The organism is Paenarthrobacter sp. 10N417, assembly GCF_056394745.1.
Window position 1 is genome coordinate 346030 of sequence record NZ_JBFTIL010000001.1, and the last position, 57671, is coordinate 403700.

General features: G+C 59.3%; 44 protein-coding genes and 4 pseudogenes (2 of these 48 only partly in view). 15 read left to right on the plus strand and 33 right to left on the minus strand.

The annotated features are described in order from the left end of the window. The 5 genes from AC1DCM_RS01395 to AC1DCM_RS01415 all read right to left on the minus strand — a co-directional run. On the minus strand, positions 1 to 565 hold the 5' portion of the coding sequence (locus tag AC1DCM_RS01395) for a fumarylacetoacetate hydrolase family protein (protein ID WP_477517010.1). 335 nt of this gene lie to the left of the window's left edge; 565 of the gene's 900 nt are visible here — the first part of the coding sequence; it begins with the start codon at positions 563 to 565; its stop codon lies beyond the left edge, outside the window. Positions 566 to 567: 2 nt separating this feature from the next. Continuing rightward, positions 568 to 1857 carry an aspartate aminotransferase family protein gene (locus AC1DCM_RS01400; RefSeq protein WP_477517011.1) on the minus strand — a complete coding sequence of 430 codons (1290 nt, stop codon included), beginning with the start codon at positions 1855 to 1857 and terminating at the stop codon, positions 568 to 570. A gap of 19 nt (positions 1858 to 1876) precedes the next feature. Continuing rightward, entirely contained in the window at positions 1877 to 2824 is a 948-nt protein-coding gene (locus AC1DCM_RS01405; protein WP_477517012.1) for a C-terminal binding protein, read from the minus strand. Positions 2825 to 3049: 225 nt separating this feature from the next. After that, positions 3050 to 4852 carry a sigma-54-dependent Fis family transcriptional regulator gene (locus AC1DCM_RS01410; RefSeq protein WP_477517013.1) on the minus strand — a complete coding sequence of 601 codons (1803 nt, stop codon included), beginning with the start codon at positions 4850 to 4852 and terminating at the stop codon, positions 3050 to 3052. Between the two features lie 32 nt (positions 4853 to 4884). Further along, a complete protein-coding gene (locus tag AC1DCM_RS01415; RefSeq protein ID WP_477517014.1) occupies positions 4885 to 5067 on the minus strand; it encodes a hypothetical protein in 183 nt (60 codons plus the stop codon). A gap of 225 nt (positions 5068 to 5292) precedes the next feature. Here AC1DCM_RS01415 and AC1DCM_RS01420 point away from each other — a divergent pair, with 225 nt between their 5' ends. After that, a complete protein-coding gene (locus AC1DCM_RS01420) occupies positions 5293 to 5952 on the plus strand; it encodes a TetR/AcrR family transcriptional regulator (RefSeq protein WP_477517015.1) in 660 nt (219 codons plus the stop codon). Positions 5953 to 6106: 154 nt separating this feature from the next. On the opposite strand, the gene AC1DCM_RS01425 is transcribed toward AC1DCM_RS01420, so the two are convergent. The 5 genes from AC1DCM_RS01425 to AC1DCM_RS01445 all read right to left on the minus strand — a co-directional run bounded on the left by AC1DCM_RS01425 (position 6107) and on the right by AC1DCM_RS01445 (position 13201). Then, positions 6107 to 7282, minus strand: coding sequence for an aspartate aminotransferase family protein (locus tag AC1DCM_RS01425; protein WP_477517016.1), 1176 nt, complete (start codon positions 7280 to 7282; stop codon positions 6107 to 6109). Further along, the gene (locus AC1DCM_RS01430) at positions 7283 to 8614 is read right to left on the minus strand and encodes an MFS transporter (protein WP_477517017.1); all 1332 of its coding nucleotides are present in this window, start codon (positions 8612 to 8614) and stop codon (positions 7283 to 7285) included. It lies immediately after the preceding gene. 72 nt (positions 8615 to 8686) lie between these two features. Then, positions 8687 to 10375, minus strand: coding sequence for a hydantoinase B/oxoprolinase family protein (locus AC1DCM_RS01435; RefSeq protein WP_477517018.1), 1689 nt, complete (start codon positions 10373 to 10375; stop codon positions 8687 to 8689). Next, on the minus strand, positions 10372 to 12399 hold the full coding sequence (locus AC1DCM_RS01440) for a hydantoinase/oxoprolinase family protein (protein ID WP_477517019.1): 2028 nt from the start codon (positions 12397 to 12399) through the stop codon (positions 10372 to 10374). The genes AC1DCM_RS01435 and AC1DCM_RS01440 overlap by 4 nt, the downstream gene beginning before the upstream one ends. Before the next feature lie 31 nt (positions 12400 to 12430). Continuing rightward, positions 12431 to 13201 carry an IclR family transcriptional regulator gene (locus AC1DCM_RS01445; protein ID WP_477517020.1) on the minus strand — a complete coding sequence of 257 codons (771 nt, stop codon included), beginning with the start codon at positions 13199 to 13201 and terminating at the stop codon, positions 12431 to 12433. 267 nt (positions 13202 to 13468) lie between these two features. On the opposite strand from AC1DCM_RS01445, the pseudogene AC1DCM_RS01450 reads away from it, so the two are divergent. Beyond that, positions 13469 to 13747: pseudogene (locus AC1DCM_RS01450) on the plus strand (transposase); the annotation flags it as partial. 20 nt (positions 13748 to 13767) lie between these two features. Here the strand turns inward: AC1DCM_RS01450 and AC1DCM_RS01455 are convergent. Beyond that, positions 13768 to 14817: pseudogene (locus AC1DCM_RS01455) on the minus strand (IS110 family RNA-guided transposase). Between the two features lie 252 nt (positions 14818 to 15069). Between AC1DCM_RS01455 and AC1DCM_RS01460 the strand changes: the two are divergent. After that, positions 15070 to 15749 (plus strand): annotated as a pseudogene (locus tag AC1DCM_RS01460) (IS3 family transposase); the annotation flags it as partial. A 97-nt stretch (positions 15750 to 15846) separates the two neighbouring features. On the opposite strand, the gene AC1DCM_RS01465 reads toward AC1DCM_RS01460, so the two are convergent. Then, complete coding sequence (locus AC1DCM_RS01465; protein ID WP_477517021.1) at positions 15847 to 16155, minus strand: putative quinol monooxygenase; 309 nt, start codon at positions 16153 to 16155, stop codon at positions 15847 to 15849. 245 nt (positions 16156 to 16400) lie between these two features. Here AC1DCM_RS01465 and AC1DCM_RS01470 point away from each other — a divergent pair, with 245 nt between their 5' ends. The 4 genes from AC1DCM_RS01470 (at position 16401) to AC1DCM_RS01485 (ending at position 20692) form a co-directional block, all read left to right on the plus strand. Continuing rightward, complete coding sequence (locus tag AC1DCM_RS01470) at positions 16401 to 17795, plus strand: flavin monoamine oxidase family protein (protein ID WP_477517022.1); 1395 nt, start codon at positions 16401 to 16403, stop codon at positions 17793 to 17795. Beyond that, positions 17796 to 18224, plus strand: coding sequence for a Rid family hydrolase (locus tag AC1DCM_RS01475; RefSeq protein WP_477517023.1), 429 nt, complete (start codon positions 17796 to 17798; stop codon positions 18222 to 18224). A gap of 136 nt (positions 18225 to 18360) precedes the next feature. After that, on the plus strand, positions 18361 to 19839 hold the full coding sequence (locus tag AC1DCM_RS01480) for an APC family permease (protein ID WP_477517024.1): 1479 nt from the start codon (positions 18361 to 18363) through the stop codon (positions 19837 to 19839). A 181-nt stretch (positions 19840 to 20020) separates the two neighbouring features. Beyond that, positions 20021 to 20692 carry a TetR/AcrR family transcriptional regulator gene (locus tag AC1DCM_RS01485; protein ID WP_477517025.1) on the plus strand — a complete coding sequence of 224 codons (672 nt, stop codon included), beginning with the start codon at positions 20021 to 20023 and terminating at the stop codon, positions 20690 to 20692. Positions 20693 to 20759: 67 nt separating this feature from the next. On the opposite strand, the gene AC1DCM_RS01490 is transcribed toward AC1DCM_RS01485, so the two are convergent. The 5 genes from AC1DCM_RS01490 to AC1DCM_RS01510 all read right to left on the minus strand — a co-directional run bounded on the left by AC1DCM_RS01490 (position 20760) and on the right by AC1DCM_RS01510 (position 25680). Continuing rightward, positions 20760 to 21065, minus strand: coding sequence for a Dabb family protein (locus tag AC1DCM_RS01490; RefSeq protein WP_477517026.1), 306 nt, complete (start codon positions 21063 to 21065; stop codon positions 20760 to 20762). A 162-nt stretch (positions 21066 to 21227) separates the two neighbouring features. Next, positions 21228 to 21668 carry a cupin domain-containing protein gene (locus tag AC1DCM_RS01495; protein ID WP_477517027.1) on the minus strand — a complete coding sequence of 147 codons (441 nt, stop codon included), beginning with the start codon at positions 21666 to 21668 and terminating at the stop codon, positions 21228 to 21230. 70 nt (positions 21669 to 21738) lie between these two features. Continuing rightward, complete coding sequence (locus AC1DCM_RS01500; protein ID WP_477517028.1) at positions 21739 to 22572, minus strand: fumarylacetoacetate hydrolase family protein; 834 nt, start codon at positions 22570 to 22572, stop codon at positions 21739 to 21741. A gap of 11 nt (positions 22573 to 22583) precedes the next feature. Next, a complete protein-coding gene (locus AC1DCM_RS01505; RefSeq protein WP_477517029.1) occupies positions 22584 to 23372 on the minus strand; it encodes an SDR family NAD(P)-dependent oxidoreductase in 789 nt (262 codons plus the stop codon). A 1735-nt stretch (positions 23373 to 25107) separates the two neighbouring features. Next, complete coding sequence (locus AC1DCM_RS01510; RefSeq protein ID WP_477517030.1) at positions 25108 to 25680, minus strand: hypothetical protein; 573 nt, start codon at positions 25678 to 25680, stop codon at positions 25108 to 25110. A gap of 178 nt (positions 25681 to 25858) precedes the next feature. On the opposite strand from AC1DCM_RS01510, the gene AC1DCM_RS01515 reads away from it, so the two are divergent. The 3 genes from AC1DCM_RS01515 (at position 25859) to AC1DCM_RS01525 (ending at position 28848) form a co-directional block, all read left to right on the plus strand. Beyond that, positions 25859 to 25993 carry a hypothetical protein gene (locus AC1DCM_RS01515; RefSeq protein WP_477517031.1) on the plus strand — a complete coding sequence of 45 codons (135 nt, stop codon included), beginning with the start codon at positions 25859 to 25861 and terminating at the stop codon, positions 25991 to 25993. Between the two features lie 876 nt (positions 25994 to 26869). Next, the gene (locus AC1DCM_RS01520; protein WP_477517032.1) at positions 26870 to 27961 is read left to right on the plus strand and encodes an endo-1,4-beta-xylanase; all 1092 of its coding nucleotides are present in this window, start codon (positions 26870 to 26872) and stop codon (positions 27959 to 27961) included. Positions 27962 to 28497: 536 nt separating this feature from the next. After that, on the plus strand, positions 28498 to 28848 hold the full coding sequence (locus AC1DCM_RS01525; RefSeq protein ID WP_477517033.1) for an IS110 family transposase: 351 nt from the start codon (positions 28498 to 28500) through the stop codon (positions 28846 to 28848). Between the two features lie 579 nt (positions 28849 to 29427). Here the strand turns inward: AC1DCM_RS01525 and AC1DCM_RS01530 are convergent. From AC1DCM_RS01530 to AC1DCM_RS01570, 9 genes are all read right to left on the minus strand, one after another. Further along, positions 29428 to 29982 (minus strand): SDR family NAD(P)-dependent oxidoreductase, encoded by a 555-nt coding sequence (locus tag AC1DCM_RS01530; RefSeq protein ID WP_477517034.1) that lies wholly within the window; start codon positions 29980 to 29982, stop codon positions 29428 to 29430. Between the two features lie 458 nt (positions 29983 to 30440). Then, positions 30441 to 31439: a sugar phosphate isomerase/epimerase family protein gene (locus AC1DCM_RS01535; protein WP_477517035.1), complete on the minus strand. Its 999-nt coding sequence runs from the start codon at positions 31437 to 31439 to the stop codon at positions 30441 to 30443. 1 nt (position 31440) lies between these two features. Then, on the minus strand, positions 31441 to 32634 hold the full coding sequence (locus AC1DCM_RS01540) for a Gfo/Idh/MocA family protein (RefSeq protein WP_477517036.1): 1194 nt from the start codon (positions 32632 to 32634) through the stop codon (positions 31441 to 31443). Positions 32635 to 32654: 20 nt separating this feature from the next. Continuing rightward, on the minus strand, positions 32655 to 33776 hold the full coding sequence (locus AC1DCM_RS01545; protein ID WP_477517037.1) for a Gfo/Idh/MocA family protein: 1122 nt from the start codon (positions 33774 to 33776) through the stop codon (positions 32655 to 32657). Continuing rightward, a complete protein-coding gene (locus tag AC1DCM_RS01550) occupies positions 33773 to 34534 on the minus strand; it encodes a sugar phosphate isomerase/epimerase family protein (protein WP_477517038.1) in 762 nt (253 codons plus the stop codon). The genes AC1DCM_RS01545 and AC1DCM_RS01550 overlap by 4 nt, the downstream gene beginning before the upstream one ends. 134 nt (positions 34535 to 34668) lie before the next feature. Continuing rightward, positions 34669 to 37041, minus strand: coding sequence for a glycoside hydrolase family 3 N-terminal domain-containing protein (locus AC1DCM_RS01555; protein ID WP_477517039.1), 2373 nt, complete (start codon positions 37039 to 37041; stop codon positions 34669 to 34671). A 445-nt stretch (positions 37042 to 37486) separates the two neighbouring features. Next, positions 37487 to 38398, minus strand: coding sequence for a carbohydrate ABC transporter permease (locus AC1DCM_RS01560; protein ID WP_477517040.1), 912 nt, complete (start codon positions 38396 to 38398; stop codon positions 37487 to 37489). Beyond that, entirely contained in the window at positions 38395 to 39330 is a 936-nt protein-coding gene (locus AC1DCM_RS01565; protein ID WP_477517041.1) for a carbohydrate ABC transporter permease, read from the minus strand. Before AC1DCM_RS01565 ends, AC1DCM_RS01560 begins: the two co-directional genes overlap by 4 nt. Before the next feature lie 5 nt (positions 39331 to 39335). Next, a complete protein-coding gene (locus AC1DCM_RS01570; RefSeq protein WP_477517042.1) occupies positions 39336 to 40670 on the minus strand; it encodes an ABC transporter substrate-binding protein in 1335 nt (444 codons plus the stop codon). A 154-nt stretch (positions 40671 to 40824) separates the two neighbouring features. On the opposite strand from AC1DCM_RS01570, the gene AC1DCM_RS01575 reads away from it, so the two are divergent. Together AC1DCM_RS01575 and AC1DCM_RS01580 are read left to right on the plus strand one after the other, a co-directional pair. Beyond that, positions 40825 to 41481, plus strand: a complete 657-nt coding sequence (locus AC1DCM_RS01575; protein WP_477517043.1) for a TetR/AcrR family transcriptional regulator — start codon at positions 40825 to 40827, stop codon at positions 41479 to 41481. A gap of 921 nt (positions 41482 to 42402) precedes the next feature. Further along, positions 42403 to 45699, plus strand: coding sequence for a glycoside hydrolase family 2 TIM barrel-domain containing protein (locus AC1DCM_RS01580; RefSeq protein WP_477517044.1), 3297 nt, complete (start codon positions 42403 to 42405; stop codon positions 45697 to 45699). 330 nt (positions 45700 to 46029) lie between these two features. On the opposite strand, the gene AC1DCM_RS01585 is transcribed toward AC1DCM_RS01580, so the two are convergent. From AC1DCM_RS01585 to AC1DCM_RS01610, 6 genes and pseudogenes are all read right to left on the minus strand, one after another. After that, positions 46030 to 46368, minus strand: a complete 339-nt coding sequence (locus AC1DCM_RS01585; RefSeq protein ID WP_477517045.1) for a helix-turn-helix domain-containing protein — start codon at positions 46366 to 46368, stop codon at positions 46030 to 46032. 112 nt (positions 46369 to 46480) lie between these two features. Then, on the minus strand, positions 46481 to 47800 hold the full coding sequence (locus AC1DCM_RS01590) for an MFS transporter (protein ID WP_477517046.1): 1320 nt from the start codon (positions 47798 to 47800) through the stop codon (positions 46481 to 46483). Positions 47801 to 47880: 80 nt separating this feature from the next. After that, a complete protein-coding gene (locus AC1DCM_RS01595) occupies positions 47881 to 48795 on the minus strand; it encodes a C-terminal binding protein (protein ID WP_477517047.1) in 915 nt (304 codons plus the stop codon). Between the two features lie 142 nt (positions 48796 to 48937). Continuing rightward, the gene (locus AC1DCM_RS01600) at positions 48938 to 49444 is read right to left on the minus strand and encodes an IS3 family transposase (RefSeq protein ID WP_477517048.1); all 507 of its coding nucleotides are present in this window, start codon (positions 49442 to 49444) and stop codon (positions 48938 to 48940) included. 90 nt (positions 49445 to 49534) lie between these two features. Then, positions 49535 to 49724, minus strand: a pseudogene (locus AC1DCM_RS01605) (DDE-type integrase/transposase/recombinase); the annotation flags it as partial. Positions 49725 to 50421: 697 nt separating this feature from the next. Then, the gene (locus tag AC1DCM_RS01610) at positions 50422 to 51909 is read right to left on the minus strand and encodes a PucR family transcriptional regulator (RefSeq protein WP_477517049.1); all 1488 of its coding nucleotides are present in this window, start codon (positions 51907 to 51909) and stop codon (positions 50422 to 50424) included. A 914-nt stretch (positions 51910 to 52823) separates the two neighbouring features. On the opposite strand from AC1DCM_RS01610, the gene AC1DCM_RS01615 reads away from it, so the two are divergent. From AC1DCM_RS01615 to AC1DCM_RS01625, 3 genes are read left to right on the plus strand one after another with little or no spacing between them, the layout of a single operon-like run. Further along, positions 52824 to 53102, plus strand: a complete 279-nt coding sequence (locus AC1DCM_RS01615; RefSeq protein ID WP_477517050.1) for a hypothetical protein — start codon at positions 52824 to 52826, stop codon at positions 53100 to 53102. Next, on the plus strand, positions 53099 to 56665 hold the full coding sequence (mobF, locus tag AC1DCM_RS01620) for a MobF family relaxase (protein WP_477517051.1): 3567 nt from the start codon (positions 53099 to 53101) through the stop codon (positions 56663 to 56665). The genes AC1DCM_RS01615 and mobF overlap by 4 nt, the downstream gene beginning before the upstream one ends. A 19-nt stretch (positions 56666 to 56684) precedes the next feature. Next, positions 56685 to 57191 carry a hypothetical protein gene (locus AC1DCM_RS01625; protein ID WP_477517052.1) on the plus strand — a complete coding sequence of 169 codons (507 nt, stop codon included), beginning with the start codon at positions 56685 to 56687 and terminating at the stop codon, positions 57189 to 57191. A gap of 459 nt (positions 57192 to 57650) precedes the next feature. Here the strand turns inward: AC1DCM_RS01625 and AC1DCM_RS01630 are convergent, their stop codons facing one another. Then, positions 57651 to 57671 carry the 3' portion of a single-stranded DNA-binding protein gene (locus AC1DCM_RS01630; RefSeq protein ID WP_477517053.1) on the minus strand. The gene runs 486 nt beyond the window's last position, so 21 of the gene's 507 nt are visible here — the last part of the coding sequence; the start codon falls outside the window, past its right edge; its stop codon occupies positions 57651 to 57653.

Below are 57671 nucleotides of genomic sequence, written 5' to 3' on the forward strand. Positions count from 1 at the left end.
CAGCCAGCCACTGAGTCCCGCGGTACTGGAGATCGCGTGCCGTGACATCGTTGAGAGGCGCAAGGGCTGCGACATAATCCAGGGCTTCGTCCTCGGAGACCTCAGCCGCCCGCCGTCCTATGATGACGGCGACTTCTCCTTCGAAATCGAGGTTGTTGCTGACGTGAGCGCCGCCGATTTCGTCCTCGGGGCCAATCATGGTGGAGGCGAATTTGGCGAAGACGTCCGGATACTCGGGGAAAGCACGCCCGGTTTCGGCAACGTGGTCTTTGTAATTGAGTCCAATGCACAGAACCTTGGCCGGATCGGTGATGGGTGTGGTCAACCGGACCTCGTTCAATGCGCCGACCCGGGCCACCGGGTCCTCGGAGGCAAGTGCTGTAATGCCGGAGGAAATGGCAGGGATCCGGTCACCGTAGAGTGACAGGAACTCACGGACGGAAGTCGTGGCTCCGTGGATGGCTTCTGTGGAGCCTTGAAGGAGCAGCTCCAGGTCATAGACGGCATCGTCGAAGAGGACTCCCCCGCGGACGCCCGATTCGTGGTGGTAGGAAACGATCTTCATGGTTACTTCGTGCCTTCCGTTGCCGGGTTCTGGTTTGCCACGGCCAGCACGGCGTCGGCAAGGCGGTCAGCGATGTCCCCCGCAACCTTTTCGTCCATGGGTGTCGACAAGGACAGCAGGTTTGCTGGCGAACCGAGCAAGCCGCGCTCATAAGATGCCCACCACAGCTCGTGTTGAGTCTGCTCGTCAACTTTTTCCGCGCCAGTCGGAACCGCGCGCAGCAGCGAGCCGCGGCCGCGCACTTCCCAGCCGGCGTCGGCGATCTTCGCGTTCACTGTGTCCCGGGTCGTGTCGCCCAGGTGATTCAGCCTTTTTACTTCCTCTTGCGTGAAGAGGCGCAAGGCGACCGACCCCGCGGCCATGCTGACCGGGTTGCCGGAGAATGTTCCGCCATGGGGCAAGCTACCGGGACGGGTCGGATCCACCTCGGCCATCAGTTCAGCCCTGCCGGCAACAGCGCCAACAGGGAAGCCCCCGCCGATCAATTTGCCCGTGGTGAGCAAGTCAGGGGAAACACCATATTCACCGCTGAAGCCGTTGAATCCCAGGCGCAGGCTGATGACCTCGTCGATGATCAGGACGATCCCGTACCGAGTCGCGAGGTCCCTGGCGGTGTGCACGAACTCCTCGGAGATCCGGAGGAGGCCGGCTCTGTTGGGCAACAGGTCCAGAATGATGGCTGCGTAGGAGTCCGGTGCTGCTTCAACTTCCTGGCGCAGGACATCGACGTCGTTAAGGGGCACCGCGGTGACATCGTTGATCACGCCACGGGTTACTCCACGCTGGTAGGCAGGGCCACCCGGGACCAATGCCACGTCGGATGTTCCGTGGTAGCCGCCCTTGGTGACGATGACTCTCTCGCGTCCGGTGCTCGCCCGGGCGATGCGGATTGCGGACATCACGGCCTCGGTGCCGGAGTTGGCGAACCGTACTTGGTCGAGCTCAGGCAGGCGGGAAAGCAGGAGGTCTGCCAGTTCCCACTCGTAGAGGTTGGGGATTCCCCAGCTGGCGCCGGCGGTGAGCGCTTTGGTCGCTGCCTCCGTGATTTCGGGGTGCGCGTTCCCGTGAATCAAGGAGGTGAAGTTGTTGTTCGCGTCGATCAGTTCATGACCACGGTCATCCCAGACCCGGTAGCCCTCGCCCCGGATGGCGTACGGGCTCGGTGCTCCCGTGTAATAGGTCGAGCGGCCGTAACCGCCAGGCAACAGGGGGAATCCGCGAGGCCCCCTGCGCAGATGTGGATCCTCCAAAGGCTGGCTTTGTGTGATGGTTTTCTGGTGTTCTGTTCCCACTTGGTTCTCTCCAGTCTTTTCAGTTCACGAGGTCGATGAGCGGCTGCCCGGTCAGGGCCAAGCGGACACGTTCAACGGCGCCCTCCTGAAGTGCACCTGTGGAGCGGTTGGAACGCCAGGCAATATGGGGCGTCAGGATGGTGTTGGGTGCTGTGCGGAGCGGGTGCTCAGCCCCAAGCGGCTCTTCGGCAAAGGTGTCGATGCCAGCACCTGCAATGTGGCCGGTGGTGAGTGCCTCGGCAAGGGCTGATTCCTCAATGAGACCGCCGCGGGATACGTTGACCACTACTGCGCCCTTGCGCATGCGCGCCAGAACGTCCTTGGAGATCAGGTTTGCGGTATCCGCGGACAGCGGCAGGTGGAGCGAGACGACGTCGGAATTTTCCAGGATGTCGTCCAGGGAGGTCAGCTCCACAAAGCTCTCTGTCACGAACGGGTCGTAGGCCCGGACCCGTGCCCCGACGGCTTGATACATGCGGGCAACGTGTTGACCAATACGGCCCATCCCCAGGACCCCGACCTCGAGTTCGGACAGAACCGGGGTGTCGTAGCCGATGGTCCCGGCCCAACCGAGGTTCTGGATCGATGTGTCACCTGCTGGCAGACGGCGGGCCAATGCCAACCCCATCGCGAACGCGTGCGAGGCCACTTCCTCCGAAGCGGTGCCCGGGACAATGGACACGGGAATGTCCGCTGCAGTGGCTGCGTCAACATCGATGTTGTCGTAGCCAATGCCATACCTGATGACAGCCTTGCATTTGGACATCACCGGGAAGTCCGCGGCTGTGAGTTTCGCGTAGGGGGTGATCATGACGATGTCGGCTTCGGGAAGGCCTTGACGGAAGGCTTCGACGTCGGCCGCCGGGTTGAGTGTGTAACCGAACTCCTTTGCGAGTGCGTGCTCGCGGTCAAGGTTCGGAAAGTGATGGGGGGCCACAAGAATGGTTCCCTGGGCATCGCGGGTCATAGTCGTCGTCCTGTTCGTTGAGTACCCTTTTCATCTGCCGAGCACCCGTTGGAAGGGTGCCGGTGTCCGGGTGATTTCAAGTACAACGCGATATGTGCAGGTTCATCCGTGCCAAATCGAGACACCGGGGTGGGACACTGTCCCATCGGCTACCGTGGGGTGGGCAGGACCAAAAAGCAGCCGGCCACTGGCGGCGGCCGGCTGCTTCCCTACACGGTTTCGGGGTTAGAGGTCGAAGCCTCTACTGCGGAAGTAGTCCATCCGGCGGTAGAGGGTGGAACGGCCAATCTGTAACGTCACTGCCGCGAGGCTCCTGTTACCCGATGCCTCCTGTAGTGCAGTTCGCAGCTCGCTGAGTTCGGCGTCCTCCAGACGGGACAGCCGCCCCTTGGTCAGAACCCGATGGAACCCCTGCGGGAGGTCGTCTACGGTTACTTCTGCTCCACTGGCGCGTTCAACGGCGTTGGACACTACCGCGCGTAGCTGGTCAATGTTTCGAGGCCAGTCAGCATGCGTCAGCGTTGTTAGAAGCCGGCGGGACAACCTTCGGTCCCCCATCTCTTCTGCAATCGCTACCGCAAGCTGCGGAATGTCTTCCCGCCTGTTGCGCAGCGGCTCTACCGAAATTTCCAAGACGTTGAACGCCTCCGAGAGTATCAAGGTGGCATCTGTCGGGTGAGTGATGGTGAACGCAAGCTTGGTAGTGACGTTGCCCCGAAGATTCCGGGCGAGCTCTGCTGCCTCATTCAGTGAAAGTTCGTCGGCATGTTCAACGATCAACGTTGATGGCAGCTCAGTGGATACTCGATGGATCACGTCCCGGAGTTGGTTATTCCGGAGCGAGCCTCCCCTGGCGTCCACCACCACGTGCTGCCCACGAGTGTCGGCAATTCCGCCGGCCAGCCGACGTTTGCCGCTACCCAACTCACCAATGATGACAACGGAACGCTCCTGCTCAACAGCTTTGCGGGCAAGGCTCAAGGTGCGCTTGAACCCCATGCTCGTCCCGTCAACATGCTTCAAGAGTCTGTCTGCGGCATCCGGCAGGGCAGCTTGCGGCTTTACCTCATTGGTATCGGTTGGCGTCGGACGCTCCTTGGTAGGTGAGTGTGGGCGGACCACCACGACTGCCCCGATATTGGCTGCAGATAAGGTCACGGGCGAAACTTCCAGGGTGGAGATCCCGGGTCCCTGAAGCGAGACCTCGCAGTTGAGTTCGCGCCCGGAGGACATGACCGCTTTCGCATACCCGGAGATGACGGAGACGTCGCCGTCCTCCAACGTGGCCGTTGCTGTGGCGTTGAGGAGGGAGTTCTTGCCGTCAAGGGCAACTACTGCCCGGTTGCCGCGGCGTCGGGAGATCCTCAGGTATTCGCTGAGTAGAGCCCGTTCCCTGGATGAGGTCCGCACCTCAATGTCACGCTCGATCCGGGAGGCAACGCCTTCCAGCATCAGCAAAGTGGACGATGGCTCCAAAGAGGTGACCCGGTTGCCGGGCAAAGTCAGTCCGATGACGGCCCGAACTCTATTGTGGAAAGGGTCGCGGACGAGGGAAGCAAAACACCAGTTTCCGCGCATGTCCTCACGGAAGTGCTCCTCCGGTGCGAGCCACACCCCCCGTCCTTCTTCAAGGGCGAGACCTTCACCGTTGCTTCCGCAGCTCTCCTCAAGGAGCGAGTATCCGGCGGGGAAGCCGTCATCCCGCAGGTAGTCCGCTTTGACCAGGACGCCATTGGGCGCTGTCAGGTTGACGTACCCGCCAAGGTCTGCGGCGACCTCGTCCAGTTTCTGCAGGTGTGGGCCCGCTGCCTGGATGGTGTGTTCATCCACGCGACCCTCGTCAAAGAAGCCTCGGTCTGCCACAGCATCAACGCCTGCAGCCCTGCTCCTGTACCAGGAGCGCGCCACGATGGGTCGGATTCCGCTGAGGTCGGCATGGGGCTGCATGAGGAAGAGTTCGCGTAGCCGGTTGATTTGCAGCAGCGGCTCGCGCGGCACCCAAGGGGAAAGTACTTCGGCAGAGGACATGTCAGTTGGTTCTTTCTGCTGGAGCCAGGTATTTAAGAAACGACGGCGGTACCACCGCGGCGGCGGGAGCCAAGCCACGTCCGTACCCGGCCTTGACCCTTGGGGCGGAAGGCTTGCTGCGCTTGCCAGTTGTCGTTGTGAGCCGCATCGTCTTCCAGCGCGCGGGCGCTGATGTAGGCGGCGACCATGCCAGAAAGCCCACTGCCAAAGGTCATGTTGCTTCCTTTGGCCCCCCGGTTCGAATCTTCGACCAACATGATCCGTTCCTCTCTGTTAAGGCGCTGATAGCGGCGAAACCAGCCGTGCTGGTCTTGCCTCTTTCAGGGTAGCTAACTAATGGTCGTTAGCCAAGAGTTTGCGTAAAGTTGGACCATGCTTAATGTGCCACGGCGAGGGACCGCTTCCGAAGGGTCAACCCCCACGACTGTTAGGGTCAAAGCATGAGCAGTTCCTCCTACAAGGCCGCCCGCGATACCTTCGCCCACCGCTTGGAAGAATGGGATTGGGCCGGCCAAGGGGCTTCAAGACGCCACATACTCGAGGCCTTTCTGCAACTAGCTATCGCCAACGGGTTCAGTTCAGTCTCCATGCGGACCATCGCCAACGCCGTCAACATCAAACCGCCGAGCCTCTACTCGCATTTCCCCAACGGCAGGGACGAAATCGTCGCGGAATCACTGCGCTGGCACTTTCACCGTTTCGGCTCGGCACTTCTCGAGGCCGTTGATCACGCTGAATCAGCAGATGACTTCTGGGACGCCATGGTGAGGCTGCATTTCACCAGACAGGTCAGGCTTCCCGAAAGCAATCTGTGGGACCTGCTCGTGGCAACCGACAGGATGGCCTCGATCCTTCCCGCAGACCTGCGGACCCAAGTGGATGACTGGGTTGCACTCCACGAAAACATGTACGCAGCTGCCGCCCGGGACATGGGCCATTCCAAACCAGAGGAACGAGTCGGGATGGTGGTGACCCTTCTGGAGGGTGCTACGCGATGGGCTCCTGGCAACTATAACGACGCGGAACTCGGCATCATGGCCGACAAAGCCGTGCAAGTGTCCCGCATCATTCTTGGGGCCGAACTGCCGGGCGAACCGTAGCGCCCTCCTCCCCCCGGGCAGGAGCATGGATTCGCGTGATCTGAAAGGCACGGAACGCAGGTTCCGCGCCTTTCAGATTTAGCTTCACCTCGGGGCTACGGCGGCTGCCTGGTGCCTACAACCAGTGCCCGACACCCGGGTCTCCCAGGTTCGACTACTGCTGGCTGATTCTGATGACGCACTGAAGGATCTCTTCAATGACGCCCTCATCCATAGCTGTCGACAGCGCAATCAGTCCAGACGTACCCAGAAGCACCCCTTCCCGGTAAGCCTTCCACCACGTAGTAGTCATGTCTGCTGGAAAGATCCTTATGAGCGATCCGAATCCGTTGCACTGAATCCCCGCCTGCAGGAATGCCTCGCGGAGCGCGTCGCCTTTCGCGTTGAGCTTGGTAATGTCATGCTGCTGGAAGTAGTCCAGGGCAACTAATCCGGCATTCATGGTTACAGGATTGGCGCTGAAGGTGCCACCCCATGCAATGGTGCCGGGCAATGCTGGATTGGTAACGTCCATGACGGCGGCTTTCCCGCCAACCGCTCCGACGGGAAACCCGCCTCCGATGACTTTGCCAAGGGTTGTAAGGTCAGGTTCGACCCCGTAAACACCCTGCAAACCTCCAAAGCTTGACCTGAAGGTGATGACCTCATCAATAATGAGCAAGGCATCGTGCAGTTTGGTTTCTTCGCGGACTAATGACACGAATGAATCGTTGGCAGGTTGGAGTCCGGCACGGTTCGGCATCAAGTCAATGAGAACTGCTGCCACATCCCGACCCCGTTCCCGCATAAATGCCTTGAACTGCCATGCGTCTCCGATAGGCATAGTGATTACTGAATCAGCCACGCTCCGTGGTATTCCCGGCATGTTCAAGTCGACAACCGCGTCCGAGGTTCCGTGATAACTTCCGACGAAACGCACAATCACATCTCTGTTCGTATGGGCCCTGGCGATCCGCATTGCGTGCATCACCGCCTCTGTCCCTGAATTGACAAAACGCCACTGCTCGGCTGCCGGCAGTCTCTTACTGAGCTCTTCCGCGAGCCGGATTTCGGACTCGGTCGGCAATCCGAAGGACGTGCCGTGTTCAACTATCTCGTGGACCTTATCGAGCACAGGCCGAAACTTATGGCCGTGGATCAGAGATGTGTAGTTGTTGTTGCAATCGATGACCTTGTGCCCGTCTACGTCGGTTATGCGTGCGCCGTCACCATATGCTGCGTACGGCGCACTAGGCGGGACGAAGAGCGTCGATCGAGTATTCCCGCCGGGAAGAAACTGCAGCGCCTCCCGGAAAAGGCCGGAATTCGTTGACATCTGCACGCCTGCCATTTAGCTGGGCTCCTTTATGGAGACCGTTGGATGAATCCTGGTGCCTCGTGTTTCCCGCGTGGCAAGGGCGGTGATCGCAACGATGAGGCACCCTAGGCCCACGTAGATCTGGATGGACAGAGTTGAGTGGAAGGTGCTGAGCAGCCAGAGGGAGATCGTCGGTGCGAGACTGCCCCCAACGATACCGGAGAGCTGGTATCCAATGGACGCCCCACTGTATCGGTGTTCGGTGTCGAAGAGTTCACAAATCCATGCCGCCTGCACACCGTACATGGCTGAATGGAAGAACAGGCCGAGAACGACCCCTAGGATGATGAATACGCTGCTCTTTGTATCCAGCATGGGGAAGAACGCGAAAATCCAGGCCAAGCAGCCAACTGCGCCGAACACCGTGACCCGTCGACGACCATATTTATCGCTGAGCGCAGCGAAAAACGGATAGGTGAAGATTTGCATGGCTGCAGCAATCAGACTGGCGATCAGACCGATTTCCCGCGGCAGGCCCAGTGTCTGGGCGACGTACGTGAGTGTGAAGGTCACACAGGTGTAGTAGACGATGTCCGCACCGGCTCGAATTCCGACGATCTTGAAGACTTCTCCGGACTGCTTGCGGAATACCTCCACGATGGGTGGGCTCTTTGGCTCTTCGGTACGGGTTTCCTCCAGCGCCAGGAAAGCAGGACTTTCAGTGACCTGCCGGCGGATGTAAATACCGATGAAGACGACCACGATGGAGAGGAGGAACGGCACGCGCCAACCCCAGGCAATGAAGTCCTCATTGCTTTGAATCGACGACATCAGGAACAGAACACCGGTGCTCAAAAGGGTGCCGATGGGCACCCCAACCTGGACAAAACTCGTGAGGAAGCCCCGTCGTGCGTCTGGTGCACGTTCCGCGATCATGAGCGCACCGCCAGCCCATTCGCCGCCCAGGGCCAGGCCTTGGAGCATGCGTGTCACGATGAGAAGGATTGGCGCAAGAAGGCCCACTGCGTCGTAGCTGGGCAGGAGGCCGATAGCAACGGTCGAACCTCCCATGAGGGAGATGGTCACGAGCAGGATGTTCTTGCGGCCGATCCTGTCGCCGAAGTGCCCTGCTATGACCCCGCCCAGTGGGCGGGCTAGGAATCCCATGGCAAAAGTGAGAAAGGCCAAAAGGGTTCCTGTAACAGGGTCAAATGACGGAAAGAACACCTTGTTGAAAACCAATGCTGCTGCGGAACCGTAGAGAAAGAAGTCGTACCACTCCAGTGTGGTGCCAACGAGGCTTCCGATAATGGCTTTCTTGAGGGTTTGCTGCTGCTCCTTGGGGGATAACATGAGATCACTCACTGCATGTCCTATCAGAATGGGTGGGTTGGTGGCAGCTGAAGTTGCAGCCTCAGCTGCCACCTGATTGGGGGGTTAGATCTGGACGAGATCTGCCAAGGCGTCGTCCAGTTCAGCGGGCGCCTCTGAGGAAAGATAGCCATTCTCGATATCTCGGGCTATGGCTTCTTGCGTGCGTTTGGCCGGGTCTCCGTATCCTGCCCCTCCAGGAGTTCGAAGACACACGATGTCTCCTTTCTTGAGTCCGACGTTCTCTCCCTTGCTGACCATGGGGAGAACGACTTTCTTTCCGTCCAGCTGGAACCACGGCGATGAAGGCAGCCCGTTGTTTCCACCGGCACGTCCAACTGGCGGAGTTTTGGACTGGTCCCCCAACAGACTGGCCTGGGCCTGCTCACTCGTAAGTTCGAACTCGAAATGAACGCCGAAACCTCCGCGAGTTTCTCCCAAGCCGGCCGATCCGTCACGCAGCCCGTAGCGGTTGAACCGCACAGGATAGCGCTGCTCCAGGGTCTCTATGGACTGCACCCGGCCTATGCTCATCAGCGAGCAACCATTGGATAGTCCATCTCCTTGAAGGTGTCCGCCGTAACCCCCGCCAAGGAAGACGTACATGACATATTGGCTTCCGTCTTCGTCGGTGCCTCCCATCGAGAGGTTGTTTACTGTCGCGGACGAACCTGCGGGCACCATTTCCGGGACGGCGCTGGCCAATGCGCCCATAACGGCTGTGATGATGCGCTGGCTGGTTTCAGCCGCGCACCCGGCGACAGGGCGTGGCGGCTGAGCGTTGAGGAACACTGTCTCAGGCAGGTTGAAATTCAACGGCGCCATGATGCCGGAGTTAATGGGGATATCCGGGAAGACATGCTTGATGGCAACCAAGGTGCTGGAAATGGTTGCAGCCTTCACGGAGTTCATCGGCCCGGTGCACGGCGCAGAGGAGTGACTGAAATCAATGTCCATCTCGTCGCCGCGGATTGTGAGTCGAGCATCTACCCTCAACGGTTCGTCGGTGATTCCATCGTTGTCCATGATTTCGACGAAGGAGTAGAGGCCATCGGGAATGTCCGAGATATACGACCGCATCTGCGTTTCGCTTCGATCGCGAAGTTGTGCAATGACAGCGTTGACGGTGTCTACGCCGTATTCATCAAGTAGCTCAGTCAGTCGATTGTCACCTACACGAAGCGCTGTGGCCTGCGCGTCGATGTCACCCATGACGTCCTCCGGGATGCGCGAATTGTGCTGTACCAACCGCACAATGTCAGTTTGGAGCACGTCCTCCTTGAACAGCTTCACTGCGGGGATACGCAGTCCTTCCTGGTAGCAGTCGCTTGCAGATGCACCGAAGCCACCCGGCACCCGACCCCCAAGATCGGGCCAGTGTCCTGTGTTCGCTAGGAATGCGAACAATTCCCCTTTGTAGTAGAAGGGGCGAACGAGTTTGGTGTCCATGATGTGCGTTCCGCCAGCAAACGGATCGTTGATGAGATATGTATCCCCAGGTGCCAGCTGCTCAATCTGCTCGATGACCGAGGCCACCGTGTACTGCATGGTTCCCACAAAGATCGGAAGACCTCGGAGGCCTTGCACGATCATGCTTCCGTCAGTTGCCGAGTAGATTCCATCGGCGCGATCCCAAGCGTCCGAGATGACAGGAGAGAACGCCATCCGTTCGAAGACCGTATCCATTTCATCCGCAATCTGTTCCAGCCTGCCACGGATGACGGCAAGGGTCAGAGGGTCAATTTCGTGAGTCATGCTGCTACCTCAACTACGAGACTTCCGTTGGTTTGGACAATCGCGACGCTACGGGGAGGCAGGATTGTCGTAGTGTCCGTTTGATTAATCACGGCAGGTCCTTCGATGGCCTGGCCAGCGACGAATGATTCGCGCCTTAACACCGGCACTTCATGTTCGCCGTCGTCGAATATCACCGTCCTGGAGCTTTCGACGCCTAGGACCGGCCGCGGCGCTTCGAAGTCGACGTCATTCCGCAGTCCTGTAACTACCGTCCGCAGGGAAACCAGGTTTATTGCGCCACTTCGTTGCCGGCTCCCGAAGGTCTCCGCGTACTTTGCACGGAACGCCTCAGTCAGGGCTTCCGGCGACCACCCGTCTTCCTGGGCGCCAAGCGGGACGTCGATCGTGTACATCTGCTTGGCGTAACTCAACACTGCAATGTGGTGAACTTCGATGTCACTGTTCTCGAAGCCCTCGGAGTGAAGTTTGCCTTCTCCTTCCTGTCGGTGCCCGACAAGAACGGTCCGCAGGTAGTCGGGGGAACAGTTGTCGACGTCCGAGGTGATGGCCGTCATGAAGTCGTACTTGATATCCCCCATCAGGCACCCGAACGCGCTGAGCGCTCCTGGGTGGGGAGGAATGATGACTTTGGTGGCCCCGATGGACCGGGCGAGTTCGGCTATGTGCAACGGCCCCGCTCCCCCGAATCCGACGAGCGAAAATCTTCTCGGATCATGCCCCTTGTCAACGCTAACCATACGTATGGCGTTAGCCATCATTTCGTTGGCAATGCGGACAATGGCCAACGCGGCGTCGGGAACGCTGAGACCGAGCGGAATGGCAATGTCGTTTTCAATGGCAATCCATGCCGCCTCGTAATCGAGCTGGAACCCATCCTGGGTTCCTAGCGTCTGACTCGCAGCGATTCGGCCCAGAACCATGTTCGCATCGCTGATGGTCGGCCGAGTCCCACCACGGCCGTAACACGCGGGGCCCGGGAACGACCCTGCGCTCTCCGGACCGACCTGAAGAATTCCCGCCCTATCGATACTGGCAATCGATCCGCCGCCGGCACCGATCGTTTTGATGTCGATCATCGGCAGCTTCAGGGGCAGTCCATACTCAATCTCGCTCTCACTGGTTACAGACGGAAGAGCCCCGGGAATGAGTGCGACGTCGAAGCTTGTGCCACCCATATCGCAGGAAATCACATCAGGGAGGCCAGCGGCCTTTCCAAAGTGTGCCGCGGCAACGGTGCCGGCCGCAGGACCGGAAAGCAGCGTACGGACGGCGTATTTGCCAGCCTGATTGGCTGGGATGACGCCTCCGTTGGACTGCATAACCAAGACGTCGTGATTGAACCCTTCTGCCCGCATACGGTCCTGGACAGTCCCTAGGTAGAGGGACATCTGTTTGGTTACGAACGCATTGATTGCGGTGGTACTCGCCCTCTCATACTCACCTAGCTGTGGCGAAATTTCGAAGGAGACGGATACAGCCATTTCCGGCATTTCCTGCCGTAGGAAATCCGCAACTTTCAGCTCGTGGACGCTGTTCGCGTAGCTGTTGATCAGGCATACCGCCACGGACTCGATCCCGTCCTCGCGAAGGACGTTCACCAGCTCCCGGAGCGCGGCCTCTGACAGCGGGGTGATAACTTCACCGTCGGATCCAATACGTTCGTCGAGTTCGTAGGACCGTGATCGGGGCACCAGCGGCGTGTATTGGCCGGTGAGGCCGTAGGTTGTCGGCCGGTCCCGGCGTCGCAACTCCAAAACGTCCCTAAAACCTCGTGTGGTGACGAGAGCTGTACGCGCTCCTTTACGTTCGAGCACAGCATTGGTGGCCACTGTTGTCCCATGGAGCAGGGCGTCCAACTCTGAGAGCGGCACACCAAATTGGTTCAGGCCGTTGAGAAGCCCGTCTGCCTGCATGGAAGGTGTGGAAAAGACCTTAGCAAGGCGCAGCTTGCGCTTGTCTTCTTCGTATAGCAGCACGTCGGTGAACGTGCCGCCGACATCTATTCCGGCGACGAAAGTCATCGGGTTCCTTTCAATTATTGGGAGGCTGGGGTTAGACTCCTTGGCCGCGCTTCCCGTGAATCAGGGACATGGAATGCGCGGTGGACAGTAGCGGTTCAGTCCACGAATCGATATCGAATCGGCTAGACGGACCTGCGATGCTCAACGCCGCAACAAGTTCCCCAGAAGCGTTCCGGACACCTGTCGCGACACCATTGATGCCATCGGCGTATTCGCCAACGTTTGAGGCGTAGTTACGGCTCCTGATCTCTTCGAATTGCCCGATCAAGGCGGCCGTTGTGCGCAGTTGCCCGGACGAAACGCCTTGAGGGAGCTCCTTGTCGGGGTAGAGCGAGTTGACCTCGTCCAGTGGCATGTGTGCCAGGAAGTACTTCCCTGATGCGCAAGCGAAGAGCGGCATTCGGGTTCCAATGCGAATCTCGGCCCTGAGGATCTGTCGACTTTCAAATCTTTGAACCATGACCGCATGGCGACCATGCAGAAGGGCCAGCGAAACCGATTCACCCGAAGTGTCGGCCAGCTCCCGCATCGGGCGGGCAATCGCTCCCCCGAATCGAACGTTCTCGGGAACCGCTGAACCAACTTCGAAGGCAGTAATGCCCAGCCCGTAGTTGCCAGAGGACAGCTTTTGTACGAAACCTTGCTCCACCAAAGTGGAAAGGAGAACGTGTGCGCTGCTTTTTCCGATCTTGCAAGCTTCCGCAACGTCGCTGAGCCGGAAGCCTCCTGGGCGTGTTGATAGCAGGCGAAGGATCCTCAACGCCGTGCTGACAGTGCTTGAAATCCTGGGTGCGGAGTTCATAATATGCGAACACCTTTCGTAAGTTCTGAAAGAGGATAGGGATGGATGTGATGTGCGTCAACTGTTCTGGCGTAACAACTACAGGACATGCCACCCGCGACCATCCCGCCTCACCACCTGGCTGACAGGATGCTCGACCGGTCTGAGCCCAAGAGGATTCTTTAGCGGACCGTAGCACTAGCCCGCCAACGTTGTTCGGGGCTGCTGCACGGCTAGGTGACATCTGCTTTGACTAGTCGATCGGGCTGGGCTGGAAGGATGTTGACCATGCCCACGGCTTATGTGGCGGAGTTCCGCCAGGATGTTATTGATGTCGCCCGCAAGGGCGAAGCGCCTCTGGCGCAGATTGCAAAGGATTTCGGGCTGTCAGTCACGACGCTCAAGGGTTGGATTGCCATTGCCGAACGTAAAGAATCCGGAGCCGGACCTGCCGGCGGTGATTCGGCCGAGATGCGGGAGCTGAAGAAACGCAACCGTCTGTTGGAGCAGGAGAATGAGATTCTGCGCCGGGCGGCTGCCTATTTGGCCAGGAACATCAACCCAAAATGACTCTTCTATGGGTTGTGTCAAGCCATGATGGTTTGGAGTTGGCGGAAGATGGAGCGGCAGACGTAGCGTTTGAGGTTCCGGCGGATCTCGCGGTTTGTTTTGCCCGTTGCCCGGCTGCGGGCGAAGTAGTTCTTGGTTTCGGTGTCGAAGCTCATGCGGGTGCGGACGATGACGTCGAAGGCCCGGTTGAGCTGGCGGTCGCCCGAGCGGTTGAGCCGGTGTCTGGTGGTGTTGCCGGAGGAGGCCGGTCGTGGCGCAACACCTCCGAGGGCGGCGAAGGCTGCTTCTGAACGGATGCGGCCGTGGTGGGAGTAGGCGCAGATGATGATCGCTCCTGCTACGGGCCCGACTCCGGGGGTGGTTTGCAGTCAAGGGGCCAGGTCTTCGGTGAGTTGGGCCAAGGCTTTGTGATTTTCGGCGAGTTGGATCGTGATGTCGTTGATGGCCAGTGCCAGGCGTTTGCCTTCGGCGCGGGCGACTCGAAGCATGAGGTCCACGACGTTTGAGCTGCGCCAGGCCGCGATGGCGGTGATCTGCGCGTCCCGCAGGGATGACCGGGCGTCGACCCCGAGATCTGCGCCGCGGAGCAGGGCGGTGAGGGCGTTGCGGTTCGCGGTGTGTTGGTGATCGAGCAGGGACCGGGAAGCGAACAGAATCCTGATCGCGGCCCTAGTGCCTGCAGCACGCGGTTCTGTCACCTGATCGCGGGGTCGCCCCAGAACTGAACGGGCTGCAGCTTCGGCATCGATCGGATCCGATTTGCCGGTCAGTGCCCGTGATGACCGGGTAGGAGGCCTGACCTTGCCACCCTCGATGTCAGCGGCAAGCAGGGCCTACGTGAGCCGGGCACCGTAGGAGGACGTGCCCTCAACAGCAGCGAAGACCCTCTCCCCGCCTGCACGCCGCCGGATCCAGTTGACCGCACGGTCCATTCCCTTGGACGTGGTCGGGAACGCGGCGGTGTCGACCACTGCCCCGGTGGGGGCATGAACAACGGTGAAAGTGTGGGTGCGGACATGGGTGTCGACCTCGACGACGAACTCGAACTCCTCAGCGATGATCGTCATAGTGCTTTCTCCTTAAATTTGAACCGGAGAGGTGACAGGAGCCCGCCTGGGTCGCTTGGAGACGCATCTGTAACGAGTCACACCCAAGTGGTGGACAGTCTTCTGATCAGGTCATCCGCGCGGGCAGGCCTGTGCCCGGAGAATGGTGCGGACGAGTCATTTTCAAGACACCGCTGAGCGGGTCGGATATACCCTGAGTCACACGCCGTCCTCCGGGACCAGCCTGCCAGCCAACCTCGGGCCGGCTACTGACCATTACAGATCTACCCGCTGGTCACGGACCTTGCCGTCAACGGTGTTCCAGTGGCGGTGACCTGCAGGGTGTTGAAGTTCAGCAAGCAAGGCTATTACCGGTGGAAAGCGAACCCGGTGACGGAACGGGACTGGGTAGATGCGCACCTGGTCAACGCCGCCTTGGAGATCCATGCCGACGACCCGGCATTCGGGTACCGTTTTATCGCCGATGAACTTCCAGAGAAGGGCATCTTGGCGGGTGAGAAAGGGGTCCAGCGCTTGTGCAGGGCCCACGGAATCTGGTCGGTGTTTTCGAAGAAGCGGGGCCTGAACCGCAGGCCCGGGCCGCCGGTTCATGACGATCTGGTGGAGCGGGACTTTACCGCCGCGGCACCGAACGAGCTGTGACTGACAGACATCACCGAGCACCCCACGGCCGAGGGCAAGCTCTATCTCTGCGCGGTGAAGGACGTCTATTCCGGGAGGATCGTCGGGTATTCGATGGATTCGCGGATGAAGTCCTCGCTGGCCGTGGCCGCACTGGAGAACGCGGTGCGGGCGCGCCGCCCGGCAGGGAGAGTGGTGCACTCGGATCAAGGGTACCAGAACCTACCACCGCCGGCGCCGGCAAAGACGGCTGGGAAGCCCCGCCGATCGAATATGGAACAATCAACCGGACCGCGCTCACAGCGGCCTAAGACCCCGAGTCACCAAAAGCCGGGGCAGTCCCGAATATTCCTTCTTTGAACTCGGTTGGAAATCTGCTCGAACGCCCCCGGCGCACCCACAAGCTTCCTAGATGGCTCCTTGTGAAGCGTCTCCAGCCGGAACCGCCTTGAGGCGGGTAACGATCGGATCGGAGGCGAGGAATGGCTGGAGTCGACGGACCAGATTCGCTACCGGCTCCGCAGCAAGGTGCGCCTCTAGGAGCTCTTCGGATTCCCATTTTTCGATCAGCACGATGGCATCTTCACCCTCATGAAGGGCGAAGATGCCACATCCAGCCTCGGCGTGGATTTCTGGCACTGATTCACGGATGGCACTGAGCAGGCTTTGTTCGCTTCCCGCTTTGGCTTCAAAGGTGGCAAGTAGAACTACTGACATTATTTTCTCCTTTGGATGTCTGCTAACAGTCGTTAGTTAGCTGAGACTGTACCAGCGCATGGCGACAACCGGGGCGCCTTTCCGGATTTCGCAAAAGAGCTATGCACTCTCAACTTTTTTTGCTACATTGCTGCCTAACGTTAGTTAGCTCACGCTGCTGCGTTAGATACATCACGGAGGGTGAGCGGCGCGGCCAGCCAGTAGGTGCGGCCGAACCGGGCTCCCATAAGCAGGAAGAGCTTCACATGTCATCCACAAATAGCAGCGCCGGCAATCAAGCTGACGCTATCGTCGTAGGCGGTGGCCTGTCTGGCATGGCCGCCGCCTATACGATGGCGCGGGGGGGACTTCGGGTCACTGTGTTGGAAGCGAAGGACCGCGTCGGCGGTCGTACGCATTCCGATGCGAATACGCCGGGAGGTCCCTTGGACTTTGGTGGCATGTTGATCGGAACGACGCATCACCGATCCCGGCTTCTCGGGGAGACTTTGGGGCTGTCATGGGTTCCGGCACGGCCCTCGGGCAGCATGACATACCGGGCTGACGGCCAGGTTGTCAGGGCTCCCGATGGAGGATACCCGGATTCGGTGGCTGGTTCGACCGCTTTGGACGCGGAGCTGACCAGGGTAAACGGGCTCTTCGACGAATTGGCGGAAACCGTGGGACCCGAGGGCCCGTGGGCGGGTCCCGAGCATGTAGCCCTGGACGCGATTACCGTTCAGTCGTGGCTTGAGGAGAATGTTTCCGATGAGGTTGCCCGGCGCATCGTCAGGACAGATCTGAACATTATCGTCGGCGCTGACACGACCGAGATGTCCATGCTGTTCTGGGCACAGTATGTTGCTAAGTGCGAAGGGATGCGCGCCCTGCAGGTTACAGCCAACGACGCGCTCTGGCTTGGCGGGTCGCAGCAGATTTCCCAGCGGATTGCCGAGCTTGACGGGATAACGGTCATCACAGACGCCCCCGTCTATTCGGTAACGTACACAAACGACGGTGTCATCGTTGAGTCGGCTCGCGGGCAGTTTACTGCACCGGCAGCAATCATTGCGGTCCCGCCGTCGGCTGCCAACACAATCCAGTTCACTCCAGAGTTGCCGCTGGCCCGTCGTCAGCTCCAGGCGCGCGCTCCCATGGGGCGGGAGTCAAAGGTACAGGTCCGGTACAGCCGTGCTTTCTGGCGGGATGCTGGCCTCTCCGGCGAGGTCTTCGATCTGGATCTCGGCTATCTCTCCCTTGACGTCACGCGTCCCGGAGACGAATGGGCAACCATCGTGGCATTTATCGGAGGCAAGGACTACGACGCATGGTTCGCTTTGGGAACTGAAGCACGTAAGAAGGCAGTGCTTGATTCCCTTGAGGCCGTCCTTGGCCGAGAAGCTGCTGACGTGCTCGGTTACCACGAGACGGACTGGCCGAGCGTGCCTTACACCATGGGGGCGCCGGTTACCGTGATGCCTCCGGGTCTGCTGAGCAGGGTTGGTGATGCATTGAACGCGCCGGTAGGGCCCCTGCGGTTCGCCGGCACTGAGGCAGCCTCAATGTGGACTGGCTACATGGAAGGCGCCGTCCGCGCCGGAGAAGCAGCAGCCCACAGCATTTTGAAAACAAGCAAACCACTCACGGCAGGAGCAGCCTAAATGGCAGCAGAACAGTCCACCACACATCAAACCGCAGAGATCACCTACCTCATACCGGAGGGTATGGGCGAAGTCGGGGAAACCTACGGCCTGGCACCCGGTGTGCGCAGCGGAGACCTCATCTTTGTCTCCGGCCAGCTCGGAATCGACGAAACGGGAGCAATCCCGGCCGACGGAGCCCGCCAGGCAGAACTGGCAATCATCGCAGTAGAGCGCGTCCTGGCCGAGGCCGGGGCAACCCTGCGAGACATCGTTCAACTCCAGACATTCCACAAAGGAGCCATGGCAGCAACCAACGAATGGTTCCTTCCGGTCAAGTCACGCTATTTCCCTGCCCCCTACCCTTCGTGGACGGGCTTTGGGGTTGCGGACCTCGGCGGGGATGGTGCCCTGATCGAAATCGGCGCCATCGCACGCGTTCCCTCCTGATCCTGTCGGGCCGCCCAGCCCTGATAACGGGCGGCCCGACCGGCAGGGCCCCTAAGGGTCCCTTCTCCTTCTGGTGCCAGTCTGGGGCGGCTCCAGGTCTTATATATTGATTCGCATCAACAAAGAGGCAAATAAAATGAGGAATGACTCCCCCACTTCAGCACCGGAATCCGCGAAACCACAGACCGCGGACCGACTCTCCGGAAATCTCGGCACGCCCTCACTCGTTCTGAGTGTTCTCGCATTCTCCGCCCCAATCGTGACCGTCTCCGGCTTTATTGCCTTTACGATCATCTTCGGCGGAATTACGTCCCCTGTAGGCTTCCTGACCGCTACGGTTGCCTTGACTATTTTCGCAGTCGGTTTCACGACCATGACCAAACACATCCCCCGCCCTGGGGCGTTCTATGCATACGTCAGTACGGGCTTGGGCAAGATCGTGGGATTGGGGGGCGCTTACTTGGCCATCGTCTCCTATGCAGTGATTCTTACCGGCCTGTATTGCTTTACGGGTATCACGGTCGCTTCTTTGATTCAGAGCTTTGGTGGCCCGGAAACGCAGTGGTGGCTTTGGTCCTTTGCCGCCTTCGCTCTAGTCAGCGCCCTGGGCTACTTCCACATCGAACTCTCAGCGAAGGTGCTGAGCGTAGTTATGATCCTCGAAGTGGGCTTGGTCATGATTTTCAACATCGCAACTCTGTCGCAAGGCGGCGCTGAAGGCCTTTCTGCAGCACCGTTCAATCCAGTGCAGTTCTTCTCCAGTGATGAGGTCGGCGTAGCCCTCCTGTTTGCATTCCTGACGTTCATCGGGTTCGAAGCGACAGCGATGTACCGGGACGAGGTCAAGAACCCCAACAAAACGGTGCCTAAGGCGACTTACCTGGCCGTCATCCTCGTTGGGCTCCTTTACGCCCTCTCGTCCTACTCGCTCGTCAGCGCCTACGGTTCAGCCGCCGTCGATACCGCTACCAACAACTCCACAGGGATGTTCAACGATGCACTCGAGCGTTTCGTTATGCCGGGCTTTGCCAACGTTTCATTGGTCCTGATTGCTTCTTCCTGTGTTGCTGCTTTGATCTCCACGCACAATGTCATTGCAAGGTACCTTTTCAACATCGCATCCGACGGGGCACTTCCGCCCTACCTCTCACGAGTCCACAAGCAACATCACTCACCTCACCTTGCGTCCATCACCCTTTCGTCGGCAGTCGCACTGGCTCTTGCTGGCATTGCTGCCTCTGGCACCGATCCGGCCCTGCTGTTCGGGATGATGTCCGGTCTCGGCTCCACAGGAGTCCTGGTCCTCATGGCCCTGGTCAGCGTCGCGATCGCAGCCTTCTTCTTCCGCGTGGGAGTTCCTGCCAGCGAAAACGTCTGGAAAGTCTTCGTCGCTCCCATCGTGTCCGCTTTGGCACTCGCAGCCGTGGTCATCTTCGCCATCATGAAGTTCGAACTCGTCGCTGGAGGGGAACCGGGCCAGAACATCGGGCTGCTTCTCATCCCGGGAGCAAGCCTGGTGCTGGGTATTCTCGTCGCCATCTACCTGCGGTCAGCAAAGCCACAGATCTACCGCCGGCTTGGACGGCAGGAGACAAGCGAAGCCGACCTGTCCTAAGCACCAACCGGGCGAGGGCGGACCTTCAGGGGTGCGTCCTCGCTCGTAAAACCCTCTGCCCGTTCCATGAGGGGCAGCCCAGCGAGCGGCAGGATGAGTCGGTTGGAATTACCATAAGTAGACGGTCCTTCCGGCACCTCGTGTCGATTCAGGGCCGGGAACTTATAGATTCAGGAGAAAAATGTCTGACACGGCGCAACGGGTGCGGGCCCTCGACGTTCTCCGGACGGAGATTGCCACTTTCGACTGGTCAAAGCTGACGGACGGGAAACGGCTTATCCTGGACGCGTTCCTGCGAATCGTCACAACGGACGGTTATGCTGCAGTGACGATGCGTGGACTTGCCAGACACGTGAACATGAAAGCCGGGAGTCTCTACAGTCACTTTCCCGGCGGTCGGGATGAGGTCGTTGACACAGCCCTCCGGTGGCATTTCCATCAGTTTGCCAAAGGAACCATCGAAGCCGTTGAGTCCGCCGCGGGTGCCCCAGAATTCTGGACGACTCTCGTCGACCAGCAGGTCCGCCGACAGCTTCAGACCCCCGAAAATGACATGTTTGACCTGATATTGGCCACTGACCGGATCAGCCAGTTCCTTCCGACAGAAACCCGACAGGACATCAACCATCTCGTTGATCTGAATGCTGCATTGTTCAAAGGCGCGGCCCTCGACATGGGGTACCAGGGCGAGGTTGATCTGGCCGTGTCAATAGTGATCGCCATTCTCGACGCAGTCCACTCCTGGAGCCATTGGAACGGGGACCCGGATGACGTGGCCCGCATCTCTGATGCTGCGATACGCACGTCCTTGTCTACTCTTGAAGCGCACCTCCTAATCGACGTCACGAAATAGGTTCCAGTACCCAATAGGGCCGCCCCTGAGACGCTAATATCTCGGGGGCGGCCCTTGCGCTGAACTCTCAAATAACAGAATCAACTATTGCCTTCTGCGCGACGTGCGTCGCCACTTCCTTGGCCACCTCCATATGTAGGGGATGAGCCATGTACTCGGTCAGGGCGGCTTCTGATTCGTGGTGGGACACCAGAACCAAGTCCCAATGGGTTTGGTCCCTGCCCAGATCGGGGCGGACCTGAAGACCGAGCAATCCCGGTATTTGGTCGCTGTCCAGTTTTCGTAGTTCGGCCTGGGCAAGCTTCGATTGCCGCAGCTTGCCTTCGGCATTGTCCGCAGTGAAGCGGAAAGCTACTACATGCTGAATTATCATTTCTTCCCTAAAACTTGGTGATGGCGTGTTAGCCCGGGTTCCGGCCTGGCGGTGCCGTTTTGTGCTCGGCACATGCTGCTGCGGGGGTAGCGCGAACGGGAGCGCCCCCCGGCAGACTGTGAAGCCTGACAGGAGGCGCGATCCCATGCGGATGCAAAAGTGTCAGTCGCGGTAATCAAGTTCGATGTCGGCGACTACCTGATCCTGAAGGTTGACCACGATATTGTCCGGCTGCCGTGTGGTGAGCCAGATCAGTTCCTTGCTGCGGCTGGCGTTTCCTTCGATGTGGGGCAGGTGCGGAGGAACGAAAATGAAGTCTCCCTCGTCGGCGTAGACGACTTCTTTGAAGTTTTCGCCGAAGCGCAGGAAGGCACTGCCCTGAAGCACGTACCCGCCGGTTTCTGCAATGCCGTGGTGGTGCGGATCCGATGCCTCACCGACGGCGGTGTACACCTTGCCGAACCAAAGATGTTCCACTTCGGTGTTCCGGGGCGTGACGCCGGCGAAGCGCCGGGCCTGTGATGTTTGGTCCTGGTCCAGGTATGGAAGGGCATCTGCCTTCGTTACGCTGGGGCGCTTATACTCGATGCGCTGTTCGGTCATTTTGCCTTTATTCCTTTCGTGGTGTCCGCTGCAAGCGGACGATTCGGATCGCCCGGATGTGGTAGCCGGCCTAAGTGCTTGGCTGGTTGTTACCAATGTGGATCGTGTTGCATAGCTCGCCAATGCCTTCGATGCGTGTCCGAAGGACATCGCCCGTTTGGAGGAAGCGCGGGGGCTTCTGGACGAATCCGACGCCTCCGGGGGTGCCGGTCGCGATGATGTCCCCAGGTTCCAAGGTCAGGAACTGGCTGATATAGAGCACGAGTTCGGTGACGCTGAAAATCAGATCCGACGTGGTGCCGGACTGTTGAACCTGGTCATTGACCAAGGTTTCGACCCGCATCCCGCCTTCCGGGTCGACTTCGTCGGCTGTGACCATCACCGGCCCTAAGGGTGTGGAACGATCAAAGTTTTTGCCCTGGAACCACTCCGAGGTGCGGCGCTGCCAGTCCCTGATGCTCAGGTCATTGAGCACCGTATAGCCCGCGACCGCTTCACGGGCCTGCTTTACGTTGGCGTGAACGGTCCGCGTGCCGATGACGACGGCGAGTTCCGCTTCCCAGTCCACTTCGGTACTGAGCCCCGGAAGGTGTATATCTGACCGTGGGCCGGTCAAAGCTGTAGACACCTTGCTGAACAGTGTCGGAACCTTTGGAGCGGTCTTGCCGACTTCTGCGGCGTGATCGAAATAGTTCAGTCCCACGCAGATGGCTTTTCCCGGGTGGGTGACCGGTGCCAGCAGATCATGCTCCGCTGGCGCTTCGCCCTCCTTTGACGGAAGCTGGGCCCAGTCAGAGGTTTTAAGGAGCGCACCAACGTCAGTGACGTCGTAGTAGAAAGTTCTGGAGCCGTCTTGCCGGAAGGCGCGGCTCTGCTCTCCGTGTCGGACGGTGCCCAGCTTCATGAGGACTTCTCCTAAACCAGCGTCATTCCGCCGTCGATCATGATGCACTGGGCCGTCATGTAATCGGAGTCAACCGAGGCCAGGAACAATGCCGTGCCCACGATGTCTTTCGGGTACGCTTTCCGTCCGCGGATGATGCCCTTTTCGAACTCATTCAAAGCAGTGCCACGCTTTTCGATGTCCCCGATCGCATACAGGTCCTCGTCGAGCTTGTCCCACAAGGGTGTAGCCACCACGCCAGGGGCGAAGGCGTTGACAGTGATCTCGTGCTTGGCCAAGGCTTTTGCCCCTGACTGGGTCAGCGAGATTACGGCTGCTTTTGATGCACTATAGGGTGCAAAGGTGGGGAATCCCTCCCGGCCCGCGATGGAGGAAGTGTTGATGACCTTCCCGCCCTGACCTTGCTCGATCATCTGCTTGGCGGCCTCTTGGGTGCCGATCAGAATGCCCAAAGCGTTGATGTCCAGAACTTTCCGGAAGTTCTCCTCTGTAATGTCCAGGAACTGCATTGGGGCGTTGAATCCTGCGTTGTTGAACCAAACATCGAGTCGGCCGAACTCAGCAACAGCGGTCTGGATGGCCGCTGCCACTTGGGCTCGATTGACAACGTCGGCCACGGCATAAGCCGCCGCCCCGCCGGCATTAACGATGCCTTCGACGGCGGTCTTGGCGGCGTCCTCATTTAGATCAACGATCAGAACCTTCGCGCCTTCGCTGGCGAAGGCTTCACCAAATGCAAGGCCCATGCCGCTGGCACCACCAGTGATTCCAATAACTTTGCCTTCAAGCCTTCCAGCCATGAGAGCCCTTCCTCCTGCGCGTCGCTGCGCTCTTGTCTTCAAACGCTAGAAGTTAGCTAACTAACGTTAGGCAGCAATCTAGCAAAGATCTCAGGAAAAAACAGCCCCTCTCTTCAAAAAGAGCTCAAGGTCAACTGGCCGCATACGGGTTCAATCCCTTTCGTCCTGAGCGGACCGGACGGGCTGCTCATCGGGATCGGTCCCGGGGAGCGGTTTGAGGCTGAGCAAACCTCTGCGCGGTTAGTGACTGAGCTGGCCTGCCACGCACGAGCTTCAGACTTTTGGTCGAGTAGGGCCGTATTTCGAACTGAAACGAGCTTTACACAAGGGTGCTTATCGTCAGACTGGCCGGCTTCGACATGCTCAGCAGACGTTCGCGTGAACTGCAATGTTCCGGAGGCACCACTGGGAGCTGTCATCTGCGTTGGGCCCGCGTCCCGCTTGATTTCGCAGTGCGCTTCCATGACTCGGCCAAGACCTATTGATAGCACTCGGCCGACCGTGGCCGCCGAACTCTCACTTCGGAATGAGCCTGCACATGTAGAACGCTTCCGGATCCGCGTCATGTCGCTACTGACACTCACACGCCTGAGTAGATGAAGGCCCAAGGAGGGAAGAGCCAATGGCCGCAAGCAGCCACGATAAAGATGATTTAAGTGTGGACAATGTCCACACCCCTTTTGGCCTGACAAAACGTCCGCCCGGCAAGTCTCCCTACGCCAGGAACGAGTCGAAACCTAGACCTTTGACGACGAACCTAGAAGTCATGTTGCGCTCGGTCCCCCTCCCCATGAAGAGGTGTAGGACCACCACGACCTACCCGACTAACCAAGAGAGGACAACATAACCCCAGTTCACAGCATGCGGAGGGCCCACCAGCCACGACCCTGAACCCGCTCCCCCACAACCAAACAGGCGACCGGCGGCGCCAGGCACACCCCGCGGCCAGTGTCAGAGGGACATGACCACCAAATTTGTACACACGTTAAAGCAAAAACCCCCTCTGACGAGGGGGTATACCGTGCCCGAGGTGGGACTCGAACGGGATTCCAAAGCTTGGGATCACTGGGAAGTGGCGGAAACATGCGGAATCCGGGCCCAATTCGATGGGTGTACGTGGTGGTCCGAGGCGGAGGGTGTGAACATTGTCCACACTTCCTTTTTGCCCCTGTCGGTGGTTGCCGGATTGCCGCCCATAGCCCCGAAAACGCGACGTACGACGGTGGGGACGCCGGTACACCGGGACTACCGGAACTACCGGAACTACCGATATGAGCGGACCAAGAAGCTTTCATCAGATATTCTCCCTTCACACGTTCATAGCGATTCGACCGACGAGCGAGATGACGTAGCAGAGTGGGTGAGCAAAGGAGATTGCGGAACTGCCAATGTCGAAGTTTCCGCTGCCCAAACTGCCGCGGCGGCCGCGAGAAGGACGAAGAGGCCAGCGACACAAACCACCGGTTTGGATAGGGTCAACGCCGCTGAAGGCATGAGACAGTTGGGCCACTGAGACTCCTACACCAGCAACACCCACAACGACCGCGAAGTGCCGGACGTACCGAGCCTGCCTCTCCGAGGCCGCCCGCTCTCCAAATCGTTCACGCTCTGCTTGGAGGAAGAGAACCGTGGCGGCTTCAGCCTCCGCCTCGCGGAATCAAACCCGGATGAGTTTCTCTCTACACAACGCGTGCAGGCGGCGGGGGCGATGCAGCTGCCCGAACCCCTCGCCAAGCTAGGGATCGCGCTGGGTAATCATCCCGCTAGGGGCGAGCTTATCGACGATATCTAGCAGCTCCCCGGACAGATTCGACACGTCGCGGTAAGCCGCGCGGAGGTAGGCGATTGGCTCAGTCGGCGTACCGCCTACATTTAGTGCGCTCGCTGTCGGGGAGCCGACCACAGCGTCAAAGTGCCTCGGGAGGGTGTCGTTATGCATCGGTCGGTTGCGGAGGTCCTGCAGCGTCGTCAGCCACCCCTTGCTGGTCTCCTTCCTGAAAAGTGCCGCTTTGAGGCGGGACCGGGTTCCAAGAAAATCGCCTGTCAAGCCCTGTTGCGAGAGTCTGCCCAGCAGTTGTCTGAGAAGGGATGGCTTGTACTCCCAGGGAGGGGTTGGCTCTTCCACCTGTAGGTATCTTTCTGCGACCCCAATCAGAGCCGCCGAGGAGGCATCGTAGCCCGCGCACAAAGACGTGAGCGCCCCGTCCAAGGCCATCTCAATTCCAACGTGGCGGTCAAACCCGACCTTTGCTATGGCTGCTTCGAGCGTTTCGATGTACCAGTCGGCCGAGTGCAGCTTGTAGTTCACCCAAGCCCTTGGCCCGGCCCCATCGGCTAGTTCCCCGTAGTGTGGCCCCAGTGGCCAGGGGCGAAGGAAGTCTTCTTGTTCATGCGGTGTCGTCATGTCAGCAGCCTACATTTCGGGCAAGACTGTCTTGGTTTCACCTGGTCGTGGCGGGGCGTGAGCAGGACGGTAGCATGTGTCCTTGGACCCTAGGGCATCTGCCGCGCTCTCGGCCTACGGGAGCCTTGGGGCGGCTATTTCGGCCGTCATCGCCCTGTTCTTCACCGTAGTTGCAGCTATCGCCGGCCATAAGCAGACGAAGCTTCAGAGCCAATAGCCGAGGGCGCAACCCAGCCATACGTATGGGCGGATATTCGGCCGGGCACCCACAAAAGGTGGGCTGTTAACGCTCATAGTCGGAAACTCCAGGCCTCCCGTAGCGACAAACGTGACAGTAAGCTCCGATCTTCCACTCAAATGCCATTCCAAGACGACTTAGGTTACGCTCTTGACATACTAACCCGGGGGCATCCCGTCGCTACCTCCGGACCGTACTCTCGTTTGGAATCTGGCATCGCATGGTAGATCGTGTGCGCCGAAGACCCCAACCGATGCAACCTCACCATCAAAACCTAAGGGCCCCTTCGGGGACCCCGTCCCGATGACCTACACCACCGCGGCCTTCGACGCTCGGGAAGACGTCCTCCTTGCGTGAGTCATTCACCCGCGGGTGCTTGCGTATATGGCGCGGCCTTGTAAAACATGTGAGTTCGAATCATCCGCATCGCTTTACCGCGGCTGTGGGCGCCCACTGCTCGGCGCTATGTTGACGCGCCAACGCTATCGTGTTCCCGACGTAGCCAAACTCCTGCGACAGCTGAGCGAATCATCCGAAGCAGATCTTCAATCCGCCGCTTCCCGCAGTGAGCCATATCACTCGAAATGGTTGCACTTGTTCTAATTTCGGTTTACTGTTCAAACACCGAAGCAGAGCTCGGTACCGTCGCCTCAATGGCCACGGCGGGAATGGCAACGCTGCCCCACACCCTCGGGTCAGCACCATAGTGCGCATGAGTAGCTGGCTCGTACTTCGAACAGTCTCCGTGATCGCCCGAGAGCGCTTTTGGCAGTCAAATAAACTCGAAGGGATTCACTCCGAATGAACACGCGAAAAGCTTTGGCTTTGCTCGCCACTGTCAGTTTAGGAATGACAATGACAGCATTTGCTACCCAGCCGGCCACCGCCACGACTACACCGGATCCGACCTCGCATGCCCTACGCGCGCTGGGGGCCGAGGACGGCATCGGCTCGCTCCGCGAGGAAGCGGCGAAGGCTGGCCTAATCATAGGATCGGGGGCGATCAAGGGCATGACGACAACGGCCGATGGCCGGCCGCCGAACTACCTCGCAGAACCTCTGTTCGCGGAAGTGCTGGCCACGCAATTCAACAGCCTGTCTCCTGAGAATGACTTGAAGTGGGCATTCGTTCAACCCGAGGAAGGCGTCTTCGACTTCGAGGGCCTTGACCGCCTGGCCGCCTTCGGGAAAAAGAACCACATGAAGGTGAAGGGACACGGCCTCATCTCGGGATGCTGCAACCCCGCCTACCTCCAGACCAAGATCAATGATCCAGATGCATTTCGCGCCGCTATGGTGAAGCACTTCAACACAGTAATGAAACGGTACAAGAACAAGATGGACCGGTGGGATGTTGTGTCCGAGGCGCTGGAGACGATGGGTGGTGGACTTCAGCACAACGATTTCTATAACGCCTTGGGCCCGGGCTATATCGCAGAAGCATTCCGCATTGCGCATGCCGCGGACCCGAAGGCGAAACTGTTCCTCAACGAAAACCTGGTGGAGTCGCTCCCCGATAAGCGGCAAGAACTATACGACCTAGTATCGAGCCTTGTTGTTGACGGTGTTCCGATTGACGGCGTGGCTTTGCAGATGCACGAAACGATCGAAGGGCCTCCGCCTGGAGTCATCACCGAGATGACGAACTTTTTCCACGCGAAGGGCTTGGAAGTTTCCATCGCGGAACTGGACGTTCACACGTACGACCCCGACTCACAGGCGCAGATCTACGGCGATGTCGTGACTGAAGCGCTCAACGCAGGCATCAAGGAGATCAGTTTCTGGGGCTTTACCGATAAGCACCTCTATACGTGGCTCCCAGGATCCAAGCCACTCATGTTCGACGAGACCTACAACCCCAAACCGGCGTACTTTGCTGTCCGTGATGCTTTGCGGACCTTTGTCGCGAAGACGACACAGCCCAAGCATCCTAAGGGCAGAGCGTAGGCTCACAGCGAATCGGTATGGTTCTCCCAGCGGCAGGGCTGTACGGCCCCATTGGCAGGATGACTCAATTGGCCCCAGCCTGATTCAAGCGATACTCGTTGTGGTGCGCGGTCGCACCACAACGAGTATCTTGCGCGGCACCCTTCTGCACCGGTCAGCAGGGTGCTGCAACGGCGGCCGATTCGCTGTGACAGCCCCAGATTGTTCCCGATTCCGGATGGAACAAGCGATTGCACCTGCATTCTCTACGGCGCATGCCCACGGCCCTCAATCCACCCGATGCGGCGACCGACTGGGAAAAGGAGTAGCTCGACGGAGGCCTGCCAGCAATTGCATGGACGAGCTACAACGGGATCAGAGTGAACTCTCCCCTTCTGACGGTTATGATGGAGTCGGCTAGTGTTGCGATGTAACTCTGAGTCCGACTGACGCCCTTGTGGTTTGTCTTCACAATGAACTGTCCGCCGTGACGCATGCTGTATCAAGCGCGGCGGCCAGGTGGACATGACCTCATAGGAGCCTCCTCAAGAATCCCATTGCTGTCTTCTCTGACCACCACCCGGCCGGCGTGCCCTTCATGTTCCATCGCACGCAACAGAAGGTCAGGGCAGTTACATCACGGCAAACAACATCCGAAAGTCATCGCTGTTATCGACACGCATGCCGATACCCACCAGGTCGCCGTCATCAATGAAACCGGCCGGCATCTCGGGGACAAGGAGTTCCTTGCTGTCAGTTCCGGCTACCGGCAGATCGTGGAGTACATGACCGGATTTGGCACGGCCCCGTCCATCGGCGTGGAAGGCACGGGCAGTTACGGAGCGGAGCTCGCACGCGTCCTGAGCCGGGAGCACTTCTGGGTCCTGGAAGTGATGCGTCCAAATTGACAAGAACTCCCGCTACGGGAAAGGCCTGATCCATCGGACGCCTATCAGGCTGCGGAAGCTGCACTTGCCAGCAGCAGGGTTTCGACGTTAAAAGCCAGAGAAGGTGCTGTGGAATCACTACGGGTCCTACGCGCTGAACGAATCTCTGCCATGCGGGCAAAGGTCGCAGTGATGGCTCAGATCAACAGCATCCTGGTCTCTGCCCCTAAGCCCATCCGGGCGAAGTACCGCAGATGCTGAACTCAACGCAATCGTCACCATTCACGCCACTATGCTCTCGGACGTTCAGGGCGTTGACACTGACGTCGCAAGTCAGTTGCTGGTAACCGTCCGCGACAACTCCGAACGGGTCACCTCGGAGGCAAGACTGCCTTGGTGCTTCAGCCGGAGAGTTCCACCCTCCGCACTAACTGTATCCGCGGTTCCTGGCGAATGACACGGTCTCTGTCCCAAATTTCCACGTCCAGACCCGGTCCCGAGCTTCCAGTCCTCTACTGGCGGCCAACCAGCGACCGGCAGCATCACAGAACCGATTTCATCTGTCGTCCAATGAACTCGGTCGCGATGCGGGGCGAGATCCTAGAGACTATGTCGAGTCTTGGCGTCTGTCCCCACCAAGACTCGGAAGCTACCTTTCTGTAGGCCCCGGATTATCATTGCGGCAGTTGCTTCAGGTGTGGTTGAGGGAGCTTTTCGTCCCTTGGGGTCGATTGCACTGACTCCTGAGTTCCCGCTGATGTCAGTACTGATGTTTCCTGGGAAAACCGTCGTGACGGCAACGGCCGTTCCTTGAAGTTCCTGGTAAAGGCCCGCACTCAACTGCTTGACGGCTGCCTTTGTCGCTCCATAAAAAGTCTGGCCGGCGAATGGGAGCAAGGCCGAGAGGCTGGATATGTTAACGATTGCCGCAGCGGGCCTCCGCCGCAAGGCAGGCAGGAACGTCTTACACATATTGACTGTTCCCCACAGATTCACGTCCAACACGCGCTCACATTCTTCGAGTGATAGGTCATCCATAGGCAGAAAGCGGTGGATAATACCTGCTACGTTGATGAGACCGTCGACCTGACCGTGAAGTCGCGTGACGTCATCAAATAGCGCAGCGACAGCTTGGCGGTCAGCCACATTTATCACGTGGATGCTTAGTGCCCTTGAACCCGCGGCCTCCGCTTCGTGCCGTTGAGCGCATCACCGTTCAGGTCCACCGCTGCAACTATTGCTCCTTTTCGAAGCAGACCAAGCACCACGTGGCGACCGATACCATTGCCGCCCCCTGTTACAACGAACGTTTTGCCCTTAAGCTGCATGTCTTGGGTCCTTTCCGTAAATAAACAAAATGAGACAGTCCGCTCCGGCGCTTCCACAGGAATGGCCCACTTGAAGTGGCCCCGGCGACGGACCCGTTCTGCGTGAAGAGGTCCAACTGGGTCCAGCCGCTCAGTTGCAGATGGTCGTTGGTATGAGCTTCCCTGACAGCACGGGCGTCAACCGATGAGGTCAAAAGCAGATCCATGGTCAGGTTGAAGAACTGCTTGAGTCCGTTCCCGTATAGCCGATACTGACCAGCTGGGCCCGGGCCATGTCGGCGACGCCTAATTCTGGCCGAAGGCGGCGTCGAAGGCGGTTTGGGAGGCGGGGAAGTCGAATTTCTTGAGGGCGGCGAGGGCTTCGGGGGCGCCGTGGAGGCGGTCCATTCCGGCGTCTTCCCATTCCACGGAGATGGGTCCGTTGTAACCGATGGCGGTCAGGGCGCGGAAGGAGGACTCCCAAGGCACATCGCCGCGTCCGGCGGAGACGAAGTCCCAGCCACGGCGGGGGTCGCCCCAGGGCAGGTGGGAGCCCATGACGGTGTTCCGGCCGGTGGGGCGGAGCTTGGTGTCCTTGCAGTCCACGTGGTAGATCCGGTCCTTGAAGTCCCAGATAAAGGACACGGGGTCGATGCCCTGCCACATGAAGTGGGACGGGTCCCAATTCAGCCCGAACGCCGGCCGGTGGCCGATCGCTTCAAGGGTCCGCACAGTGGTCCAGTAGTCGTAGGCGATCTCACTAGGGTGGACTTCGTGGGCGAAACGGACCCCGCATTCGTCGAAGACGTCCAGGATGGGGTTCCAACGGTCGGCGAAGTCCTGGTAGCCGGCCTCGATGACCTTCTCGGGGACGGGCGGGAACATCGCCACGTACTGCCAGATCGAGGAACCGGTGAACCCGACCACGGTGTCCACCCCGAGCGCCTTGGCGAGGCGGGCGGTGTGTTTCATTTCCTCGGCGGCGCGTTGGCGGACGCCTTCGGGTTCGCCGTCGCCCCAGACGCGGGAACCGACGATTGCTTCGTGGCGGAAGTCGATGGGGTCATCGCACACGGCCTGGCCCTTGAGGTGGTTGGAGATGGCCCAGACCTTGAGGTTGTACTTTTCCAGGATGGCGAGTTTGGAGTCGACGTAGCCGGGTTCGTCCCAGCGCCAGGCGTCCAGGTGGTCCCCGGAAACGGCGATTTCCAGGCCGTCGTAGCCCCAGCCCGAGGCAAGGCGCGCGACTTCCTCGAACGGGAGGTCGGCCCACTGGCCGGTGAACAGGGTGTACGGGCGGGGCATGTCAGGCTCCTTCTGTCGGTGATGCGGGTGAATGGGATGAAACCGGGGTGAGGGTGCTTCGCTTGTTAGCTGAGGTTTCGATGGCGGTAAGGACGCCTTGGATCTGGAGTCCTTCTTCGAACGACGGCGATGGAGCCTCGCCGGAGGTGATGGCAGTCAGGAAGTCCCGGATCTGGTGGGTGAAGGTGTGTTCCCAGCCGATGATGTGTCCCTGCGGCCACCAGGCCTCCAGGTAAGGGTGCTCGGGTTCATTGACCAGGATCCGCCGGAAGCCCTGCTCACGAACAGGCACCGTAGCGTCCAGGAAACCCAATTCGTTCAAGTTCTCAAGGTCGAACGCCAGTGATCCGGTGGAGCCGTAGATTTCAATGCGGAGACTGTTTTTCTGCCCGGTGGCCACCCGTGACGCTTCCACAGAACCACTGATGTCACCCGTCAATTGAAGGGTTGCCCATGCTGCATCATCAACTGTTACTACTTCCCGTCCGTCCGGGCCAGGTCGATCAGCAACGAATGTCCGAAGTGTTCCGGTCACGTCCGTGACAGTTTGCCCGGTGAGATGTTGGATCTGGTCAATGGCATGCGAGGCGATATCGCCCAGGGCGCCGGAGCCCGCGGTCTCTTTGCGCAGCCGCCAGGTCATGGGCGATTCGGCGTCGGAAAGCCAGTCCTGCAAGTACGCGGCGCGGACGTGGCGGACGGTGCCGAGCCGTCCTTCGGCAATGAGTTCGCGGGCCAGCGCCAGTGCAGGGACGCGGCGGTAGTTGAAACCGATCATGGACTGCACGCCCCGGGCCCTGGCTTTCACTGCGGCCGCCGCCATCAACTCGGCCTCCCCAAGGGTGTTCGCAAGTGGCTTCTCCACGAGCACGTGCTTGCCCGCTTCAAGGGCGGCGATGGCGATTTCGGCGTGCATCCAGCCCGGGGCGCAGATATCGACGACATGGATGTCGTCCCGTTCAATCACGGAACGCCAGTCTGTGGCCCATTCGTCCCAGCCATATCTTCCGGCTGCGAAGGCGACCTGGGTGGCGTCCCGGCCAACGAGCAGTTTCTGCGCGAAGGCCGGGACGTCGAAGAAGCTGGCCACGTTCCGCCACGCATTCGAGTGGGCCTTCCCCATGAAGGCGTAGCCAATCGCGGCCACGCCTAATGGGCGGTCGGAAGGCAGGGACGAGTGAGTGGGGGTGGTCATTATTCGAATCCTCGCTGGTTCTAGAGCGTTGCTGTTTCCGGGGCCCAGTCCTCGGGGAGAGCAGCCGAGACGGGTGCGTTGCTGGTGACGTCCACGAACGTGCCCGATTCCACGGATTCGGCGATCGAGACCATGCTGTCCAGCACGTGGTAAGCGAGATCGCCCGTGGCGCGGTGGGCGGTGCCGGCACGCAAGGCGCGGGCCATGTCTAGCACACCCAGGCCGCGGCCGTTGGCCGGACCGGTGGCAGGGATGATCTCCGGTTCTTCCGCGCCCGGACGCCACAGCTTCAGGTCGCCGTCGAAGTAGTTTGGATCCGGCAGGGACAGCGTAGCCTCCGAGCCCGTGATTTCAACGAAGCCCATCCGCAGGCGCGGCGATTCGAAGGAGAACACGCTGTGCGAGGACTGGCCGCCCTCGAACTGCGCCATCGCGGACACGTGCGTGGGGACCTCGACGGCGAATTCCTCGCCGGCTTTGGGGCCGGAACCAATAATGCGGGTCGCCTTCGCCGAGGAGCCGACGGCGGCTACCTTGCGGACCGATCCGAAGGTCTGGATCAGTGCGGTGAGGTAGTACGGGCCCATGTCGAACAGCGGACCGGCGCCGTGTTGGAACAAGAACGCGGGGTTCGGGTGCCAGGACTCGGGGCCGGGGGTCTGGAACGTGGTCATTCCGGTCAGCGGGGTGCCGATGTCGCCGCGTTCGATGATGCGGCGGGCTGTCTGAAGGCCGGCGCCCAGGAACGTGTCCGGGGCGGTGCCCAGGCGGATGCCGGCGGCATCAGCGGCTTTGAGCAGGCCAAGTCCGGACTCGCGGTCCAGTGAGAAGGGCTTCTCGGTCCAGACGTGCTTGCCCGCGTTGACCGCGGCCGTGGCAACCTCGACGTGGGCTGCCGGGATGGTCAGGTTCACGATAATTTCGACGTCGGGACGGTTCAGTGCCAGCTCAGGGGCACCGAATTCGGCGATCCCGTATTCCTTGGCGCGTGCCTCGGCGGCCTCGACGAAGAGGTCCGCGATCACCAGGACCTTCAGGTCAGGGAAGGTGGTGAGGTTGTCCAGGTATGCCTTGCTGATGTTGCCCGCGCCGATGACGGCAACGCCCACCGGGCCTGTACGGGTGGAGGGTGCGAAGCTCATGCTTGTACTCCTTCAGCTGCCTCTGCGTTGGCTGCAGCGGTCAGGTAGTTCAGACTCTCCGTGATGCCTTCGAAAATGTCTCCCGAGTAGTCATCGAACTCAACCACACCGACTTCGAGCGACTTGGCAGCAGCAATGACTTCCAGTACTGGGATGGCGCCCTGGCCCGCAGGCTGCTGGGCCTTGGTATCGGCGTTACCGGGGCCGTCCTTGATGTGGATCAGCTTCACGCGGTCTCCTAGGCGGGCCAGCAATTCAACCGGGTCGTGGCCGCCGACAGCTGCCCAGTAAGCGTCCAATTCCAGGACCAGTTCGGGTTCCAGCAAGGTCTCAAAGTATTCCAACCCGGTCTGGCCTTCGATGGTGGACTCCAGCTCCCACTGATGATTGTGGTAGCCGACTCGAATCCCATACTCGGCGCCCTTCTTGGCTGTTGCGTTCAGCTTGGCTGCGATGGTCTGAATCCCCTTGGCGGTCTGCCAGTCTTCAACAGGCGAATAGGGTTCGATCACTGTGGTGATGCCCAGTTCCTTTGCGGCCACGAAAATCTCGTCCTGGTCCTGGGACAACAGGGGTGCATGGCCGGACGGAGCGGTGAGTCCGTTTTCCTTCAACGCCGCACCGAGCTCCTTGGCGGTGGCCACGAAGTTGTACGGTTCAACCTGCGTGAAGCCGATCTCGGCGACTTTTTTGATGGTTCCAGACAGGTTTTCGGCGATTGCGTCGCGGAGGGTGTACAGCTGGAGGGAGTAAGACATGGGATTCCTTTTAGGTTGTGGATTGAGGTGAAGGACGACTCTTGGCGCCCCGGGTTGTGGGCGGCAATGCATGGTCATGGGCCGTCGCGGCAATGCCGCGTTGGCAGGCAAATCAACAGAATGGTCCGGTGGGGTCATACGAGATCCGGATGTCTGACGCCCTCGATGATGACCTCCGGAACCTCAATCGTCGCGGTCGCTTCGATAACCGCGCTTGAAGATCCAAGCAGTATGGTGATGGCTCCTGCCTCAAGCCCCCGCCGTCCGTCTTGCCACGTGTAGGCGAGCCTGCTGAGCGGTGCAGTGAAGCGAATGACTTCCTCGTGTCCAGGTTCGAGGGTGATCCGCGCAAAGTCGAGAAGCTGACGGACTGGACGTACAACCGACGCGCTTTCGTCCCGAGCATACAACTGAGGAACAGCGGTGCCGACGAGCACGCCAGCATTCCTGACGATGGCGTCAATTTCGAGCCGATCTCCATCCAATCTGACTTTGCCGAGGGACATGTCAAAGGTTGTGTAGGTTAGGCCATGTCCGAAGGGATAGAGCGGGGTGCTGTCTGGAAGATCGGTGTAGCCGTATCGGGTGAGATGGGGATGGTCGTAGCCGCTGCCGATGGGATGTCCATGGAAAAGGGGTATTTGTCCAGCTGAACGTGGGAAGGTGGAAGGCGTGCGGCCACTGGGGTGAATCCGGCCGAAAAGCACGTCGGCGACTGTAGCACCAGCCGCAGGACCAAGGAGCGGTGCGAGGACCACTGCGGCTGAGTGCGCGTGAACATTTTCCAACAGCAGTGGCCGGCCGGATACAACCACCGTGATCACGCGTTTCCCGGCCCTACCAAGCGCGCATATCAGTTCACTCTGGTCGCCGGGAAGGTGTGGGTGGGCAACGGTCCTTCCTTCTCCCGCTGTGTGGTTCCCGAACCAGCCTGTTCTTTCTCCCACGACGGCGACGACGACGTCAGCGTCCTCGACCTCGGAAAGCAGATCGTCGCGGACAAAGGAGTTTTTGTCCGTGAAGCTGCCGTAGTTGTAGTAGACGACGTCAGGATCGATGGCAGCCAGTGCACCGAGAACTGTGGCGGCACTGGGATGGAGCCGTCTGGCGCCTTCCTCAAAGCTCGGCTCGACTCCCGGGAGTCGAGTCTGGAACATGTCCGGCAACACGTCGGGTGAAGCCTCAATCCCGGGTACGTTTCCTGCAAGAATCTCTCTGACGGCAACAGGCATTTCGCCGTCAGCGACGGAGGAATAGGCACCGAAGTGAATACGCAGTTCGTCTGCCGCTGGACCAACGACGGCGATTCTCTGCCGCCCCGGTTGTAACGGCAAAATTCCATCGTTTGCCAACAAAGTAACGGACTGCGCGGCGACCTCGGTTGCCCGCGACTCCGGTTCACTTTCGGTGATGGGACGCTTTCGCTCAGGCGAAACGGTGGGAGCAAAACCAGGGATGAGCCCGAAACGCTGCTTCACCGCGAGGACGTTAAGCACGGCGCGATCAAGTGCTTCCTCGGGGAAAGTGCCGTTCTCGATGAGGGGGCGCAGACCAGAGGTAGTAGCGGCGCTGGGCAACTCCACGTCCATTCCGGCGGTGATCGCTTGCCCAGCAGCATGTCCAGGTGTTGCAGCGGTGAGGTAGCTTGTGAGCAGCATGGAGAACGCCCCGTAATCGCTGACCACAAGTCCCTCGAAACCCAAGTGGCCGCGCAGCAAGTTCTGGAGCAGCCAAGCATTACTAACAGCGGGGACACCGTCGATGTCGTTGTACGAGTTCATCATGATAGACAGGCCCGCTTCGCTAATAGCCCGCCGGAAAGGCTCGGCATAAACATCGATCAACTCACGCTTGCCAAGTTGGGTGGTTGCCTGGTTTAGCCCTCCCAGTGACACTCCGTAGCCCAGGAAGTGCTTTCCCGCTGCCAGCACACCGCTTCGACCATCAACGCCTTGGACGCCCCGAATGAATCCGAGGCCCATCTGGGCGACGAGTTCGGGGTCTTCTCCGTACGTTTCATGGACTCTCCCCCACCTGATGTCTCTTGCCAAGTCAAGAACGGGTGAAAAGAGGAGGTGTATGCCGATCTCGCGGCTCTGGCGTGCAGCTATATCGCCTACAGTCCATGGAACCTGTGGATTCCAACTAGCGGCTTGTCCCCATGAGGTTGCGAATTGAAAACCCTGCGGGTGGACCAATCCACTGATACCCTCAGCGTGCACCAACACACCGATCCCTAATGGTGCCACCTCCTTGGCCGCTTCTTGGAAGCGCACGAGTTCCCGACTCAGCTTGCCAATGTCAGGGGTAAGCTGGCCGCCGAGTGATAGATGGCCGACTCCAGAAGGCCGCACCTTGGTGACCAGTTCCACGTCATATGCGACATTGCCGAGTGCGTCTGAAACGGTGGGATGGGCTGTCATGTCCATTGGAACGATGCCCTGGATTTGACCAATTTTTTGGTCAAGATCCAGGTGCGAGAGGATTTTTCTTAGGTCTGTCATCATTTCTTTTTCGTGAGTGCGGATAACGCCCACTGTTTCGAATGTGGGCGATGAAGAATGCGCAGTCTGGCTTTTCGAGCCCGCGTTTGGGTTCGAGCAGTCAAGTGCAACTTTCAGATGGATTTCGTCGGGACCGAAACCCAGGCGGCCGTTGTGGCAACGGATTGTGTCGCAGCGGCCAAAGGGACTGAGGGATTGGACGCGACGGTCGAACCTTCGAACCTTGGGGAGCGGCCATCATCCTTTAGCGGCTCCTTGCATAACCAGCATCGTGTGGCCTTCCTATGAATACGAAGAACCCCGCAAGCAGCGGCACGACGAAATGAGTAGGCGGATGTCCGTAAGGAACTCGGCCTGCAGGAGTTGCAATTTCGAGGACAGCGTCGGGCTGCTAAGTGTCGGTATGTCCTGTTGGACCCGGTCGAATAGGCGGGCTTAGGGACTTGGTTCAGCCCTTCACACCTGACGAAACGGTGGAACGGATGAAGTAACGCTGTGCAAAGAAGAATATTGACAGCACAGGCAAGATGTACAGCACGGCAGCCGCGGCCTGCACCGTAGGGATCGTATTCCCGTTCGGGTCCTGGTACCACGCAGTAATGGCCACAGAGAGGGTCGTGTGGTCGGTGTCCAAGAGCAGCGCTGGCGCGATGTAGTCTCCCCACGTCCAGGTGAACGACAGGAGGAACGAAGTGATCAGGACCGGGCGGGAGAGGGGAAGAAAGATCTGGACGAAGATTCTGAACCAGCCGGCACCATCCATGATTGCTGCGTCTTCCAGTTCCCGCGGGAGCGATGAGAAGAACTGCCGGAAGAGGAACACCATGTACGGTGATGCACCAAGACCCCACAGGATCCAGGGCCAGTAGGTGTTCACCAACCCGATTTGCGAGAAGAGAACGTAGGTGGGCAGAAGCGTCAGAATCTGCGGAATCATCATGGTTGAGAGCAGGATCAGGAACAGGGCTTTTTTCCCAGGCGCTCTGAGCCGGGCGAAACCAAATCCCACTGTTGCACTGGATATGGTGATCAGAACTGAATACGTCGTGGCGACGAACAGTGAGTTGACCGTGTACCCAAAGAAGTTCATCTGGGTAACAGCATTGACGAAGTTAACCCATTGCGCTTCGTCGGGCAGGACCTGGATCGGCAGCGAAGCCCATTCAGCGGGCGTCTTCAACGCCGCCAACACCAACCACAGGAAGGGGCCGATGAAGAACACCGCCAGAAGCAGAACCAAAATGTAGAGTATCGCCGGTGGCCGCTTGTCACTCCGGGCCTTCTCGGTCTTCCGCACCTTATGGCCCCGTATGACCGCGGGTGTCGGTCCCACGGCTGTTTCGCTCTCAGTCGTGGTCATCGGGTTGCTCCTTCTTGCTCGGATTCGGTGTCAACTTCGTAGTAAACCCATGACTGGCTTGATCGCAGGAAGAGCAACGTCAGGCCGAGAATGATGAGGAAGAACACCCACAGCATCGCCGATCCATAGCCGAAACGGTTGCTGAGGAAGAATTCCTTGTACACCTGGACCATGTACAAGGTGTTGCTGTCCGGCACGCCGTTGACCTTCGAGATCCCAGCCGAGCTTGTCAGGAGCATGGGCTGGATGAAGACCTGCAGTGCCGCAATGACGCTTGTGATCACTTGGAAGAAGAGGATGGGTGAGATCATCGGCACTGTCACGTGCCGGAAGACGGACCACCGGCCCGCTCCGTCAATGGTGGCTGCTTCCTCGAGCTCGGCCGGCACTCCCTGAAGGGCGGCGAGCATGATGATCATGCCTCCACCCAGACCCCAAAGCATAAGGATGACCAGGGCGTAGAAGGCGCTCGGGTCAAGGAGCCACGCGACTGGCTGTATCCCGACGACTCCCAGCAGAGCGTTGAGGATGCCTGAATCCCTGTTGAAGACAAGCTTCCACATGATGGCCATTGCGACCACCGGCACGACTGAGGGCAGGAAGAACAATGTCCTCCACAGTCCCAACGCCCTCAGCCGCCGGTTGATGATGATCGCTAGACCGAGAGATCCGCCGACGGTCAGCGGCACGATGATAGCCGTGAATAGCAACGTCCTAAGCAGCGCCATCAACGCTTCGCCGTCGCTGAACAGTTCGACGTAGTTGTTAAGGCCGACCCATTTGAAGCGTGGGGAACTGCCGTCAAAGTTGGTCAGGCTCACAAGCAGCCCAAACACCATGGGTACCGCTGTAAGCAGCACGAAACCTATTACCCAGGGCCCGACGAATCCGTAAAACGCTTTCTTCGGGTAGCGGGACCACTTGCGTGCCATAGTCCTTAGCCGATCTGTTCTTTGCCCTGCGCGAGGGCTTTGTTTAGGTCATCGGTGAGTGCGCCGCATGCTTGTTCAACGCTCAATTCACCCTTAATGGCTTTCACGAGGTAGCTCTCGATCGTAGTGTTCATCAGGTCCACCGAGATGTAGGGCGAATCAGGCAGCGGCTTCGCGTACTGCAACTCCTTCTGCGTGACCTCGTAAGCCTGCTTTTGGAAGGGAAGATCCTGCGGCAACTTGTCCTTCAGCGACTTCAACCCTGGAAGACCCCATCCACTGGCTGCGCGTGCTTGGGCGGGTGGACCGGCCATGTAATATTCCATGAGCTTCCATGCGGCGTCCTTGTTCTTTGCCTTCGCCGGGATCCACCAGCCCTGGCCGGAGAACGTGGGCGCGACGCGGGTGTCTCCCATCACAGGTGACGGAGCCATGCGGACAGTCTTCAGCGCATCCGGTGCAGCGAAGTTGCCGCCGTACCAGTAGCCATCCTGGCTGATCGCCATGCGCTGCGCCGCAAAGGTTGAGTAGTCGGAGCCGTCTGCAAGCGGGTTCAGGGCCGTAGGCCCGGCTCCGGACTTCCCGAAGTCGACGTACCACTGGAAGGCGCGTTTGGCAGCGGCCGAGGTGAAGTCGACTTTGGTTAGGTCGTCGTTGTACAACTGCCCACCCTGCTGCATGACCATTGCCGATATTGGCTGAGAGAGGGACCAGGCCCATTCGACTCCCAGCCCGAAAGTGGAAGTTGTGGTGCCGTCTTGGACGGTGAGCTTCTTGGCGATCTCCAACAGGTCGTCATAGCTGGTTGCCTCAGTGTCGCTCAGGTATGGGACGCCCGCCTTGTCAAAGAGGGCTGTGTTGTACCAGAGCGTAGAGTCCTGGCTCCAGTCTTTGACAATGCCATAGAGGGGTCCTTCGCCACTCTTTGTACCATTCCAGCGGAAGCTGTCGTTGACGGGTTGAAGGTCACCTTCCTTCAGCACCTCGCTCTTCTCCAGGTATGGAGTAAGGTCCGTGGACAATCCTCGCGCGTTGAAGTTGGCGCTACCCACGGCACCGCCAACCGTGATGTCAGGCGGGTTGCCCGAAGCCAGCATGGTGTTAAGTCGCGTCGCATCGAACAGAACCTGATTGATCTTGATGCCAGGGTTGTTCTTCTCGAAGTCGGCTACCTGCTCTTTGGTGAGATCCTGAGCTCCTACCATGACGGTCAATGTGGTCTCCCCCGCCTGGCCAGCACCGCCACCGCCGGCGGTGCATCCGGCAAGTAAGGCCGTGGCCGCAATAAATGAGCCAGCGACAAAGGTACGCCGCCTGAATGTTGCTGCTTGTGTGTGCATGTCTACCTCCTTGTGACATGGGGTGCCCGGTACTGGGTCACCTTGTGTTCTTGATCACAATACATGAAAACGGAACAGTTGCTACAATTTTATTCATAGGAATGTTCCACCCCGGATTGCCCGGGCACCGTGGCACATCAGTAAGGTCTCTAGCATGAGTGAACAAAAGAACGCCGGCGTGCGTGGTCCGTACGCTAAGTCGGCGCAGCGAGCCAGCGACATCCTCGATGCCGCCGCGACCGTCTTCGCTACACACGGCTACCATGGCGGCTCGTTGCGCGACATCGCGCGTGGGCTCGACGTGAGTCTCACTAGCGTCGTTCATCACTTCGGATCCAAGTACGAGCTCCTGGTCGCAGTGCTCGAGCGGGCCGACACGACAACTCCTGGCAATGAGGAGTTTGACTTCGACGCCGCTTGCGCAGAACGAGGGGTTGTCTCCGCTACGCTGGAGCGGGTCCAGTCAAGCCTCGAGCGGCCTGAATTGTTGCGCCTGTTTGCCATTCTGGCGGCGGAATCCTCGGCGCCCACGCATCCGGCCCATGATTGGTTCGTTGACCGCTATCGTCGCAAAGCGAAAGAACTCTCGGCCGCATTCGCACATGACCAGACCCTAGGTCGGGTCAGTCCCCACCGGGACCCCTCTACCCTTAGCCGCCTGCTCATTGGAACGTGGGACGGAATACAGCTGCAATGGCTCATCGATCCGACCGCCGACATGAACAGATCCATGATGGCGTTCTTTGAGTGGGCTCTGCCGGAGGCGATCAATAACCTTCCCGCCACCGCGGACGGACCTGCGGCCAGGTAGTCCCGTTGGCGCTGTCCGGCGCCCCTTGATGCAGAGGGTCGACACGAGGCCTGGTTGGACGCGCCTCCGCTGCGACCGCTACTTCGGGAAAATGTAGCAGTCATTCTAATTTCATCGTAAGGTAGGCGCTGTCCCCTCTGATGTGGCGACGTTACAGCGTAAGTCTCAACGACGGGATCCTTTATGAAAATCAGAAGAATTACGTCCGATCGTTGCCATCGGCAGATTTTCCGGTTCAACTGACCGTCGGCAGCAGGGCGGCACGGGTGTGATAGGGCCGCCTAGGCTGACGATAAGTGCTTCAAGTTTGCTCGAGGCACGCGCCGTGACTCCCCCGGCGAAGCGAAGGCTGTCGACTTGGCCGGGCTGCTCTCGCGGCACGTCACCGCTTATGTCGAACCGCAAACAACTACTCGGGAGCCGGTCGAAGGAAGTTTTGGGATAGTGAGGATCGATGTTGATCAAGTAGCCCTGTTGCACCTCCATGATTCCGACGCCGATCTGTCGGCAGGTGAGCGCCTGACGTCGTGGGTTCCACGACTTAAACATCCCATGCGGCGAACTCCAAGTGGCACCGCCGCCGTATCGCTCGCTTTCTCTCGGGAATGCCCTCTCATAGATTCCACTGTGGTCGCCGTTTCCTCGCCCGAACGAATCCTCCAGCTGGCTCAGCTGAGCCAGGAGGTCAACCCACAGCAATTCTGGGACCGGGCCGCCGAGTCAGGTTCTGCCCCATCGCCCATCCTCGACCCATCCGTTAGATAGCACTCTTCAGGCTCGCGCTAAGGCCTGGGCCCGTTTGACACCCCTGCCAGTCAGATCCGAACCGATCGAAGACACTCCGCATCCAATCCCCGGACCCTCGGACCGACATTTAGCGCTGGCAAATTAACCCCAACCCTTTCAAGATTCGAGAATGCAATGATCGCCAGGCCAGAGTGGAACAACCCCGCCGTCTTTGAGTGGGGCGGCGAGCCGGCCCACGCCACGCTTATGCCCTACGAGACGCTAGCGCAAGCGGTGCGGGCAAACCGGCTTAAATCCCCATATCGGCTCAGCCTGGACGGGGACTGGAGGTTCAACTGGTCGCCTAATCCGGAATCGAGGCTCATCAACTTCTCCGATGAGAATTTCGACGATTCGGGTTGGAGTAATATTTCAGTTCCGTCGAGCTGGCAGCTGCAGGGCCACGACTTTCCGATTGGAACCAACCTGATCCTGCCTTGGACTGGTGCTAACGGGAAGTGCGAGCAACCGGACCCCACAGGCAACTACCCGTTCGCGCCGACCGCTTACAACCCGGTCGGCCAATACAGGACCTCATTTGAACTCCCACTCGGCTGGGAGGGTCGCCGAACATTCATCCACTTCGATGGCGTGGAATCGTCGTACTTCCTCTGGATCAACGGCCAGCGGATCGGATATCGGGAGGACAGCTACACGTCCGGGGAATTCGATGTCACTGCCTTCCTTAAACCTGGACGCAACCTGGTCACGGTTGAGGTCTATCGCTGGTGCACGGGTTCCTACCTGGAGAACCAAGACAACGTGCGGCTCTCGGGAATCTTCCGCAGCGTCTTCCTGACCTCGCGATCAGAGGTCTTGGTCCGTGACTTCACTGTCCTCACCCACTTGAGCGATTCCCTCCTCGAAGCCGCCCTGGAAGTCACCGCCGATATCCGGGTCTACTCCGGCAAGAGCGCAGGCCTTGATTATCAGCTTCGGGCGCGGCTCTTTGACGGGACAGTGCCCACAGAACCCGAAGTATGGACACAAACCGCGTGCGTGACACTACCGGGGGCTGGCCGCGATGTCTCCATAATAATCTCTGCGCCGTTCCAGCGCCCGCGTTTGTGGTCAGCGGAGCACCCGGACCTCTACACATTGGTACTTGAACTCTGCGCACATGACGGATCCGTAGTGGAACGGGTGTCCACTCGCGTCGGCTTCCGCCGTGTAGAGGTCGTCGACGGCGTCTTCCGAATCAACAGGCGGGCCATTTCAATCCGAGGCGTCAACCGTCATGAGTGGAACCCGCGGACCGGCCGTACTCTGACCACCGATGACATGATCGCTGACATCCGCCTCATGAAGCAGAACAATATCAATGCCGTGCGGACGTCCCATTACCCTAATGATCCGCGCTGGTATGAACTCGCCGATGAGTATGGGTTGTACGTGTTCGACGAAGCCAACAACGAGAGCCACATCAACCGCGTAGACGGGGCGGGCCAGCCCAACATTCCGGGCGACCGTCCGGAACTACGGGCCCCACTCCTCTGGAGAATGCGCAACATGGTGGAGAGGGACAAGAACCATGCCTGCGTGATCGCATGGTCTACCGGCAACGAGTCAGGCGTTGGCTCCAATCTGGAAGCCATGTATAAGTGGGYCAAGGACCGTGATCCAACCCGCCCGGTGAGCTACCAAGACGCGACAGGCTCCGGCTCCGCTGTCGTGCCAACTGGCCTCTCTGACTTCGACGGCGACTTCTACCCTCCCGTCAACGAACTCATCACTCGAGCCAGCCGTGATGAGCGGCCGTACCTGCTCGTCGAGTATGCCTTCAGTCAAGGAAACGCTTCGGGCTACCTCGACGAATACTGGGCAGCCATCCGCGAACACGCCGGCCTGGTCCAAGGAGGTTTCCTCTGGGATTGGGCCGACAAAGGACTTTGGTGGCGCCGTCCAGGACACTCTGGGGAAGAATTCATGTCATACGGCGGCGACTGGGGCGACAACCCAAACGAAGAGAGCGCCCACATGAGCGGTCTCGTCCTCTCAGACCGAACACCGACACCGAAGCTCGCCGAAACTAAACTTGCCTATCAACCGGTAAGCATCGTCGCCACGGACCTGGCCGCCTGGACCGTTACCGTCTCGAATGAGCACCTGTTCACGTCCCTCGACGGATACACATTGAACTGGTCGCTGACCGAAAACGGCCAGACAATTCAGGAAGGGTCGTTTCCAGGGGCTCAGATAATCGTCATGCCCCAAGAATCCACAGAATTCAGGCTGCCATGCACTATGCCTAAGCACCTTCGCCCTGGCGCCGAGTATCGGCTTGACGTTGCATTTACACTCGCCGAAGACACCCCTTGGGCGAGACGTGGGCACGTCATTTCGCGCGCGCAGTTTGATATTCCGGTCCCCGTCCTGGGAGAACTGCAAGTAACGGCCAACGATCTGCCACCCGTGCAGATCATCGACGACGGAAAGCTGGTACAGGTTACCGGAGATCAGTTTGCCGTTTCGATCGCCCGGGACACCGGCCGCATGACATCACTCTGCTACGACGGACGTGAGATGCTCGCGAGCGACCTGCTGCCAAGCTACTGGCGGGCTCCCAACGACCCCGAACTATCCACGCCTGAACTGCGCGTAAATCTCCCCGAGCCGTCACAGCCGTGGCGTGGCGTCGGCGAAAATTGGGCCATCAGCGAGGTAGAGGTCCAGCCCATGCCAGGCGCCGCCCGAGTAACTGTTCGCGGCGGTGTCACCACGCGAGTCCCCTTCCGGCCTAGTCATCAAATCACCACGTCGCCCCAGTCGATCATCTACACCATTTACGGCAACGGCCAGATCGACGTGTTGTCTACTTTCTCGCCCGTAAATAACACACCCAACCCACAAGTCATTGGCACCACACTCGGAATTAAGCCGGAGTTGGACATCATCCATTGGTACGGTCGCGGACCGCTGGAGTCGACCGCAGATCGCCGCGCCTCGGCATTCTTCGGGCGATACTCCGGCTCTGTGGCGGATCAGGTCACCCGCTACAGCCGGCCGCAAGACAGCGGCAACAAGGCGGACACCCGGTGGGCCGCCCTTGTCAACGATGCGGGCTCGGGCCTGCTCTTCGTCGCCGGTGGCCACATGTACTTCAACGCCCAGCCCAACAGCCCAGACGAACTGGCCGACCGCAGACACTGGCACGAGGTCGCTGCATCAGAACGGACGGTCGTTCGCATCGACTCCGCGCAGGAAGGCATGCAAGGAGGCAACTGGGACGTTTTAACCCGCCCGGACAAGTACAGCAACACCGCCGCGAAGGGGCCATACAGCCATCTCTACCGGATCCTGCCGCTTCGCGAAGGAGACGATCCCGCTGCTTCGGCCACCAAGTATGTGGAGACCGATCTGCGGTACGCCCCTCCGGCGGCTCCACATGCAAGTCCAATCGGCAGCGTAGTCTGCCGTGAGTACGGCGCATGAACAGCCGGCCAACCCGAACGCCCCCGGGTCATTGTCGCTTTGTTGTATCCGGCGGACTCGTGGGCGCTCGGGCAGACTCCGGCTCGACGAGTCGAGCCGGCTGGGTTTGAAAGTCGGTCATGTCCGCGCCGATTTCGGCGATGAGCACTTCAGCGATGCGATGGGAGACTCCGGTGTGGTGGTCAAGGCTTCCCTGTCGACCTGAAAGGGTTCCATCGCCTCCTCGATCCGTCCGGTGAGGCTTCGATGGTACGGATGTGGGCACCGATCTGGTCCAGGCGCAGTCTTGCCATGAACGCGTGGTGAGGCTTGAACCTGCCGGCTTTCGAATCATTGGACCATCACGGCGTGACGGCCATGCAGGAGTGCCAAAGAAGCGGATTCCCCTGAGGTGTCGGCCAGCTCCCGCATGGGGCGGGCGATGGCCCCGTCGAAACGGACGTTGTCGGGAACTGCCGAGCCAACCTCGAAAGCGGTGATACCCAAACCGTATTTTCCCGTTGGCAGCTTCTGCACAAATCCTTGCTCCACGAGAGTGCTGAGTAGGACGTGCGCGCTGCTTTTTCCGATCTGGCAGGCTTCGGCAACGTCGCTGAGCCGGAAGCCTCCAAAACGCGGAGGCCGGGTAAGGAAGCCCCATTTCGACCTGCGAGGCGCCTCAATACCCATGACGTACTACAAGGGAGCCCTGAGACGATGCCCGGGTTGCTCCCTTGTAGTATTTGTCTGCTGCTCCTCATTCTCCTCGCCGGGGCTTCGGGAACAACATTTCCGCTAGGAGCTAGCTAAGTTCCTGGCGCGCCGACTCCTTCGCGAGCAGCACTGCAACCAGGCCGATGGCACTGGCAATGCCGCCGACTATGAGAAGAGGATGCCAGGATCCTGCTGTTCCCACGAGGGAGAAGGAGATAAGCGGCGTCAGCCCCGCAATTGCACTTGAGCCTTGAAACCCGACTGAAATGCCGGTGTACCTGACGTTGGAGCTGAAGAGCTCAGCGAGGTAGGCAGCGAGTGGGCCCCATGTGGCGCCCACGAAGACAAGAAGTCCGCCGACAGCAAGCACCAAGGTGAAGAAGGTCGCCTCCGATGTCAGCAGGCTGAAATATATAGGAAGCCACGCCACACAGCCGACAAGTCCAATAGCGAGGACCGGCCTGCGCCCGATGCGGTCCGAAACGTACGCCCAGGAGATCGAAGCAATGATGTAGATTATCTGCGCAGCCGTAATCGACCACAGGATCAGCGAAGCACTCAGATGAATGATGCTTGTGGCGTACGGAGTAATGAACACAAGGCCGAGCTGGTAATAAACGAGGCTGCAGAGGGAAACCCCGAAAGCGCAGAAAAGCTGAACGGCATGAGTCCGGAAGACTGTGACGATGGGCATCTTCTGGATCGTACTGCCACTTTCCTCTTTACTCTTTTCCCGCATTTCCAGGAATGCGGGGGTATCGGCAATTCGGGTGCGGATATACGCCCCGATGAGGAGGAGGAAGGCGCTGATTAGGAATGGAACGCGCCAACCCCAAATCTCGAACTGTTCTCTGTTGAGCGTTCCAGTTATGACTGCCAGGAGCGCAGAAGACAGCAGGAACCCGAGTGAAGCCCCAGCGTTGGCGAAGGCCGAGTAGAAAGCCCGGCGCTTCGACTTTGCTGCATGTTCAAGGATCAGGAGCGCGGCACCCGCGTACTCACCGCCTACAGCGATACCTTGGGCAAAGCGGAGCAGAACCAGCAGGGCCGTGGACCACGCGCCAAGCTGTGAGTAGGTGGGGAGGAACGCCATAAAGACGGTGCTTCCGCCCATCAACCAGATGGTGACGACGAGCATCTTCTTTCGTCCGACGCGGTCACCGAAGTGCCCGAAAAAGATACCGCCTAAGGGCCTAGCGAAGTAGCCAACTGCCAAGGTGCTGAAGCCGAGCAGGACTTCCACGACCGGGTCGCTTGAGGCGAAGAAGAGCTTCCCTAGAATCAGTCCCGACAGGGAGGCGAAGATGAAGAAGTCAAACCACTCAAGGACAGCTCCAAGTGTGCTGGAGAGCACAACTCTCTTGAGTGAGACCGACGCTTCAGTGTGAGTTTGTGTTGGGATGGTCATCTGGTTCCTTTATTGTCGGGGAGGCCTTGAATCAAGAGCGGGCGGGTGTGCTTGGTTGATCGGCACCCTGAATGCGGCTTTTACAGAACCTCTGGGTTCAATTGCTTGCGGAGAGGCTTGCCTGACAACGCACGGCCGATTTCGTCTGCTGAGAGCCTCTTCATGTTGGCTATCGATTGCGTGGAGTAGAAGGCAGCATGCGGAGTCAGTACGGTGTTTTTCGCAGTCCGTAGGGGATGGTCGGCCTCCAGCGGCTCAAATTCGAAAACATCCAGGGCGAGGCCTCCCAAGTGGCCTTCGTTGGCCAAGTGGGCGGCGGCTTTCGTGTCGATGAGGGGTCCTCGGGCTGTGTTGACGACGATCGCCCCAGCTTTGGTTTGCCGGAGTGCCGATTCGCCCAGGATGTGGTGGGTCTGTGGTGTGAGGGGGCAGTGCATTGAGATGACGTCGGCTTCGGCGAGGAGTTTGTTGAGCTCCACGGCCTGGATGTTGATTTCGGCAAGCTTCGTGGGGTCAGCCCGGGGATCCGAGGCAATAATTCTTGCCCCAAAGGCCTGCAGTCGTTCTGCGACGAGCCTTCCGATCTGTCCCGTTCCGATGAGTCCAACTGTGATTTCGCTTATTGCACGAAGGGGTCCCATGTCTCTGGCGAGCATCCATCCTTGACCAGACTCGGTGATGGCGCGGTGATACTGCGGGATTTTCCTGAGCAGCGTGAGGACCAAAGTCACGGTGTGGTCGGCGACGGTGCCGGCGCCGTAGTCGGGTACATTACAGACACGCACACCGAGGCGCGTTGCCGCTTCCAGGTCGACGGTATCGAAACCGACGGCGTACCGGACCACGGTTGCTCGCTGTGCCAGGTTGGCAAGTACGCCTTCTGTGATTGGTGCGTATCCCGCCACGACAACGTCTGCGCCTTTGGTGAGTTCAAGTACTTCGTTTTCGTCGAACGTGTGCGCTTCGATGTACTCGGCTCCATGGTCTTCTGCCATGGTTCTCGCCTCGTGATAGTGCTCGAACTCGTGATCAGTAACAACGACCTTCTTCAACGGCTTTTCTCCATCAACATTCAGGGGAGCCCAACTGGGGCTGGGGCGAAATGAGGTGATTGGAAAACTAGCATGGCAAAACTGGTCAAGATATCCGATAAATCCACAAAACCATATGGGCTTTTTGGCTAAACATACAAAGGAGTTCCTGCGCTGGCGCATCTGGTAACCGTCGGAACGGTATGGTTGTCGCCTGCGTGCTGCTCCTCAAATGTAAGGGAGCTTCAGGCGTCCGGAGGGTGGCAGTTATAGGAGACTGGCTTTCGCTACTTTTGCTACCACCTGCGCTCGTCCGCTTTGAGACAGTTTTCCTTTGTTGTTGGATAGGCGTCCACGGGTTCCAGGAGCTGGTTTTGTAGGTGGCGGCGGCTGTGAATTGTGCTGAGCCGCCGGCCCGGCTGCTGGGTCGGCGGCTATTGTACCAGGATTCGATGTAGTCCATGACGGCGGTCCTAGCAGGGCGCCGTGAACCGTAGCATCGGTGGTGGTAGAACTCGGTTTTCAGGTGCGAGAAAAAGGTCTCGACTACTGCGCTGTCCCAGCAGACTCCGACTTGCCCATGGATTGTGTGACGCCGTTGGTCACGCACCATTGCTGAAATTCCTCGGAGGTGTACTGGGCGTATTCAACCGGCCGAAGCAACCGTTGCTATTGGGACTGAGCTTGGCTGGTCCGCGAAGGCTTCCGCTGGAGTGCGCCGTCTGCAGGGCCGCGGTGCACAGGCAGGCGCGCATGTGTACAGCCATGGACCATCCGATGACCATGCCGGAAAACAGGTCGATGACGGTAGCCAGGTAAAGCCACCCCTCACCGGTGCGCAGTCTCGCGATGTCACCGACCAGGCGGGTCCCGGGCATCCGGGAGGTGAAGTCCCCTTGCTCTGGGCGCCGAGCATGTCGCTCTCGATATGCGCGGTCTTGGCCTGCGGGTCCTGAACCGTTGGTCTTCCGGGCATCGGTTCGGATGGCCAGCAGGCCCTTTTCCCGCGTGATGGCCCCACCATGGGCGCGGAGACTTTGTTCCCGGCCGCGTTTAGCAATTGAGTCATCTGGATCACGGTCGGCTTTCTCAAAAAAAGTCGGTCACCGTGGTCACCAGTTCTTCATGCCGCACCGCCACACGGTGACGGCACCGATCGGCCTGCGCCCCGATAGAACGAGGCCCTGCAAGCCATCCACGCCAGGCACAGCCACGCCACGGAAAGGTTGGCCTTCCCCGTTTCGATGAACTCGTAGAAGTCCTCTACTTTTGCTTCGCGGGAAAGAAGGAGCGGACTTTTCGTAGGAACTCGACCCTTGCCTTCGACCGCTCGTTCTCAGCCAACGCCTTCCGGCGCTCTGCCCATGACGCAGGCCCACGTTCTTCCGRCTGAACCGGCACGGTGCCCTGCTGACTCTTTTCGGTGCCCGTGCAGCCAGTTCCCCATCGTGCTTTCCTTCACCGATCGGTTCGTGGACTAGACAAGCCGCACAGGAACCTCCCGGAAATCAGCATCATATTTTCTTCTCGGCTTCGTCATCTAAGGTGAAGCTCCCATCAAACTGTCTGAGAAAACCGTACGACCGCAACCTACGCATCATTAATAAGTGAGCTCGCTTCGAGAGCGAGCCAGAGCTCGAACGCTCCTCGGTAATCCTTGAGATTCCGGGCTGTCAGCTGCTCAATCCGTTTCAGTCTGTAGCTCAGAGTGTGTTCATGAACGAACAACCGTGCGGCTGTGGGCCTCAACCTGCCATTGTTACGAAAGTACTCCGTGAGCGTGAGCTGCAGGGCGGTCCCGTGGTCGGCATCGTGTTCGATGATGGGCCGCAACGCGCTATCCGCAAGTTGAAGCATCGTCTCGACATCCGGATTTAGCCAGCGCGAAAGCCCCAGCTGTTGCTCGGCTAGCACCAAGCAACCTCCAGGCGATCCTTCGGCGAGGCTTAGGGACCAAACTGCTTGTCGTTGCATTTTGGGCAATGCATCAAGGTCATAAAATTTCGAGCTAGTCCCAATGTCAATACCGAGTGTCTCTGCCAAGTCTCCAAGTTCCTCATCACTGCAATTGATGACTGCAAGTAATGATTTTCGTTTGAGTAACAGATGAGAGATGTCCCGGTCAGCAAACCAGTCTCTAACGCTTGTCTCAGTATCGAGCGTCTCCTGTTGGTGTTCGGCGAAGGCCAGAAATCTCAGTCCATGACTAGGATCCATTCCAAACTCCAGGAACTGCGAACTCATGTCAGGGGCTTGATTCTCATGGTCGAGCGCGATGGCCAACAGCGTGCTGCCCTGCCGGTGAACAGACTCTCGCCGGCGTTGGTCATCGATGGCGTCCAGAGCCACGAGTGAACTCACATGTTGCAGCGCAGCGAGTCCGCCCGGAGGTGTCTCCCTGTCTGTTGTCCCGACAAGATAAGCACTAGCCCTGTTGCCGACGAAAATTGGAAGAACGTAGCCGCCTGGGATGACTCTAAGAGCCTCCGATCCATCAAGGTGTTCCATCGCCAGCTCATCTGGGACCCAGCGCCATTCGCGCAAAAGTGGACGACATGCCGGCGACACTACAGCTAACCGGTAGCCTGAAATCTGCTCCAGCCGAGTGTAAATTTCAACGATGTTTTTGTCGGCGCCATTCCTCAACCGCAGAGTTTCAAAAATCTCCAAGTGACGAGTCAGGCGCCGCTTCGTGGATCGTTCACTGCCGGTAGCAACAAGGTGGGAGAACTCGACGAACGGTATTGTCCTGGGAAGTCGAAGGACGGGAAATGATAGCCTGTCGGCCTCATCAACGAGCTCTGGGGTGAGCTCGGGCCCTTTGATGCTGACCACCAACCCGGCCAATCGATGGTGTGCGAGCCTCGCGACATAGTCAACTTGCCCTTCGGGGTCCTCCGGAATTCCCAGGCCGTTCACGATGAGCAGTTCCCCGCCCTCGCACCACGGACCTGGATCAGGTAGCTCCGAAACGTGTGTCCAGAGGACAGGGTTAGTCTCGCCCTGTCCCCCAGCGACCAATTCCAGCCCGAGATGCGGCATAGCGACAAGATCAGCAACGGTGAAATTGTCACTCATAACTTCCTGCCTGAGCGGAGAGATGGATGGAGGCTGTCATCGAGTCCCCATACGGGGCGACCTGAACGTCAATGTCCTTGTCCGAGAACAGTACATCGAAACAGGGGACCGGACATCACGGAGGTACTTGCTGCACACCTAGCGCTTTTGTAGGCAAGAGGCCATATGACCTGTGCGGCCGCCAACCTGAAGTCAGGTTGGCGGCCTAACGGCGTCAGGTTGGGGCACGCTTCAGCTCTTATGAGACCGACTAGTGTAGGTCTCTGATGCAACACTGACACTTCCGACGCGTCCCTCAACCGGGCGCCACACATATGGGTTCTTATGGGCGTTTTCCTCGTTCATTGAGGTTTCAGTCTGGCGGTGACCGCGAACTGCGATGCTTCTGATGCCTTGAACCTCTTACGCCACTATCTGGTCGAGGTATTCAGACCAACTCACATTAGACAGAGCCGCCAGCCTGCAAGAGGAAAGTGGATATCCGCCCACTCGTCCAGACAGTATCCGGACGACTGGCCGCAGAAAGTTACTCACGACTCATAGCCTGGAACTGCTGTCATGAAAAACAACCGTGCCAAGACCTGTGGCGCGTTTGGCTCGGTAATTGAGCCTTAGCCAACGGCTCCGTCAAATTGGAACGCGCCTATCGGCAGTTTCTTAATTTGCAGTTCCAGACCATAGGTGGCGTTACTAACGGAAGGCGTCCGCATCGCACCACTTTGATGACCTCACCGGCAATGATGATCTTCCCTAACGACCGCAGCTGCTACTCCCCTCACTACCTTCACACCTCTGGCATCCAAGGCCCGTCGGCCGGGAAATCATGCTGAGCGAGCGGGGCGACCACATGAACTGGTGTGAACAGGCAGAGCTCCGGACAGCAACCTAATGACGATGGAAACGGCGAGAATATTATGGACCGGCTCTTAACAGAGCTGCGGTCGCAGTCCTCCGAGCTCGAACGGCTCCATGCCCTCTACGACGAATTGGAAACCAGAAATGGTCTCCTGCACAACGAAGTCCTCCGCCTAAAGCGTGCGCAGAAAACAAACGTCCAAGACCTCGCCCGGGTAGCCGCGGTCTTGCTTCAAATCTCCAGGGCAAAAGGCATCGCCCTCGACCCAGTGACGCTCGACATCCTCCGCCGGCGCGGCTGGCTCCCGGCGAGAAACCGCGCGGGAGCACGGCCATGACGATGTCCATCGCGAGGCTCTCAGTACGGTCAGGGCTCAAGTACCTGTTCAAGTCCACGATGCTGGACGACTTCTCCCCTGCTCCCCCAGACACCGTCAGCTATTACATGAAGACGGGGACGCCCCAAGGTCGGTGGTTGGGCAACGGTCTCCAAGGTATCGCCAGGAAAGCAGGAGATAAGGTCACTGAATCCGATGCACGTTCCATCTTCCAAGACGCAGTCCACCCCGACAGCAAGGAACCGCTAGGGAGACCCCACGGGCAGCAGCGGATCAACCAACAGCCCAGCAATCACAGCGCGACGAAGCACGCCGTCGCCGGCTTCGACCTCACGTTCAGTGTCCCGAAGTCAGTCTCCACGCTGTGGGCGCTCAGCCCACGGGACCTCCAGGAGCAGATCCTGCAGACCCACCATGAAGCCATCGAAGCAACACTGGTCTGGATGGAAGAGCAGGTCATCAACACCAGGTCCGGGCGGAACGGAGTTGCGCACGTCGGCACTAGAGGCGCCATCGCCGCAGCATTCGATCACTGGGAATCCCGCGCTGGCGACCCTCAGCTCCACACCCACCTGGTCATGGCGAATCGAGTACAGCGTGTCACGGACGGCGCATGGGTCACCTTGGACTCCCGCACCCTATACAAAGCAGTCGTCGCCGCCAGCGAACATTACAACGGGTTGCTCTTTGATGCGTTGCACACCAGCCTCTGCACGGAAACCGACATCCGAGCCCCAGCGCAAAACACTCATAACCCAAGCCAGCAACTCACTGGCATCGCTGAAGCCCTTGTCCGCGAATTTTCCAACCGTTCAAGGCTCATCGACATCGAGACCGATCGCTTGGTCCAGCTGTGGACCACGGAACACGGCACTCCTCCAACGGCGACAACCATCGTGAGATTGCGCCAGCAAGCCACTCTCTCGACTCGAACTCCCAAGAATGTCGAGCCGTCCCCGTTACGCACACTGTCCGCACAGTGGCGAGACAGAGCAAAGGCCAAGGGTTTTGATCCCGAATTCGTCGTCGCTTCCACCATTCGGCGCTCCCACTCTCGTCCGTTCCGCGTTGGCGAGTTCACCCCGGACTGGATTGCCGCCGTCGGGCTGGTCACCCGGCAGCGTGTGGCGGCCAAGCGCTCAACCTGGAATCGCTGGAACCTGATCGCCGAGGGTGAGCGTGTGTGCGCTGAGATCCGTTGCTCCTCCCCCGCCGACCGTAACGAGATGATCGATGCCGTGGCAACCGCGGCAGAACGTCAATCCGTGCCACTCAACGAGTACCGATACTGTGTCCCCGCGGATGCCGCTGATGACCTGCGATTCGCCGGACGCAACGTTTTCGACTTCCACGGATCGCGTCTCTACACGGACGAGTCGACGCTTGCGTTTGAGGACGAAGTCATGGCGGCGAAGAACGACGACGGCGGCCCGGCTGTTCCAGTCGATCTCACCTTCCAGACGCTCACCTCATACAGAAACGGCGAAGGGTCACCCCTGCACGATGATCAGCTGACAGCAGCGTCGGAGGTCCTACTGAGCTCCAGCAGGCTCGACGCCATCGTCGGGCCGGCCGGGACTGGAAAGACGACCACCCTTGGCGCGGTCAAAGAAGCATGGGAAGTTGCGTATGGAATGGGCAGCGTTGTTGGTCTGGCGCCGGCTGCTGCGAGCGCCGAGGTTCTTGGCTCGGAGCTGCGGATGGTGACTGAGAACGTTGCTAAGTGGCTGCATGAATCTGTGGGGTCTGGTGCGGCCGAACGGGCAGCGCGATACTTCCACGCGGACGATCGACTCCGTGTGGCAGCGGCCCCCAGCGGCCCAATCGTTGGCCACCTTCAACAAGAGGTCGCTCGGCTATCCGCAGAGCAGTCCCAATGGCGGTTTCAGCCCAATCAGCTGGTGATCATCGATGAAGCGTCTATGGTCTCAACATTCCAGCTCGCAGCACTGGTCCGCCAGGCCACGGAAGCCCGTGCCAAGATCCTCCTCGTAGGCGATCCGGCCCAGCTCGATTCCATCGATGCCGGCGGTGTGCTTGGTTGGCTTGATCGGCAAGGGAAGGCAGCCCGGTTGAGCACGATCTGGCGTTTCAAGGATCCGTGGGAACGGTCAGCCTCCCTCGGGCTGCGTGAGGGACGTCCGTCTGTGCTCGCAGAGTATGAGGACCACGGTCGTATCAGGCATGGCCACTACTCGGACATGGTCGACCGTGCCTACTCCGCGTGGCACTCGGATGTCTTGGCTGGTCGAATTTCGGTCTTGATAGCTCCTGATAACGAGACCGTGCAAATGCTCAATGAACGTGCTCAAGCCGACAGGGTAAGTCTGGGCGATGTGGACGCGGAACGTGCCTTGCTCCTTCGGGACGGGCTTCGAGCCGGTCGTGGCGACATCGTTATCGCCCGTCGGAATGACCGATCCATTCGCGACGATCGAGGTGAGTTCCTTCGCAATGGGACGCTCCTCAAAGTCACGGGATTCGATAGACGCCACGGCGTTCTAAACGCGATACGCAAAGACACCGGAGCTGCCCTACTCTTGCCGAGCAGTTATGTGGAGTCATCCCTGGAGCTGGGCTACGCCACAACGGCCCATCGCAGTCAAGGCCTCACCGTCGACACTGGCCACACCGTCGTGACCCCCGGCCGCCTTACGCGGGAACTGCTGTACGTCAGCATGACGCGGGGCCGGCATTCCAACACGGCCTACGTCAGCGAGAACGACCCGGACGAGGACGAAATCCTGGACCCGACTGCCCGCTCGAGCTGGCGGGTGATCCTTGGCGAGGTCCTTGCTGCCGAAGGTGCGGAGCGAACGGCTCACGAGGTACGGGACTTCGAACGGCAGCACGCCGACAGCCTCGAGCGTCTGAGTCGCGAGTACGACTACTTGGCTCAAATCGCTGCGGGGTTGGATCTCATAAAGGCTATCGACCGTGTAATGCCCGGCTGTTCTGAGGAGATGCGCGAATCTCCAGCTTGGGGCGCCGCCGTCGCTGCCTGGCGACGAGCCAGCAACGTCAATCGCCCCGGAGCCCTGCGGACCTTGAATGAGGCTCTGGGCTCAGAAGCCAATGCACGGGACCTAACCGCAGTAGCCCACGCCCGGCTATGCAGGTTCTGCTCGGCGATGCCCCAAACGCCCCTCGATCCGTTGATTGAGAGGCTGACGATAGACCGACAAGACCTCGCAGAATCGCTGGACCAAGTACGACGGCGGATTGGGAACCGTGCCGAACGCGTCGCCAATGCGGCACTACTTGAGGAGCCTGAGTGGACCACAGAATTGCGCCAGGACATCGGGGTAGGGACAGATCCTTTCGAGTGGGCTGCGTTGATTCGCGAGTTGGCCGTGTATCGAGATCGGTGGGGCCTTAATAGCGCGGCACTCGCCCTTGGTCCGACTCCGGCGGACCGGGAATGGGAACAGCGAGCGCAGTGGGACTTTCTGCAGCGATCAATCGGTCAAGTTGCCACACCACAACCAGCGCTAGAAGATGTCCGCAACGCGTATGAGTTCGACTCCCCAATAAGCCTGACAAGCACTGGATGGCAGCTTTAAACTAGAAGCTGGAGCAAGTATGCAGATGAACCCAGTCCTCAAGCCGACAGTAGCCACACCCGCTCTTATCGTTGCGAGCGCAGTGACGCTGGTGCTTGTTGTGATTTTGACAGTTCTAAGCTTCACGATTTCCGGCACGGCTTGGTTACTGGTCGCCCTCCCGACCCCATCTGTAGTAGTCCTGCTCTTTTGGGCCCAACGTCTCCGTGTCCGACGGCAGTGGCAAACCGAAACCGCAGAACAATGGAAGCGGATCGAAAGCCTGAAGGCGGCTGGCGAGACCACAACCGAGATCACAGTTCTGACTGTAGACGCTCTGCAGCCGACGGGCTCCTGGATCACCACCAGGTGGAATCGCTTCGACCACGTCCAACCAGCATGGCTCGAAGCGCTCCCCGAGCCCATCTGGCCTGGATCCGTTCTGCTGATACGACCAGATCCAGCGCAGGTTCGACCAGGAGCGCCGTGGCCCGAGACATATCGGATCAGTGGCGAGCATGTCCTGGCGTGGGCACCGCTCGCCTAGTTGATGCGATCGCTAACCGCTGCGGTTCAATCACGTCGTACGACTGGCCTATATCCAGAAACCGACGCCAAGAACCTACAGTGGCCGCCCCCTCCACGATTCCTGGTCCACACGCCTAACCTGCCCCGCCGGGAACCACTGAACGTGATAGTCCCGCCTGTCATCCATCCACTCAACCAGCCCAAAGCTCCTCGTATATTTGATCGCCCGACCATAGATCTCCCCCACGCGAACGAGAGGCTGACTACCAGGCTCGAGCTCAATGATCTGGCCGTCGTCAGGTTTCGGGTGGCTGTTGTCGGCGTCTATCTGCGCCAGCATGCGGGCGAAAGCTGTGGAGTCTTGCTTCGGTCTCATAGCAACAAGATTAGAACATATATTCGAATGCGTATTCATGCTGAACAAAGAAGAGCCCACGCCTCAGGAATCGGGACGTGGGCACGGAACGGCGAAGGCAGGTCAGACGGTCATGTCATTCAC

What these genes read in the sequence shown, in the direction of transcription:
- AC1DCM_RS01405 (WP_477517012.1), bottom strand. Translation starts at nt 2,824, where the DNA reads ATGACCCGCGATGCCCAGGGAACCATTCTTGTGGCCCCCCATCACTTT.
- AC1DCM_RS01410 (WP_477517013.1), bottom strand. Translation starts at nt 4,852, where the DNA reads ATGTCCTCTGCCGAAGTACTTTCCCCTTGGGTGCCGCGCGAGCCGCTG.
- AC1DCM_RS01415 (WP_477517014.1), bottom strand. Translation starts at nt 5,067, where the DNA reads ATGACCTTTGGCAGTGGGCTTTCTGGCATGGTCGCCGCCTACATCAGC.
- AC1DCM_RS01420 (WP_477517015.1), top strand. Translation starts at nt 5,293, where the DNA reads ATGAGCAGTTCCTCCTACAAGGCCGCCCGCGATACCTTCGCCCACCGC.
- AC1DCM_RS01425 (WP_477517016.1), bottom strand. Translation starts at nt 7,282, where the DNA reads ATGGCAGGCGTGCAGATGTCAACGAATTCCGGCCTTTTCCGGGAGGCG.
- AC1DCM_RS01435 (WP_477517018.1), bottom strand. Translation starts at nt 10,375, where the DNA reads ATGACTCACGAAATTGACCCTCTGACCCTTGCCGTCATCCGTGGCAGG.
- AC1DCM_RS01440 (WP_477517019.1), bottom strand. Translation starts at nt 12,399, where the DNA reads ATGACTTTCGTCGCCGGAATAGATGTCGGCGGCACGTTCACCGACGTG.
- AC1DCM_RS01445 (WP_477517020.1), bottom strand. Translation starts at nt 13,201, where the DNA reads ATGAACTCCGCACCCAGGATTTCAAGCACTGTCAGCACGGCGTTGAGG.
- AC1DCM_RS01465 (WP_477517021.1), bottom strand. Translation starts at nt 16,155, where the DNA reads ATGTCAGTAGTTCTACTTGCCACCTTTGAAGCCAAAGCGGGAAGCGAA.
- AC1DCM_RS01470 (WP_477517022.1), top strand. Translation starts at nt 16,401, where the DNA reads ATGTCATCCACAAATAGCAGCGCCGGCAATCAAGCTGACGCTATCGTC.
- AC1DCM_RS01475 (WP_477517023.1), top strand. Translation starts at nt 17,796, where the DNA reads ATGGCAGCAGAACAGTCCACCACACATCAAACCGCAGAGATCACCTAC.
- AC1DCM_RS01480 (WP_477517024.1), top strand. Translation starts at nt 18,361, where the DNA reads ATGAGGAATGACTCCCCCACTTCAGCACCGGAATCCGCGAAACCACAG.
- AC1DCM_RS01485 (WP_477517025.1), top strand. Translation starts at nt 20,021, where the DNA reads ATGTCTGACACGGCGCAACGGGTGCGGGCCCTCGACGTTCTCCGGACG.
- AC1DCM_RS01490 (WP_477517026.1), bottom strand. Translation starts at nt 21,065, where the DNA reads ATGATAATTCAGCATGTAGTAGCTTTCCGCTTCACTGCGGACAATGCC.
- AC1DCM_RS01495 (WP_477517027.1), bottom strand. Translation starts at nt 21,668, where the DNA reads ATGACCGAACAGCGCATCGAGTATAAGCGCCCCAGCGTAACGAAGGCA.
- AC1DCM_RS01500 (WP_477517028.1), bottom strand. Translation starts at nt 22,572, where the DNA reads ATGAAGCTGGGCACCGTCCGACACGGAGAGCAGAGCCGCGCCTTCCGG.
- AC1DCM_RS01505 (WP_477517029.1), bottom strand. Translation starts at nt 23,372, where the DNA reads ATGGCTGGAAGGCTTGAAGGCAAAGTTATTGGAATCACTGGTGGTGCC.
- AC1DCM_RS01520 (WP_477517032.1), top strand. Translation starts at nt 26,870, where the DNA reads ATGACAGCATTTGCTACCCAGCCGGCCACCGCCACGACTACACCGGAT.
- AC1DCM_RS01535 (WP_477517035.1), bottom strand. Translation starts at nt 31,439, where the DNA reads ATGCCCCGCCCGTACACCCTGTTCACCGGCCAGTGGGCCGACCTCCCG.
- AC1DCM_RS01540 (WP_477517036.1), bottom strand. Translation starts at nt 32,634, where the DNA reads ATGACCACCCCCACTCACTCGTCCCTGCCTTCCGACCGCCCATTAGGC.
- AC1DCM_RS01545 (WP_477517037.1), bottom strand. Translation starts at nt 33,776, where the DNA reads ATGAGCTTCGCACCCTCCACCCGTACAGGCCCGGTGGGCGTTGCCGTC.
- AC1DCM_RS01550 (WP_477517038.1), bottom strand. Translation starts at nt 34,534, where the DNA reads ATGTCTTACTCCCTCCAGCTGTACACCCTCCGCGACGCAATCGCCGAA.
- AC1DCM_RS01555 (WP_477517039.1), bottom strand. Translation starts at nt 37,041, where the DNA reads ATGATGACAGACCTAAGAAAAATCCTCTCGCACCTGGATCTTGACCAA.
- AC1DCM_RS01560 (WP_477517040.1), bottom strand. Translation starts at nt 38,398, where the DNA reads ATGACCACGACTGAGAGCGAAACAGCCGTGGGACCGACACCCGCGGTC.
- AC1DCM_RS01565 (WP_477517041.1), bottom strand. Translation starts at nt 39,330, where the DNA reads ATGGCACGCAAGTGGTCCCGCTACCCGAAGAAAGCGTTTTACGGATTC.
- AC1DCM_RS01570 (WP_477517042.1), bottom strand. Translation starts at nt 40,670, where the DNA reads ATGCACACACAAGCAGCAACATTCAGGCGGCGTACCTTTGTCGCTGGC.
- AC1DCM_RS01575 (WP_477517043.1), top strand. Translation starts at nt 40,825, where the DNA reads ATGAGTGAACAAAAGAACGCCGGCGTGCGTGGTCCGTACGCTAAGTCG.
- AC1DCM_RS01585 (WP_477517045.1), bottom strand. Translation starts at nt 46,368, where the DNA reads ATGGGTATTGAGGCGCCTCGCAGGTCGAAATGGGGCTTCCTTACCCGG.
- AC1DCM_RS01590 (WP_477517046.1), bottom strand. Translation starts at nt 47,800, where the DNA reads ATGACCATCCCAACACAAACTCACACTGAAGCGTCGGTCTCACTCAAG.
- AC1DCM_RS01595 (WP_477517047.1), bottom strand. Translation starts at nt 48,795, where the DNA reads ATGGCAGAAGACCATGGAGCCGAGTACATCGAAGCGCACACGTTCGAC.
- AC1DCM_RS01600 (WP_477517048.1), bottom strand. Translation starts at nt 49,444, where the DNA reads ATGGTGCGTGACCAACGGCGTCACACAATCCATGGGCAAGTCGGAGTC.
- AC1DCM_RS01610 (WP_477517049.1), bottom strand. Translation starts at nt 51,909, where the DNA reads ATGAGTGACAATTTCACCGTTGCTGATCTTGTCGCTATGCCGCATCTC.
- AC1DCM_RS01615 (WP_477517050.1), top strand. Translation starts at nt 52,824, where the DNA reads ATGGACCGGCTCTTAACAGAGCTGCGGTCGCAGTCCTCCGAGCTCGAA.
- mobF (WP_477517051.1), top strand. Translation starts at nt 53,099, where the DNA reads ATGACGATGTCCATCGCGAGGCTCTCAGTACGGTCAGGGCTCAAGTAC.
- AC1DCM_RS01625 (WP_477517052.1), top strand. Translation starts at nt 56,685, where the DNA reads ATGCAGATGAACCCAGTCCTCAAGCCGACAGTAGCCACACCCGCTCTT.